This is a genomic window from Prevotella sp. P5-126 (assembly GCF_002251185.1).
In the GTDB taxonomy this organism is placed as follows: domain Bacteria; phylum Bacteroidota; class Bacteroidia; order Bacteroidales; family Bacteroidaceae; genus Prevotella.
Window position 1 is genome coordinate 1 of sequence record NZ_NPIZ01000031.1, and the last position, 57,671, is coordinate 57,671.

Here is a 57,671-nt window from a genome sequence, read left to right on the forward strand (position 1 = left end):
TACCTCTTCGACAGACCGATTCTACCTTTTTACAACAAAGGTACGAAACTGTCTTTAGCAATCATAGTTTTACCTTGATTATTTAACATTTATGCGACTGCGTCGCATTCTTCTGCAAACTTAGAGTGTGATCCGTGTGACATTAAAAATTTCTGTAGTTTCTATGTGATATAAAGAAAAAGGGAAGCGTCTTCACAGATTGCTTCCCCCGAGGAAAATGATAAATATAGATTAAAATTACTAGTTGCGTGGTACAAAGGTACAATTTAATTTCAGAATAGCAACACTCTGACAGCACCAAAATGCATTTTAAACACGTTTTTTAACCATTTATGCATATTATAAGTGTGCTATTAACATTTATTAAGCGCCTCATAGATGCGTTGCACCGGTAATCCCATCACATTGAAGTAACTGCCATGAAGGGAAGTCACGCCAATATATCCGATCCACTCTTGAATGCCATAGGCACCAGCCTTGTCGAAAGGACGATATGTGCGGATGTAATAATCAATCTCGTCGTCTGACAATGTCTTGAAAGTGACATCAGTAGTGACAGAAAACGATTCGCGATGATGACGGGTAACCAGACACACTCCGGTTGTCACCTGATGGGTTTTACCACTCAGCTTGTGCAACATGGTGCGGGCCTCTTCCTCATCGGCTGGTTTGCCGAGCACTTCCTGTCCTACAATAACCACGGTATCGGCTGTAATGACAAGTTCGTCATCATGCAGGGTCGGCAAATAGGCGTCTGCTTTCTTCTGCGAGATAAATCCTGCCACCTGATCTACGGGAAGCGATGGTGGATAACTCTCGTCGATGTCGGGTATTACCCTTACCTCAAAATCCACATCAATGCCTGCAAGTAATTCGCGACGACGCGGAGAATTGCTTGCAAGGATTATCTTGTATTTGCTGTTTAACATCATTTGTCGTGTCCCTTAACTTCTCTCTAACTTCCCTAACTTCCCTTAACTTCCCCACATGCGAAACTGAGGGAATTGATTGAAGTTAAAGAAGTTATCACTCCCTACGGTCGTTCGGGAAGTTAAGAGACAATAGCCTTTTGCCGTAAGACGTAGGACATTTGTCCCTCTAACTTCCCTCTAACTTCCCTAACTTCCCTTAACTTCCCCACATGCGAAAGTTCAGTAAAGGGAATTACCACCCGAAGGCTTTTTCATTCTTCAGCCATTTGCCTTGTGCTTTCAATACTTGCTCCAATACGTCGCGACCGCAGCCGTAGCCTCCATCGTAGTCGCTGACATAAAGACTGGCTGCCTTGACTTCGGGACAGGCGTCGTGCGGACATACAGGACAGCCTGCCAAGCGTAGCACTTCGAGATCGGGTATGTCATCGCCCATGAACATGACCTCTTCGTCGGTCAGTCCGTATTTCTCCTTGAACTGCTGATAGACCTTGATCTTAACGGATGCTCCAAGATGGATGTCTGTCATTCCCAGGCCTTCATAGCGTTTGCGTACTGACTCGATAAGACAACCTGAGATGATGGCCACACGGAGTCCCATCTTCACCGCCAGTTGAATGGCATAACCGTCTTTGATATTGACGGTACGCAAAGGGGTTCCGTCGGCACCAAGTGAGATGGTTTCGGCAGAGAGAACTCCGTCCAAATCGAAGATTACGGCTCGAATCTTTTGTAAATCGTAGTTTATCATTTTGTCAATGCTGTGCGTTGTATGTCTTTGGAAAACTCTTCATAGATAGTTGCCAACCAAGGTGTAGAGGACAACAGATCGAGATGGTGGGTGACCACATTCATGTCGTTGCGAACGGCAGGACCTGTCTGTGCTTCAACAGGAGTGAGCTGATGGACTTTTCGCGCTGTCTCGTCGATCAACGGCAACATGACACGGAAGTCTATGCCGTGACGTTGCAACACCTCTGCCGACAACGCATAACAATGGTTGGCGAAATTGCAGGCAAAGACGGCTGCAACATGCAGGTATTGGCGGTCGGCGCTGGACAACGGATAGACTTTTGCCTTGATGCTGTCTGCCAAGGCTAAAGCGGTCTGCAAGGTCTGATCGTCGCTTCCCTCTACAAACAAGGGAATGACTGAGAAATCGACCAACCGCTCCTTGGAAAACGACTGCATGGGATAGAACACTCCGTAATGGCGGGCATGTGCCAACACGTCAATAGACATGGATCCTGCGGTATGAAAGAAGATTTGTTCTTCCCTACCCTTCACCACTTGTCGGGCTATGTCTTCAAGGGCATTGTCGGAAACCGAAAGGATAAAGGCGTCTGCCCTAACAGGCAGTTTGTCTATCCTGTCGGTAGGACACGCACCAACACGCTGCGCCAGTTCCTGGGCAGACTGCATGGTACGACTATATACTGCCACGATGTCATGGCCCACTTGATGGAGGGCAACGGCAAGATTGGTGGCGAGGCGTCCTGCGCCAATCAATACGATCTGCATCAGAACTTGTTGAGGTGTACGTTCTCCCACTTCAGCCGGTCTTCATTCTGAGGCTTGCGTTCGTCTGCTTTATGACCGACTGCCAAGATGCAGAGGCAATGAAGGTTTTCGGGAATGTCGAGCACACCCTGGATAACCGTATCGGCACTTGTACCGTCGGAAAGTCCTCTGCCTCTCATCTGCACCCAGCATGAACCAAGTCCGAGGGCCTCTGCCTGATACTGCATGGAAATGGCAGCAATAGAACCGTCTTCCACCCAACAGTCGTTCTGCAGAGGATCACCCAGCACAACAATGGCTAATGCAGCACCCTTCAGAAACTGTCCGCCCAAATCTTTGGCGTCGGAAAGTTTTTCCAGGTCGGTCTTGTCGTCAACCACGACAAACTGCCAGGAGCGCTGCCCCTTGGAGGTGGGTGACATCAGTCCGGCACGCAATATTGTCTTTACATCGTCTCCGTCGATTTCCTGTTCGGTAAACTTACGGTGGGAACGACGCATCTGTACTAAATCCTTAAATTCCATATTCTGTGTTTATAACTTATTATGATGGGATTGTCAACAAGGTCCGTCCAGATCAGATGCTCAGTTCATCAAGCACCTTGATCAGTCCTTTGTTTAATGGTTTGTCGCTGCGGATGGCTTCGCTGAATGGCACAAAGACCACTTCGTTATTGCGCACGCCAATCATCACATTGCGCTGGCCCTGCATCAGTGCCTTGATGGCTCCTACGCCAGTACGGGAGGCCAGGATGCGGTCGTGGGCGGAGGGACTTCCACCTCGCTGCAAATGTCCCAGAATAGATACTCTCACGTCAAACTCAGGGAATTCCTTCTTCACACGGTCTGCATAGTAGAGCGCACCGCATTTCGGACTCTCGGAAACGATGACGATACATGATTTCTTAGACTTTCGGATGCCGCGCTCCATGAAACGTGCGAGCTGATCGACATCGGTAGATTCCTCAGGAATGATGGCTGCCTCTGCACCACAGGCAATGGCTGAGTTTTGAGCAAGGAAACCAGCGTCACGACCCATGACTTCGATGAAGAAGATGCGTTCGTGGGAGTTGGCAGTATCGCGAATGCGATCGACACACTCCATGATGGTATTCATCGTAGTATCGTAGCCGATGGTTGAGTCAGTACCGTAAAGGTCGTTGTCAATAGTGCCTGGAAGTCCCACTACGGGGAAGTCGTACTCCATAGCAAAATTGCGTGCACCGGTCAACGAACCATTACCGCCGATGACCACAAGGGCATCTATCTCTTCCTTGATACATGTTTCGTATGCCTTCTGCATGCCTTCAGGAGTCATAAACTCCTTGGAACGGGCAGTTTTCAGGATGGTACCGCCTCGCGTGATAATGCCACTCACATCCTCAGTCGTGAACGATTTCACTTCGTCTTTGATCAGTCCGTCGTAACCGCGGTAGATGCCTTTTACACTAAGTCCATTGCAGATACCCGAACGGGTGACGGCGCGAATGGCTGCATTCATACCGGGAGCATCTCCTCCCGATGTAAGTATTCCTATTGTTTTAATCTTAGACATAATAATATGGTATTAATGAGTTATCCTTCTTAATATTATAATAGGTGTAGTTCTGCCCACAAGACGGCAAGTCCCAACAACCATCCTACTGCAACTTTCGATGTGAGATGGCGCAGATACCATCCCAAACGAACATGTTCCATCTTCATGAGTGCCACACCGCTGACTGATCCTACACAAAGCAGGCATCCGCCTACAGCCGTTGAGAACACCATAATCATCCAATATGCTCCGTTTACCGCCATCTCCCCACTCTCTGCCAGAGGATAGAGCATGATATGGTTTAAGCCCACGGTAAAGGAGTCTGCCACGGCACTAAGCAGTCCTGCTCCAATGCCAAGCAACCAATTGCTATGGAATGTTTCTGCCAACCAAATGCCTATATCGCCAAGCACTCCCGTTTCAAGCATGACACCCATGCCCATCATGATTCCCATGACAAACAAGATTTGCTGGATGGTGCCATATTGTAAGGCACGGGGGATGCGACGCTGCGCCATCTGATCGGCATTCATCAATCGGCGGTTGAAAGCTTCGTTGACAAGCCAAAGCACGCTCAAGACGCACAAAGCGCCTAAGAAGGGGGAGAGTTTGGTGATATTGTGAAATGTTGGGATGAACCACAATCCGCCGATGCCCACAAAGAGCATGACCAATCGTTGCCAACGGTTCAGACGAGTATCGTCACCACGGTAAGGAGAGGCTATCCACTCGGTATCAAGGCGGTCGGGCAACTCACGATTGATGAGCATGGTAGGAACTATCCAGGCTATCAGGGCAGGCAACAGCATATAGGCTGAGAAATGGCTGGCGGTAACCACGCCATCGCCCCATAGGATAAGTCCGACGGGATCACCTATTACCGTAAAGCATCCGCCACAAGTTGCAGCAAGCACAATGGCAGAACCTACGAGCATCCGTTGGCGTCCGCTCTGCAAAACATTATTCATGATGACAAGCATCATCGTAGTGGTGGTGAGGTTATCAAGATTGGCAGAGATGATGAAAGTGGCCAGGGTAATGGTCCACAGTAATCGTTTGGAGTTGCGTGTCCGGATCCATTCGGAAATGAAATCGAAGCATCCGTTGTTGTTCAACAGTTCGATAATCGACATGGTGGCCAACAAGAACATAACGATTGCCGCAGCCTTGCCTACATACTTCAAGAAGACATTCTCGCAAATGAAATACTTGACTGTTTCACTATTTGGAGTGCGGCCTGAAAGGTATTCGAGGTAATCCGCAGGGTGTTGCTGCATGACAAAGTCTGTGCCATAACAAACATAGACCACCCATCCAGCCGTGCCAAGGAACATGGCAATTGCAGCTTTGTTGACACCGGTAAAATGACCAGTGGCAATCAGCAAATATGCCGCAACGAACATGAGTACGATAATCAGTGTCATAGGTTTACGCCTTTTATTTTGTTGCGACTACAAAGGTAGGCTATTTTCAGCAAATGCGCAACGTTTTTGGAGAATATTTCAATCACGGTCATCGAGCACAGGGAATTTTTCACGTCTTCTTAACAGTTCTGACTGGGAGAGTGCTACGCTGACTGCCTCTGCTGTATCGCCAAGAGAAACCATCGTGCGACCGATAGGATCAATGGCGCAACTCCCACCAATATAATGTGTGACTAAATCGTCACCGACCCTGTTGACTCCTATGAAATAGGATTGATTCTCTATAGCCCGGGCGGCTGTAAGTATCTGCCAAGCCGATTGGCGACCTTGGGGCCAATTAGCCACCAAGAGGATGACATCATACGCCCGATCGTCTGCATAACGTATCCAGCAGGGGAAGCGCAGGTCGTAACAGGTCAGCAGAAGGATTCTCATTCCTTCATACTCGACAATGGTGTGATGCTGTCCGGGAGTATAATGTAGGTTTTCGCCGCCATAAGAGAAAAGATGATGCTTGTCATAATACGCCACACGGTCATGGCGTCCGTCAACAAAATAAAGTCGGTTGCGATATGCCCCTTCATCATCTCGTACGGCAAGACTGCCACAGATGGCACAACGGCGCCGTGCCGCTTCTTCCTTCATCCACTGCAAAGCCACGCTATGCTTTTCATCTGGAACATTCTCCATGGTGTCTGTTACAAATCCGGTACTCCACATTTCCGGCAAGACATATAAATCGCTTCCTGGCTGGGAGTCCATAAGAGCTGTTGCACGCAAGATATTCCCGCGTTCATCCATCCATTTAGAGTCAATCTGTAACAGCGTGACTTTCATCTTTTTAACGCCTTATCAATAATTCATTTGTTTAATAGACATTTTGCCATTCAGCGATACAACGACTTCTGCCTGATAACAACTGGCATCATCTGGAATTCCTATGGTTGCCAAGAAACGGAATCCGTCGGCACCGACCTTATCATATTCCAAATTTCCCAATACCGACTGTTCCAAGACACCTTTGGGCACATATTTTTCAAACATCTGTTTGCGGAAATCCTGTGAATAAACGCGTACTGAACCCTGGAAGATACTCAGATGGATAATATTGTCGTAATAGACATTCTCCACTTGAAGTCCGTCGTCATTATAACTGTTTTTCGTCACCTTGTATTTGGACGGATTGACTGCCACATAACAATGATAGCGGTTTTTGTCGTACATCACCACGGTATCGGTCTTTGTGATCTGTCTGCTTGTAAGAACCTTGCCGTGGCGTTTTCGCTTAAAGACATTCGCGTCTTCCGGATCGGTACTCTTGACAAGTTTCACCACGTCACCTCCGGCATTCTTGAACCACAATACATGGGGCATTTGCTTGACGATAGGATATTTGATGTCGTTGTCGCCAATACACAAGGTGTCGTTGATCACACGGAAATAGGCAGGCACACTGGTAGAGTCAGAAAAATAGACGGTATCACCCTGCATCTTAAAGACCACCATCTCTGATTCCTGATCCATCCAAACGCCTTGCAACAACTGTTTGGCTTGCTTGCTTTCCGCACGCTCTTCTACTTGACCAGCCGATTGTTGTTTACAACCGACAGATAGAAAGACAGACACAACGAGACAAAGAATATATTTCAATTTACACATTCACTTACCAATACAATGATATTCAAATCCATTTTCTTCAAGTTCCTCGCTATCAAAAATATTACGACCGTCGATGACCAGCGGGCGTCGCATGGCCTTACGAATCACTCCCCAGGTGGGCAAGCGAAACTCTTTCCATTCGGTCAGCAACAGAAGTGCATCTGCTTCAAGTACAGCGTCATACATATCACGACAATAAGAAATACTATCGCCGATACGACGCTTACACTCTGCCATGGCCACAGGGTCGTAGGCACGAACCGTACATCCTGCCTCAAGCAGCAATCCGATCATGACGAGTGCTGTGGACTCACGCATATCGTCGGTTTCCGGCTTGAACGAAAGTCCCCAAAGGGCAATCGTCTTACCTTCAAGCGACTCTCCGTCGAAAGCACGTTTCAGTTTATCGAAGAGTATGCTCTTCTGACGCTCGTTGACGCGCTCCACCGCCTTGAGCACCTCCATGGAATAGCCGTTTTGATCGGCAGTTTTGATCAGCGCCTTCACATCTTTAGGAAAACAACTTCCACCATAGCCACAACCTGCATAGAGGAACTTGCGTCCAATGCGGGTATCTGCTCCTATTCCTGCACGTACCATATTGACATCCGCACCCACGCGTTCACAAAGGTTGGCAATATCGTTCATAAATGAAATACGCGTGGCAAGCATGGAATTGGCTGCGTATTTAGTCATTTCCGCAGACGGAATATCCATAAAGATGACACGGAAGTTATTGATAAGAAATGGCTTATAGAGTTTTGTAAGCACCTTCTTGGCCTGTTCACTCTCCACACCAACCACTACACGGTCGGGAGACATGAAATCCTTAATAGCATTTCCCTCTTTGAGGAACTCAGGATTAGACGCCACATCGAAAGGAACATCCACTCCACGCTTGGCAAGTTCTTCCTCTATAGCCTTGCGCACCTTACGGGCCGTACCAACAGGAACTGTCGATTTGGTAACCACAACCACATAATGATTCAGATTCTGACCGATGGTGCGTGCAACCTGCAATACATATTTAAGGTCTGCAGAACCATCCTCATCGGGAGGTGTTCCAACAGCCGAAAATACAATCTGCACATCATCAAGTACAGCAGTCAAATCGGTAGTGAACTTCAGACGACCGGCTGCCACATTCTTCTTAACAAGTTCGTCAAGTCCGGGCTCATAAATGGGAATCTCCCCATTCTTAAGTCGCTCGATTTTGCCGGCATCAACGTCCACACACGTCACATTAGCTCCCGTATCGGCAAAACAAGTACCCGATACAAGACCCACGTAACCAGTTCCAACAATTGCTATATTCATATTCCTTAATTATTATTATAAAGAGACTGACATAAGCCACCTATCTCTTTTTTTGTGGTTTTATGTTTGCAAAAGTAACAATTATTCTTTTAATACGGAAATTTTTTTTTGCTTTTATAGCGCTTTTATCTTTATTTTTATTTGTAATTCTCGTAAAAAATGAGTAATTTTGCACACGTGATTGAACTGAAGAGACATTTAGAGATATTGTTGCTTGACAACGATTGCGTCGTGGTCCCCGATTTCGGAGGCTTCGTAGCATATCATGTATCCGCACATTTTGACGAAACAGACAATACGTTTATTCCGCCAATGAGAACTCTTGGCTTCAATCCGCAACTCAAGATGAACGACTCGCTCTTGGCGCAGTCATACGTGGAAGCCTACGACATCAGCTATCCCGAAGCCATACAACGCATCGAGAATGAAGTGGCCGAGTTGCGCGAAACAATCGCTCAACAAGGATCATATATACTCGACGGAATAGGTACGCTGTCAGGCAACGATGAAGGCGGATACCTCTTCACACCCTGTGAAGCAGGAATTTTGACACCAGACCTTTACGGCTTAAACACCTTCAACCTTGCTCCAATAACAGAAAGCCTCTCTCTTGCCGACACAAACCAAAAGACAGAAGAAACTGCGAAAGCCGACGTTCCTGCTCCAAAGGTACAAGCGCCCGCAACTCAAACAAAGAGCGTTGCAATCCCCCAGCCCACCCTTACTGAGATCTTGGATGAAGACGAAGACGAAGAGCGGACCATCAGTATCAAACTCTCGTGGATTCGCAATACCGTTGCCGTGGCTGCATCTGTCATTCTCTTCCTCATGATGAGTACGCCCATAGCCAACAGCAACTATAGTTCGCAAGCCATCACAGGACTAAAGCAAGACATGGTCTATCAACTGGTCAATAAAGATGCGTCTGACAAGCCGGCTATTGCAAAGTCCGCAGTGGAAACGATTCAAGAACCAGTAGCTGACGCCACAAATACGCAAGAGCTCAATAGCGAGCCGGTACGTAAAATAGAAAAAGAGGTTATCAGCGAAAAAAGCGCAGAGAAACCGACTGTGACCCGTCCAAGCAATACCGCACGCCCCTACTGTTTGGTTCTGGCAAGTCGCGTGAAGAAGGCCAATGCCGAAGAATTTGTAAAGAAGCTCAAAGACCGTGGATTTAAAGACACGGAGATCTATATTCACAACAATGTGGTAAGAGTGACCTATGGACATTTTCGTACTGAAGACGAAGCCTATAGTGAACGCAACAACCTCCGCTTTGAAGATGATTTCACCGAAGCGTGGGTTTATAAAAAGACTAATGTATGAAGCGTATCCGTTGCCCAAAATGTGATGCGTATATCACGTTCGACGAAACAAAATACGAAGCAGGACAATCCCTGGTATTTCAATGTGCCGAATGCGGAAAGCAGTTTGGCATAAGAATCGGCGTTTCAAAACTCCGAGAAACTCAACGTAAGGAGAACGAAATTGCCAATGCACAATTCTCCAATCTGGAAACAGACTGCGGAAGTATTGTTGTGATCGAAAACGTATTCCACTACAAGCAAGAATTACCACTACGCATGGGTGATAATGTCATAGGACGCTATCAAAAAGGAAATCCTATCAACACAGCTTTCGAAACTGTTGACCCAAGCGTGGACCTCAATCATTGTACCATCACGGTAAGTCGCAACAAGCGTGGCGAACTGCAATATACACTCAGCGACAACAACAGCAATACTGGAACATTTGTTGACAATGTAGAGCTTTCGCCTCGTGAGCGCAGACGTATTGAAGACGGAACTCTCTTCACCCTTGGTGCAACAAGCATTATACTGCGCACCCCACAAAAGGAAGAAGAATAATCCCAGTCATATTTCCACCTCGCAGAACTTTACAAGCAAATAAGTATAACTTACTTATTGACAAAAACATAATACATATCAGGTAATACAACAGGGTTGCCTGATATGCATCTTCGTATTCAAAATTTACGTCAAAACATACTTACGATTTACCTTCCACATCCGAACGCCACATCCCGACCCCATCCCGACGGCTTCCCGAAGCCGAGAGCAGAGTCAAAAGTTCACTTTTGAGCTTTGCCGAGGCAAAGAAGACCAGGTCAAAGACCGCCAGCATTTACCCACATAAAGAATGCAAACAGCATTATTATGCAGAAGAAATTGCAGAATAGCCATTTTTCATTCATTACCTTTGGTAATGTAACAAAAAAACAGTATCTTTGCAAGGAATTAAATCAAAGATACAAACACCCTTAAAGAAAATGAAAAAACCAACAGCCATTCTGCTCCTACATTGCCCCGACCAACAGGGCATTATCTCTGAAGTGACCCGTTTTATCACAGACAACCAAGGCAACATCGTATACCTCGATCAGTATGTTGACAAACAAGACGGGATGTTCTTCATGCGAATTGAATGGGAATTAGAAGGCTTCACGATTCCACGCGAAAAAATTTTAGAGTATATCAACACACTCTACGCACAACGCTACCAGATGACCTGCAACCTATATTTTTCTGACAAACGCCCAAGAATGGCCATCTTCGTATCAAAAATGAGCCATTGCCTCTACGACCTGTTGGCACGTTGGAAAGCCGGAGAATGGGAGGTTGACATTCCATGCATCGTATCCAACCACGAAGACCTGCGCTATGTGGCAGAGCAATTCAATATTCCATATTATGTCTGGAGCATCAAGAAAGACCACTCCAACAAAGCCGAGGTAGAGGCTGCTGAAATGGAACTGCTCAAGAAAGAAAAAATCACTTTCATCGTTCTCGCACGATACATGCAGATCATCAGCGATGATATGATTAAGTCCTACCCCAACCATATCATCAACATCCACCACTCATTCCTCCCGGCTTTCGTAGGCGCAAAGCCCTACCACCAAGCATGGGAACGTGGTGTGAAGATCATCGGAGCCACCAGTCATTATGTAACAGCAGAACTCGACGCAGGCCCCATCATCGAACAGGACGTGACACGAATCTCCCACAAAGACACACCAGAAAGCCTCGTGCTGAAAGGTAAAGACTTGGAGAAAATCGTGCTCTCACATGCTGTGTCCAAACATATTCAGCGTAAAATTCTGACATTCAAAAACAAGACAATCATATTCTCATAATATGCAGGTAGCCATCGTAAAATACAATGCAGGCAACATCTTCTCGGTAGTCAACGCACTACGCAGACTGGATATAGAACCCCTGCTGACCGACTCTGCCGAAGCGCTGCAACAGGCAGACAGGGTGCTCTTCCCTGGACAAGGTGAAGCACGCGGTGCCATGGAATACCTCAAGGCTCGACGCCTCGACGAAGTAATCCGCTCGTTGCGCCAGCCCGTGCTCGGCATCTGCGTCGGCCAACAACTACTCTGCCGCCACTCAGAAGAAGGCAACGTCGATTGCATAGGAATCTTTGATGCAGAAGTGAAGCGATTCTGCCCACAGCATCACGAAGACAAAGTTCCCTGCATGGGATGGAACAAGATTATCAAGCCATCTGCCGACACGACCGGACACGATACGCCTTGCGCCCTCTTCAAAGGACTACCAACCTTCGGACCAAGCGAAGGAGAGGCTTACGCCTACTTCGTTCATAGCTACTATGTTCCCCTCTGTCAGCAAACGGCTGCCGTGGCAGACTATATCCTCCCCTACTCGGCAGCACTTCAAAAAGACAATTTCTATGCCTGCCAGTTCCACCCGGAAAAGAGTGGAAAGACAGGCGAAACAATCCTCAAAAACTTCTTGGCCCTATGATAGAACTCATCCCTGCCATTGACATCATCGACGGACAATGCGTCCGACTGACCAAAGGTGACTACAACCAGAAGACCGTCTATCACAACCGGCCTGCCGACGTTGCTGCCGAATTTGAAAAACTCGGTTTCAAGCGCCTCCATGTCGTTGATCTCGATGGGGCAAAATCCAAACATATCGTCAACAAGGAGGCACTACAGGATATCACAACAGAGACACAGCTCACCGTAGATTTTGGAGGAGGCATCAAAACCGACGACGATATCGAGAAAGCATTCCGTCATGGAGCAAGCATGGTTACCGTAGGATCCATTGCCGTGACAAATCCAGAACTCTTCATCTCATGGCTGGAGAAATACGGAGCTGAACGCATGATTCTCGGAGCGGATGTACGCAACGGAATGATTAGCATCAACGGATGGAAAGAGGACTCTGCAGAACCGCTGCTTCCCTTCCTCAAACGCTACATCGACGCAGGCGTCAAATACGTACTATGTACAGAGATCTCAAAAGACGGAACACTACAAGGGCCTGCCATTGACCTTTATCGTCAGATCATGGAGACTTACCCCCAACTGCATCTCATCGCAAGCGGAGGAGTATCCTCACTCGACGACATCAAAGCACTCGACGCTGCAGGAATCCCTGCCGTGGTCTTTGGAAAAGCCATCTACGAAGGACGTATCGACATGAAAGAACTCATGGCTTACCATAACGCCTCGGCACAATGACAACATAAGAACAACAAGAGAATATTCAATAATATGGGACTTGCCAAACGAATCATACCTTGCCTCGACGTAAAAGACGGACAAACCGTCAAAGGCACCAATTTCGTCAACCTCAGAGCTGCAGGAGATCCTGTGGAACTGGCTAAAGTATATAGCCAGCAAGGAGCCGACGAACTGGTTTTCCTCGACATTACCGCCTCCTACGAAGAGCGCAAGACCTTTATAGAAATGGTCACACGGGTGGCACAGGAAATCAATATCCCCTTCACCGTCGGCGGAGGCATCAACGAACTTGCCGATGTGGAGCGCCTGCTCTATGCCGGCGCAGACAAGGTGAGCGTCAATAGTGCGGCCTTGCGAAATCCGAAACTCATAGAAGATATTGCCAACCGATTCGGTTCTCAAGTCTGTGTATGCGCCATCGACGCTCGCAACGATGAGGACGGATGGCATTGCTACCTCAAAGGCGGAAGAGAACGCACCGAACACAACCTCTTTGAATGGGCACACGAAGCACAAGAGCGCGGAGCAGGAGAAATCCTGTTCACAAGTATGGACCACGACGGAGTAAAAACAGGATTTGCCAACGAAGCCCTGCGCCAACTCACAGACAACCTCTCCATACCCGTCATCGCAAGCGGAGGAGCTGGAGCGATGGAACACTTCCGCGACACTTTCATAGAAGGACATTCAGACGCAGCACTCGCAGCAAGCGTTTTCCACTTCGGCGAAATCGCCATACCGACACTCAAACAGTATTTACACCAACAAGGCATCAAAGTAAGATTATGAAAATAGATTTTGAAAAAATGGACGGCCTCGTGCCTGCCATCATCCAGGACGCAACAACAAAAAACGTGCTCATGCTCGGCTTCATGAATGAAGAGGCCTATAAGAAAACCATCGAAACAGGTCATGTCACATTCTGGAGCAGAAGCCGTCAGACCCTTTGGACAAAAGGTGAGACGTCTGGACATTTCCTCAATCTCGTCAGCATCAAAAACGATTGCGACAACGACACGCTCCTCGTCAGAGTCAATCCCGTTGGACCTACCTGCCACACAGGTACCGACACCTGCTGGGGAGAAGACAACGAAACAAGTCCCATACTTTTCCTCACTGAACTGCAGGATTTTATCGACAAGCGCAAAAAGGAAATGCCTGAGGGATCTTACACTACAAGCCTTTTCAACAAAGGCATCAACAAAATATCACAAAAAGTTGGAGAAGAAGCACTTGAAACAGTAATAGAAGCCACAAACGGTACTGACGAGCACCTGGTCTATGAGGCATCAGACCTGCTCTACCATCTCCTCGTCATGCTTACCGCCAAAGGACTCCGCATCGAGGATGTCGCAGCAGAACTGCAAAAACGCCATGACCCCAACTGGGACAAAAAACGCCGCCAAGAAAAGGCTAAAGGAACTATGAAATAAAACTTTTTAAAGCTTCCATATATGCTGATAGACTATAAAAACGCCACCATCCGCCAAGATGACGGGTCTCTCGTACTCGAACATGTGGATTTCCATGTCAACGAGGGCGAATTCATCTACATCATCGGTCGTGTAGGTTCAGGAAAGAGTACACTACTCAAAACACTCTACTTCGAACTCGACTTGGACGAGGCAGACAATGCCATGGTTTTCAACCACGATATCCGCAAATTGAAACGCAGATACGTACCTGCCTTGCGCCGACAGATGGGAATTATCTTCCAGGATTTCCAACTCCTGAGCGACAGAAACGTTCACGACAATCTGCAGTTTGTGCTCAAAGCTACAGGATGGAAAGATAAGGAAGAAATCGAACAGCGCATCAGCGAAGTCCTTGAAGACGTTGAAATGACAGAAAAAACAGAGCGAATGCCTCACGAACTCTCCGGCGGAGAACAGCAACGCATCGCTATTGCACGCGCCATTCTCAACAAACCTAAGGTTATCATAGCCGATGAACCAACAGGCAATCTTGACCCAGAAACAGCCAACAACATCATACAGCTGCTGAGAAATGTTACACAGACAGGAACGTCCGTGGTAATGACTACCCACAATATTCCTTTGCTGAAGGATTATCCTGGCATCGTCTATCGTTGCTGCGGAAAACATCTCGAACTGGTTACCGACGATTACAACAAGATCATGATGCTCTCCGACGATACTGACAGTTCGCAGGAAACATACAACAGCGGATATGAAGTGCGAGAAGACCTGTCTGTTTGAAGCAAAATACAAAGTAGAACAAAATTAAAATAAACATACACTATGAAAGTAATGAAATTTGGCGGTACTTCGGTAGGTTCACCAAGCCGCATGAAGGAAGTTGTCAACCTGGTTACGAAATCAGGCGAACCCGTTTTCATCGTTCTCTCTGCCATGTCAGGAACAACAAACTCTCTGATAGAAATCTCTGATTATCTCTACAAGAAGAATCCGGAGGGAGCGAACGAAGTTATCAATATGCTTGAAAAGAAATACATGAAGCATGTTGAAGAACTCTACACCACCGACGAGATGAAACAAAACACCCGTGAATTCATCGCATCGGAGATGAACTACCTGCGCTCCTTCACCAAAGAGCTCTTCACTTCGTTTGAAGAGAAAAGCATTGTGGCTCAAGGTGAAATGATGTCAACCAACATGGTGGTCAACTACATGAAAGAACAAGGTATCAAGGCTGTACTGCTCAACGCACTCGATTTCATGCGCACCGACAAAAACTCGGAGCCTGACCCCACCTACATCCGCGAGAAACTCTCTGCCATCATGGAGAAGAACCCTGACAATCAGGTATATATCACCCAAGGATTCATCTGCCGTAATGCCTATGGCGAGATAGACAACCTCCAACGTGGCGGTTCTGACTATACTGCATCGCTCATCGGAGCAGCTATCAACGCCGAGGAAATCCAGATCTGGACAGATATTGACGGTATGCACAACAACGACCCACGTGTCGTTGAAAAGACCGAACCCGTACACCACCTCCATTTCGAAGAGGCTGCTGAATTGGCATATTTCGGTGCTAAAATCCTGCACCCCACCTGCATCCAACCTGCAAAATATGCCGGAATCCCCGTACGTCTGCTCAACACGATGGATCCTGAGGCTGAAGGTACTACCATTTCCAACCAGACTGAATATGGCAAAATCAAGGCTGTTGCTGCAAAAGACAATATCATCGCCATCAAGATCAAGTCTAGCCGCATGCTCCTCGCAACAGGTTTCCTGCGCAAGGTATTCGAAATCTTTGAGAGCTACCAAACTCCTATCGACATGGTTTGTACGTCAGAAGTGGGAGTTTCCATGTCAATAGACAACTCCGCACACCTTGGAGAAATCGTTGACGAACTCAAGAAATACGGCACAGTAACCGTAGATACCGGCATGTGCATCATCTGTGTGGTAGGTGACCTCGACTGGTCGAACATCGGATTCGAAACCATGACGCTCGACGCCATGAAGAATATCCCTGTTCGCATGGTCAGCTATGGTGGTTCTAATTATAATATCTCATTCCTTATTCGCGAGGAAGATAAGAAACGTGCACTTCAAAGTTTAAGTGATACCTTATTCAATAAGTAAAACCAACGACAAAGGGAGGAGACCTCTCTACTAAGGCTCCTCCCGATTGCCTGAAATGCAAAATAGACAACACAATGACAAAAGGACAATTTCCCACCCATAAATTTCAACAACTCCGCACCCCTTTCTACTACTATGACACAGAACTGTTGCGCAAGACTCTTCAGACCATCTGTCAAGAGACTATGCGACATGAAGGTTTCTGCGTACACTATGCCGTAAAAGCTAATGCAAACCCATACCTGCTCCGCATCATCAGAGAGGCTGGACTGGGAGCCGACTGCGTGAGTGGCGGCGAAATAGAAGCAGCTCTCAAAGCAGGATTCCCTGCCTCTAAAATTGTCTATGCGGGCGTAGGAAAGAGCGACTGGGAGATCAACCTCGGACTCGACAAAGATATTTTCGCTTTCAACGTGGAGAGTATTGCCGAATTAGAGGTTATCAACGAACTGGCTGCCGCCAAGGGAAAGGTGGCTCGCATTGCCCTTCGCATCAATCCTAACGTAGGAGCACACACCCATGCCAATATCACCACCGGACTGGCTGAAAATAAATTCGGTATTGCCATGGACGACATGCTGGCAAGCATCGAAGAAGCAGCCAAACTCAACAACGTGAAATTTGTAGGCCTCCATTTCCACATCGGAAGCCAGATCCTCGACATGGGCGATTTTGAAGCGCTCTGCAACAGAATCAACGAACTGCAGGACCTACTGGAAAAACACCACATCCAGATAGAAAACGTCAACGTGGGCGGAGGTCTCGGCATCGACTACCAACACCCCAACCGAGTCCCCATTCCCAATTTCCAGGATTATTTCAACGTATATGCCAAAAAGTTGCGCTTGCGTCCAGGACAAACCCTACATTTTGAGTTAGGTCGTGCCGTAGTCGCACAATGTGGAACGCTCATCGCGCGTACCTTATATATAAAACAAGGCGCCGTCAAGCAGTTTGCCATCATCGACGCTGGAATGACAGACCTCATCCGCCCTGCCCTCTATCAAGCCTATCATAAGATAGAGAACATTTCGAGCGAAGAACCTGCCGACACCTACGATGTGGTAGGACCAATCTGTGAGTCAAGCGACGTATTTGCCAAACAGATAGACCTCAACAAATGCCATCGTGGTGACTTGATTGCCATCCGGTCTGCTGGAGCTTATGGAGAAATCATGGCTTCACAATACAATTGCCGCCAACTGCCGAAAAGCTACATGAGCGAAGATCTATAAATACCATAACACTCTCATCATCAAAGGACTATGACTATCACATTCGACTATTTCTCTATTGCAATATCTGTTTTCCTATTGCTGTTGGCCCTCATCTCTCCTTGGTTCAGTAGCATGGCAAGACGTCCCCGTATCAAAATGGCTGACGACATACAGAATGCCTCGGAGAACGATGTCGATGAAAGCACCTGCAATAGTGATTCTACAGAGACGACGGAGGTTCATACCCCAACAGGGGTAACCTCCGCACTACCGTTTGTTTCCATTGTCCTGGCCGTACACGACAATGCCTGTGAATTGGAAGAAAGACTGCCCCAACTCTTGGAACAACAGTACCGGGGAAAATGGGAGGTCATCATTGTCGATGAATCATCAACGGATGATACACAAGACGTGCTTACGCGTGCAAAAGCTAAATATCCACGGCTCTACACCACTTTCATTCCCGAATCAAGCCATTACATCAGCCGCAGGAAACTCTCGCTTACCATGGCCGTCAAGGCCTCAAAGGGCGATTGGATATTGATAACCGACATAGACTGCAAACCCACAGGCAACCGCTGGTTGGCAACCATGGCGGAACACGCAACCGACGACAAAGACCTGGTCATGGGCTACACCAGTTATGATGCCGACACTCCTGCCTATTGGCGCTATGACCGCCTCAACACGCTGTGTTACCAACTGCATCGCATCAAAAACGGAATTGCCTATCGTAACATCGGCTGTAATCTGATGTTCCGTAAATCAGACTTTATCCAACAAAAGGGATTTCTCCACAACCTGGTTCATCTTCGGGGAGAATACGACTTCATTGTCAACGAGATGGCAACACCAGACCGCACCGCTTTTGTCTATGACTTTCAAGCGCAGCTCTGTCAGCGTTGCCCTGCTGACAAGACGTGGCTTTACGACCATCTCTACTATTTAGAGAGTCGCACGCTGATGAAGCGCGGATTACGACATCGACTGCTCTGCAACACCGACCAATGGATGCTCCATCTGGGATGGCTGCTTCCCATGGCAGCGCTTGCCTATGCCATATCCGCATCAAACCTCGTCGTGACCGTTGCTGCCACCATAGCCCTTCTGCTGACATTGGTAACACGACTGACCATCTTCCTCAGCACCTGCAGACAGTTTGACGAACACATCTCCTGGTGGAAGGCACCATGGCTTGAAGTGCGAACCGTCTGGCAAAACGCATGGTTGATGTGGCGGCATCGGCGAGCCGACCGCTTTGATTTTATCCGAAAATAATTTCAGAGAAGCACACACAGCCTATTATCACAATTTTCAAACTTCAAATCAAGTTTACGTCTCATGAATATCCTACACTACTTCGACAAGACAGACAGCATGACCGCCCAATATATCGCCATGCTGTCAAGAGTGTCTTCACATGAGACTGCGATGTTCTTCGCCACAGACTGCCAGGAGGCGCTGAAAATACTCCAGATGGCAGACATCAACATCCTCCACATACACGGATGCTGGCGTACATCGACTGCCAGACTTTTTACCAAAGCTCGCACCAAGGCCATTCGCTTGGTCGTCTCTCCCCACGGACAGCTGGAACCTTGGTTTTTCAACCAGCGGTATTGGAAAGAGAAGCTCCCTAAAGCCTTACTGTTCCAACACCGCATCATCAGTCAGGCATATGCCATCGTTGTGGAGGGAGCCATGGAAGAAGAGTGTCTGCGCAAACTAAACTGGAACAAACGCATCATCATTGTGCGCAACCCCATTATCACCTGTTCCATCACAGCCGAAGAAACACTCCGACAACTGACACAGATCTACCGACGCATCATGGACAGCAATACCATTGAACTGATGCAACCGGAAACCTTGTCAACACTCCGACTGGCCATCAAGGCTGGAATCACCCAAGATATCCGCTGGCTTAATCTGCCGGCATCACACACGCCGCCACACCTTGACGAAGAAGGGTGGCGCCAGATCCGCTGTTATGCACAGCAGGAGCAAATTGAACAGCTGATAGACAGAGGACTTCGTATCCTGCAATGCGATTGCCCTCACTTCGACGAAATGAAGTCGCACCCCTTCTTTCCCGACCACTACCAACCGTCAAAGGGAATAGAAGAAACCATCGGAATGAGTTTCACCAGCGAAAACAAACGACTGATAGAAACCTTCCGACTGTTGCATCGTCTCATATCCCGTAACAAACTAACTGTCTGTCACCTATGCGAACTCGACAAAGAATTACGCGAACACGACTGCAACGAAGAGAAACTCACAGAGAGTTTAGAAGAACTCCGGCTGCTGAAAAGCGCCAGACGCCTGATGCAGGTCATGGTTGAGGAAACCGGCTTCGACGAAGGATTCATGCCATTCCCCCCACTCAACGACCGCATCACCCGAAACATAGAACGACAAATCAAAAACCATCTGAAGATATGACGAAAGAATCCGTTACCCTCCGTCGCGACATGCACTATTTGCAACTCCTGTCCAACAGTTTCCCTACTGTTGCGGCAGCATCGACGGAAATCATTAACCTTGAAGCAATACTCAATCTCCCCAAGGGCACAGAACACTTCCTTGCCGACTTACACGGTGAGAGCGAGGCTTTCCAGCATGTTTTGAAAAACGCATCTGGAAATATCAAGCGTAAGGTGGGCGAACTCTTTGCCGGCGACATCCGCGACAAAGAACAGCGAGAACTGTGCACGCTCATCTATTATCCCGAACAGAAAATCGAACTCATCAAAGCCGCTGAATCCGATCTGGAGGACTGGTACCATATCACCATCCATCGGTTGGTGGCCGTCTGCCGCGACGTCAGCAGCAAATACACACGTTCTAAGGTTAGAAAATCGCTGCCTCCCGATTTCTCTTACATCATCGAAGAACTGCTTCATGAGCGTACCGACGATACCGACAAGGCTGCCTACGTCACCGTGATTGTAGATACGATTATTTCTACAGGACGTGCCGACGACTTCATCATCGCCCTCTGCCACGTCATCCAGCGACTCGCCATCGACCAATTACACATCCTGGGCGACATCTTCGACCGAGGATCCGGTGCCCACATCATCCTCGACACCATGCGCCATTACCATTCCTGGGACATCCAGTGGGGCAACCACGATATTCTATGGATGGGCGCTGCTGCCGGCAACGATGCCTGTATCTGCAATGTGCTGCGCCTTTCGCTGCGCTACGCCAACTTAGCCACTCTCGAAGAGGGCTACGGCATCAACCTCGTACCATTGGCAACCTTTGCCATGGAGACCTACGGCGACGATCCCTGCAAAGAGTTCAAACCCAAACTTCTGAAAGGTTCCCACCTCGATGAAAAGACCATGCGCCTCACGGCATTGATGCACAAGGCCATCACCGTCATACAGTTCAAGACAGAAGCTACCATCTTCAAGCGCCGCACAGAATGGGCAATGCAGGACCGTTGTCTGCTCGAAGCGATTGACTATGCTCACGCCACCTGCACCATCGGCGACACCGCTTACCCCATGACTTCCTGCCTCTTCCCCACTATCGTATCAGGTCCCGACTGTCAACCGACATTCGAACTGACTCCCGAAGAGACACAGTTGATGGAGAAGCTCCACCACTCGTTTCAAGTCAGCGAGAAGCTCCACAAGCACGTCAAGATGCTCCTGTCACATGGTTGCATGTACAATATCAGCAACCACAACCTGCTGTTTCACGCCTCCTGTCCGCTCAATGCTGACGGTTCGCTGAAGAGCGTTGCACTCTATCATGGAGAGCTTTACAGCGGTATGGAACTGATGACACGCTTGGGCATGCTCATCCGTTCTGCATTCAATAGCGATACAGAGCCGGAACTTCGCCAGTACGCCATCGACTATTTCCTCTATCTTTGGTGTGGTAAAGACTCACCCTTGTTTGACAAATCAAAGATGGCTACGTTTGAGCGTTATTTCCTTACTGACTGCGAGACCTATAAAGAGGAGAAAGGCTACTATTTCCAGTTGCGCGACTCCGAAGAAGTATGCGACCGCATCCTTGATGCATTCGGTGTGGCAGGCCCCAACCGCCACATCATCAACGGCCACGTTCCCGTCCATGCCTCCAAAGGTGAGAACCCAATCAAAGCCAATGGCAAACTGATGGTCATCGATGGAGGATTCTCCGAGGCGTATCATAGCGAGACGGGTATTGCGGGCTACACCTTGGTCTATCACTCACGTGGATTCCAGTTGGTTCAACACGAACCCTTCACAAGTGCTTCCGATGCTATCAGAAAAGGTACCGACATCAAGTCAACAACCCAGTTGGTCGAACTCTCCACCCATCGCATGCATGTGGCAGATACCGACAAGGGTGACGAACTGCGTGCACAGATTGACGACCTCCGACAGCTGCTCTATGCCTACCGTCATGGTTTTGTGAAAGAAAAGAAATAGTGCCCTACCCTATGGCAACAGTAATCATCTCGCTCGGTTCCAACCATCGGCAGGCCGCCCACATCCAGTGGGCGTCACAATGGCTGCAGACTATGCTGACCGACACCACATGCAGTCGCCTCTTATGGACTGCCGACATCAAAGGCAGCGGCATCATGTATATGAACCGCTTGATCAAAGGCACGACCGACTTGTCTGCCGACTCCCTCAACGCGTTGCTTAAGGCTGCAGAACAGCGTTGCGGCCGACAGGGAAGTCGGGTGTCTGTCGATCTCGACCTCATGCAGTACGACCAACAGCGGCTGCACCTTCGCGACTGGCCTCGTCCTTATATCCAACAACTAATCAATGACATCTTATGAAACGTTACGTCTCATTCCTTGTCCTGCTCATGACCGCCATCAGTCTGCAGGCACAAGATTTCCAACAGTTCTTCAACGACAGCACCCTGCGCCTCGACTACATCTTTGCCGGTGACAAGAAGAGCCAGCATATCTACCTCGACCAACTCCACAAGAGTGCCGGATGGTACGGTCGGCGTCATCATCTCGACCAACTGCCTTTAGAAGGCAACGGCGACATCACCATGAAAGATGCAGCCACAGGAACCGTCATCTACCGCCACTCCTTCTCCACCCTCTTTCAGGAATGGCTCTCTACTGCCGAAGCACGGCAGACCAGTCGGTCATTTGAAAACGTATTCCTCGTTCCCTACCCCCGCCAAGCTGTAGAGATCACCGTCACCCTGCGCGACTATCATGCCCGCACCATGGCGTCGATGACCCATCGTGTCAATCCCACCGACATCCTCATCCGTCGCCAGCACCAACAGAGCCGTTACACCACGATTCATGCTGCTGCCGACACCGCCCGATGCATCCATGTGGCTTTTGTTGCCGAGGGCTACACCATCGGACAGATGGATCAGTATCTTGCCGACTGCCGTGCAGCCACCGAGGCGCTGTTTCGCCACGAACCATTCAAGCAACTGCAGGATCGTTTCAATATCATCGCCATCCAATCGCCTTCCCACGATACAGACGTCAGCCAACCCGGTAAGAACATCTGGCTCGACACCGCCCTGGGAAGCCATTTCGACACCTTCTATTCCACACGCTACCTGACCACCCTGCACCTCAAGCGCCTTCACGACCTGTTGGCAGGAACACCATACGAACATATCATTATCCTGGCGAATACAGCCCACTATGGCGGCGGAGGCATCTACAATTCCTACAACCTCTGTTACACGCGTGGCCAACAGTTCCTTCCTGTGGTGGTTCATGAATTCGGTCACTCCTTTGGCGGCCTTGGCGACGAATATCCCTACGGTGACGACGACCCCATGTATTTTGCCGATACCGAACCCTGGGAACCCAACCTCACCACCCACACCACGCATCCTGCCAAATGGCAGAAACTCATCGACGAAGGACGCGCCTCGCTGGTAGAGGGTGGCGGCTATCTCACCCATGGCGTATGGCGCGGACAGGAAGATTGTCGTATGCGCACCAACGAGCACCCCGACTTCTGTCCCGTCTGCCAAGAAGCCCTCACCCGCCTCATCAAGTTCTATACCGAAAAATAAACCGAAACTGGTTTCCGTCCGACAGCGATCCAACACCCATTGGGTCGCTGTCGATGTGAATAAATCTTAAATAACAGACCATCATCATCATTATCTGTAATTTTTCACTACCTTTGTATCATACTTACAAGAAGAAATAAGGGGTGCGTCACGATTGTGTTGCTGAGATTATACCCATAGAACCTGATGCAGGTAATGCTGCCGAAGGGATTGCTTCTTTTTTCTCGCCTTGATGGTTCAGGCAAAAATCCAGAAGCTGTTTCTATTCCGTATCGTCTTTGAAAGTACGTCAGCAGATGTACCTCAGAAAAATGAAAACAAAATGAGGTATATTAGCGTACTGACCATAGCAGGATCCGACAGTTGCGGTGGAGCCGGCATCCAGGCAGACCTCAAGACCATGTCGGCCTTGGGCATTTATGCCGCTACCGCCATCACATCCGTCACCGTTCAGAACACCACTGGCGTGCAGGCGGTACAAGCCATCCGTCCAGACATCGTAGCCGGACAGATCAAGGCGGTCATGGACGACATCGCCCCAAAGGTAATCAAGGTGGGAATGGTCAATAATGCAGAGATCATCCGTGCCATTGCCGACACCCTCTCCCCTTATCCCCATGCCACATTGGTGATCGACCCCGTTATGGTTTCTACGAGCGGGGCGCTACTCATGCAACCCCATGCGGTTGAGGCGTTCTGCCAACGCCTCCTCCCCCTATGCACCCTGCTGACTCCCAACATCCCCGAAGCCGAAGTCCTCTCCCACACCTCCATCCGCAGCATAGACGACACAGAACGTGCCGCCCGCCACATTCTGCAACTCGGTTGCAGGGCGGTACTCATCAAGGGCGGACATCTGGAAGGACAGGCCAAGACCGACGTACTCTACCAAGCCGACACCCCTCCGTTGTCATTCTCCCATCCCACCGTTACTACACGCAACACCCACGGCACGGGTTGCACCCTATCCTCCGCCATTGCCTCATTTATCGCCCGTGGCTCATCCCTTCCCGAGGCGATACAACAGGCCAAGTGCTACCTGTCCTCTGCCATAGAAGCCGGCAAGGATGTCAGCATAGGAAGGGGCAACGGCCCAGTAAACCATTTGTTTAACCCAGAAAAGCTAATCATACAATGATACAGTTTATTACACACACCAACGACCGTTACGACTACGTAGAAGGAGCACGCCTCGCCTTGGCAGGCGGATGTCGCTGGATCCAGCTCCGCATGAAAGACGCGCCGAAAGATACGTTCATGGCGGCAGCCACAGCCATCGGCCAACTCTGTAAGACATGTCATGCCACATTCATCCTCGACGACCATGCAGAATGGGTACAGGAGGCAGGTGCCGACGGCGTACATCTCGGCAAGAACGATATGCCCGTGAGTGAGGCACGCAAACTCCTGGGCAGCCGATATGTCATCGGCGGCACCGCCAACACCTTCGACGATGTCGAACGACTCTACCGCGATGGAGCCGACTACATCGGCTGCGGTCCGTTCCGCTTCACCACCACCAAACAAAAACTGTCCCCCATCCTCGGTGCAGACGGTTACCGCCGTATTGTCAGTCAGATGAAGCTCCACCACATCACCATCCCTATCGTAGCCATTGGCGGCATCTTGTCCTCCGACATCCCTGACGTCATGGCAACTGGAGTCAGCGGTATTGCCGTAAGCGGCGCCATCCTCAATGCCGACAGTCCTGTGGAAGAGATGCAACGTTTCATCCGTCTTACAGAGAAAGAAATAGCCAAATAACTCAATATAAAAGAAATGGAAACAAAAATCAAGATCAATTATCCATCTTCCGAGAAAGTCTATCTGCAAGGAAAACGCTATCCGGAACTGCGCGTGGGTATGAGAAAGGTAAACCTCACCCCCACCGTCACTTTCAAGGGCGATGTGCGCCATGAAGAAGCCAATGCCCCCGTCTATGTCTATGACACCAGCGGACCGTACAGCGACCCCGATATGGCTATCGACCTGAAACAGGGACTCCCTAAATTGCGTCAACCGTGGATTGACGGTCGCAAGGCGGGAGAGACACAGATGTACTTCGCCAAACAGGGCATCATCACGCAAGAGATGGAGTATGTGGCAATACGCGAGAACATGAACTGCGAGGAATTGGGCATTACCACCCACATCACCCCGGAATTTGTCTGCAAGGAGATTGCTGAGGGACGTGCCGTAATCCCAGCCAACCGCAAGCATCCCGAAAGCGAGCCGATGATTATCGGTACAAATTTCCTGGTGAAGATCAATACCAATATCGGTAATTCCGCCACCACATCGGGCATCGAGGAAGAGGTGGAAAAGGCCGTATGGAGTTGCAAATGGGGCGGCGACACGCTGATGGACCTTTCCACGGGAAAAGACATCCACGAAACGCGCGAATGGATTCTGCGCAACTGCCCTGTTCCCGTAGGTACCGTACCGATGTATCAGGCTTTTGAGAAGGTCAACGGCAAGGCAGAAGACCTGACGTGGGAGATTTTCCGCGATACGCTCATCGAGCAGTGCGAACAGGGTGTGGACTATTTCACCATCCATTGCGGCATCCGTCTGAAGAACATCCATCTTGCCGACACCCGTCTGACGGGTATTGTCAGTCGCGGAGGCAGTATCATCTCCAAATGGTGTAAGGTACACCAGAAAGAGAGTTTCCTCTACGAGCACTTCGATGACATCTGCGACATCTGTGCCCAGTACGATGTAGCCATCTCCCTTGGTGACGGCCTCCGTCCCGGTTCTACCTACGATGCCAACGACGCGGCGCAGTTTGCCGAACTCGACACCATGGGTGAACTCGTAGAGCGTGCTTGGGCCAAACACGTACAGGCATTCATCGAAGGTCCCGGTCATGTTCCCATGCATAAGATCAAGGAGAATATGGAGCGCCAAATCGAGAAATGCCACGGAGCACCCTTCTACACCCTCGGTCCGCTCGTCACCGATATTGCCCCCGCCTACGACCACATCACCTCTGCCATCGGCGCCTCGATGATCGGATGGTACGGCACCGCCATGCTCTGCTACGTCACCCCTAAGGAGCACCTTGCCCTCCCCGACAAAGACGATGTGCGCACTGGTGTTGTAACCTATAAGATTGCCGCCCATGCTGCCGACCTTGCCAAGGGTCATCCCGGTGCCACCGTCCGCGACAATGCGCTGAGCAAGGCACGCTACGACTTCCGTTGGAAAGACCAGTTCAACCTCTCGTTAGATCCCGAACGCGCCCTGGAATACTACAAGGCAAGCAATTCCGTCGATGCCAACTACTGCACCATGTGTGGCCCTAATTTCTGCGCAGCACGCATCAGCCATTCCCTAAAGAGCTGCGAAGAAGAAAAGTAACAAATCTATAACCCAATAAACAACAACAAACAATGATTGAAACACAAGTATCAAAAGGTATCATCAGTACCTATTTCGACAAACTCCAACGTAATCTGAATCTCGACGTAGCCATTGTGGGCGGAGGCCCCTCAGGCATCGTCGCCGCCTATTACCTCGCCAAGGCAGGTCTCCGTGTAGCCCAGTTCGACCGCAAGTTGTCTCCTGGTGGCGGCATGTGGGGAGGCGCAATGATGTTCAACCAGATTGTCATTCAGGAAGAAGCCATGCACATCGTCAAGGACTTCGACATCAACTATCAGGCCTTTGAAGACGGACTCTACACCATCGACTCCGTAGAGAGCACATCTGCCCTGCTCTACCACGCCGTTCATGCCGGTGCCACCATCTTCAACTGCTATTCGGTAGAAGACGTCATCTTCAAAAACAATGTTGTCAGTGGTGTTGTGGTCAACTGGACTCCAGTACTCCGTGAAGGCCTCCATGTTGACCCGCTCAATATCATGGCGAAATGCGTTATCGACGGCACAGGTCACGACAGCGAGATGTGTAAGGTCGTTGCCCGCAAAAACGGCATCAGCCTCGACACAGCCACCGGCGGTGTTATCGGCGAGCGTTCCCTCGACGTAATAGAAGGCGAGCGCATGGTCGTAGAAGGCACCCGTGAGATCTACCCCGGCCTCTACGTCTGCGGCATGGCATCGTCTGCAGTGGCAGGCACTCCTCGCATGGGGCCCATTTTCGGTGGCATGCTGATGTCAGGAAAGCGCGTTGCCGACCAGATCATCGAGAAACTCAAGAAATAACCATCCATCTTCATCCTGCAACCTATGAAATGGATTGTCATCACCTCTCCCGACTTTCTGCCGGGAGAGGTTTCTACCATCGACACCCTCTTCCGCAGCGGTATCGACCTGCTCCATGTGCGCAAGCCCACCGCCTCGGCAGACGCCGTCAGACAGTTTCTTGCCACCGTTCCTACTCAGTGGCTTGGTCGCATCGTGCTCCACGACCATTTCCACCTTGTCGAAGAGTTTCCCCTCCACGGCATTCACCTCAACCGTCGCAATCCCCAGCCCCCCGCCGCCTTCCACGGCAGCCTTTCCGCTTCGTGCCACAGTCTTGCAGAGGTAGCAGAGCGCAAGACCCAGTGCGACTACGTATTTCTCAGTCCCATCTTCAACAGCATTTCCAAGACCGGTTACCACGCCGCATTCCAGGAGTCCGTCCTGCGGCAAGCCGCCCATTCTGGCATCATCGACCAGCAGGTAGTAGCCTTAGGTGGAGTCACCGCCCGCCATCTCCCATACCTCAAGTCCCACCATTTCGGTGGTGCCGCATTCTTAGGCGACATCTGGCAGCGCACCACTCTCCCCTCCTTCACCGCCTATCTGCAACAGATCTCGCAAGAGATCTAATGTCTCACAGATTTTCATGTTGGTACTTCCGAGGTTTTTGTTAAGAAAAAAATCCGTAATCCGTGTGAGATATTAAAAATCCGTGTAACACATTACTTTCGTATGAACTTGAGTTTCTGTGGGTTGATAGTCAGAATAGCAACGGCAACGAGAATCAGCATCCCACCGACAACACCAATAAATCCCAAGGGCTCACCCAGTATCACAACACCAACCACCATGGCAGTCAGCGGTTCAAAAGCACCAAGAATAGCCACGATCGTACTGTCGATGAGTTTCAGCGAAACAGTCACGCAGATATTACTTATTGCCGTAGGAATCAAACCTAAGAGCGCCAGGTCAAGCCAGCAACTGCTGTCAGGAACTTCTTCCACCCCACCGTTGGTCATCAGACTATAGGCAATCAGTAGCCACATACCCGTGAAAAACACATAAAAGGTGAGTTTTAGACTCGCGATGTGCTTCACTTTCAATCGAGGCACAAGGATGAGATAGATACCATACGCCAGTCCAGACGCCAATCCCAATAGGAGACCAATCATCGAGAAGGTGCCATCTCCAGAAAACACACCAGTCATCATCATCACACCCAGAGAGGCTAACAAAATACTAGAGGTGAGTTTGATGGAGAACTTATCACCGAGAAATGCCAGTCCGATGAGTGCACACCAGATGGGGTCGGTATAAACCAAAGCCGTTGCAATACCCGACGACAGATACTTGTAACATTCAAGTGTTGCGAGGGCTGTGGTAATATAGAAGATGGCAAGCAACACGATACGCAGCAGTTCTGACAGACTCACACGCATATTCGTCTTACGCAACAGGAGAATGGCAAGCATGGCTGCCGAACCAAACAGAAAACGATATACCAGGATGCTAACATTATCCATTCCTGCAGCAATAACAGGAATTGAAAACAAAGGTATCATTCCAAACGATACACCAGAAATGATACCATTAACCACACCGCGTAACTGACTATTCATATGCTTTGTACAAAAGAGCTGCAAAAGTACATGATTTTTTTGTGAAACACAAAACATTCTGCATCAAATTTCCATTAAACCTTCATGACTGATTCAGGCCATACCCTAACCATTGTAAAATACATCAAAAAGTAATAGGCAGAAGGCTTGGCTGTCTAAGAAAAAAATAGTATTTTTGCAGCCCGTGATTGACGGTCAACCAAACGATAAAAGAAAAATGGCAAGCAAAACAAAAAAAGATTCTCGCGAACGCCGAATCTATCAAGTAACCCTCATGGGCAGCGTGGTCAATATGGTATTGCTATTGGCAAAATTTGCAGCAGGCATTTTCTGCCATTCCGCAGCCATGATAGCCGATGCCGTACACTCGCTAAGCGATTTCCTTACCGATATCGTAGTGATAGTCATGGTCAGGCTAAGTAGCAAACCTGCCGACAAAGACCACGACTATGGACATGGAAAGTACGAAACCATTGCCTCGTCGATAGTAGGAATGGCGTTGATGCTTGTAGCCATCATGCTGGCATGGAACGGCATCATGAAGATCATTGACGCCATCCACGGCAAACAGTTAGAAGTCCCAGGAGTGTTAGCATTCTTTGCTGCCATCGTCAGTATTGTTGCCAAAGAAATCGTATTCCGCCTGACGCGCCAAACTGCACGTGCTGTCAAGTCACAAGCCCTTGAAGCCAATGCCTGGCACCATCGTAGCGATGCCCTTTCGTCAATCGGCACAGCCATAGGTATTGGAGGAGCCATCATGCTTGGTCAGCAATGGGCAGTCCTCGACCCCATTGCCGCTGTTGTAGTGAGCTTCATGATCTTCTATGCCGCCTTTCGCATTTTGCGTCAGGCATCAGGAGAACTCTTAGAAGAAAGTCTTCCTGAATCCGTAGAACAAAAGATTTGCGACATCGTCTATCGTGATCCGTTGGCAAGCGACATCCACCAACTCTACACGCGTCGTATAGGCAATAATATCGCCATCGAAATGCATCTTCGTTTACCAAGCGACCTCAAGCTCTCCGATGCCCATCAGCATGCCTCCTCCATCGAACGGGCCATCCGAGCTGAGTTTGGTGCCGACACCCACATTATGCTGCATATTGAACCAACAAAAGATTAGTTCTGATCTATGATCTATAATTTATGATTTTCGTTAAAGATTTTTTTTAGATTTTCGTTAAGATTTCGAGCCTGTAAGGCGATCCATAATAAAACGCTCCTATAGAGCAACGTACTGTTGCGCATTATTAGTTGAGATTTTTGTTAAAGATTTTGTTTGCTGCCTCCCTGAATTACAGATTATTTCTTGCGAAGCAACATCTTAAAAAAGATTTCCTCCAAAGATTTCTTGCCGTAGGCAACTAAAAAATCCGTCTAAATTCTGATGATTGATTTCTGGCCACAGGCCATATTTTTATTAAAGATTTCCTCCAGGATTTAAATTCTCCTTCCATTAAAACATGTTATGCAGAGCGAAATTACAGCCAAGACGACTCCAACCGCACACACACCCATCCATCCCTCACGCATCCAAGCCAATCCGGCACAATAGGTGCCAAGAGAACCACCGATAAAATAGGTAGTCATGAAGATGGTATTGGCCCTGTTTGAAGCATGAGGCACCTCCTGAATGCAACCAATTTGATTGCTTAGCTGCAGACATTGCAAACCAATATCCACCAAGATGATAGCCACCACAAGTCCCATAAAAGTATCACCAAACAGATAGGCCGTAGCCCACGCCACCAGTTGCAGGCAAGCCCCATAAACACTCATCTTTCTTATGCCCCATTGGTTCACGAGCTTGCCCACACCGCTTGCCGCTATGGCACCAGCGATACCACACAATCCCAATGTTCCAACCATCTCGCTACCAGAGAAGAACGGCGCTTCAGCCAACCGGAAGGCAAGACACGACCAAATAGCCATCATACTGCCGAAACTGAAAGCGGCACGTATGGCATAAAGCCGTATGCGCCCGTTGCTCTTAACCATATCAAACACGCTAACCATCAATCCCCTGTATGAGCCCACATAGTTGCTTTTTATCTGCGGCATAATCTTGAGCGTAAGCACCATACACAGCACCATCACCAGAGCTGCGATGACAAACATCTCGCGCCAGCCAAGCCATTCACCGACGTAACCGCTAACCACCCTCGAAGCGAGAATACCCGTCAGCAGTCCCGACAGAACGACCCCCATATTCCTACTTTTGTTCTCCTTCTTAGAATATTGTCCTGCTATAGGTATGAAAAACTGCGGAATGACAGAGCAGGCGCCCAATAGCAGAGACGCCCCCCATATCATCCATACCCGATGGGCAACAGCAATGACGACCGCCATCACGGCAGCCACCGTCATATTCACAACAATGATGCGTCGGCGCGAGTAGAGGTCGCCCATAGGAATCAGGAAACACAAGCCAAGCGCATAGCCTATCTGCGTGACAACGGTTATGAGGTTTGCCTCATGTTGGCTCACCCCAATATCGTGACGTATCATCTCCAGCAGAGGCTGGTTGTAGTAGCAATTAGCCACAGTCAGTCCCGCAATAACAGCCATTGTGATCAACAGGCTGCGCGCTATCCCTTCATTCTCTTTCAGTTGCTTCATTTCTATTCTTATGCCAATTATCTTATTAATTTATCCATGTGGATTGTACGTGATTGCAAAATTACGAAATAAAAACATATAATCAAAAAAACTATCGTTCTTCAGAAAGACAATTCAACCACAGTATTTGTTCTCTTTCTTATAGCCTAAATATCACTTATGGGAGCAATTATATGTCACCTATTAGAGGGCAACAATATGTCACTTATGGGGGTACGTTTATATGTCACTCATGGGGTACATTCACATGTCACTTATTGGGGTACGCTTATATGTCACTCTTTGAAAGGCAATGGGTTAGGCTACCTATTTTATTAGAAATATCCTAAAAATTTTGGTGCATTCTTAACAAATAACTACTTTTGCAAAAAACATTAAGAATATGGCAAATTTCAAACTTTTCGATCCTATGACAATGGACAGCAATACGCTTCCAAATGTAGCAGGTAATTACGTTTTCCTTTTACGCAAAGGAAGTCAATTACCTAAAGTAGACATTGAGCCAAAAATACCCGAAGTCACTTTAGATGGTAATACTTATCAAGCAATCTATACCGGTATTGCAAGTGAGAATCTCAGACAGAGGGTCTACCGCACTCACTTTGTAGGCAATAACGCAAGTCGTTCAACCCTAAGAAAATCGATAGGTAGCCTTATCGGATATGATTTAATACCACGAAAAGAGGGTGATTTTAAACATAAAAAATTCAAACCGGCTGACGAAGAAAAGTTGACTGAATGGATGATGAGCAACCTGTTACTTGCCTTTGTTGAAAATGCTGACCCGGAACCGTTGGAAGAAAAACTTATCGCAGAGCTAAATCCACCTCTAAACCTTGACAAAAACACCAACATGGTGAATAAAGAGTTCAGAGCTTTGTTAAGTAAGTTGAGATGCAGACCTGTTATTGGATCTGCAGAACACTTCACTTCTTCTATGAAAACAACAATAAAAAAAACAATACCTACACAATCTTGTTATCCTATAAATGGAGGAAAAATGGTAAAAATTATCCGTAGAAACGTCAACTTTAACAGAGAAACCAACAATTTCAGATGTAAGTTTAACAATAGTTCAACCTTTGATATTTTAAGAGTAGAATGCTCTTATAATGGAGAAACAAAAGTGTATGAGATAGAGTCAAAAAACCTGACAGGTAGAGAGTCTATCACATTCTATGCCTATCAGAACAGTGAATCATTCACTATTGCATGGCAAAAAGCTGTTGCAGATTATATAAAGGAGATAAAGTTATGAACCTCTACCAAGCAGAAATAACAACAGACGCAGACTTCGTTACCATAACTGTGAATGCAGATGATGAAAACGAAGCTATTTCAATCGGAGTCGGTATGTTTGATGCTGGCAATTAGATACAGCAGGCTCTTCTATTGTAAATATCGCAGCATTTCCAGCTTGCATGTAAAAGGAAATAAATCTGAGTTTATTAGAATATTATAAAGAAAATGGGGTGACTTGGAATCATCCCATTTTCTATGAACTTGTTCTTATGACTTATGTCGCTTTTCAATATTTCGATTGTGCTTAATTTTTTGATTGTTCTTTATTTTCCAGTTCTGCCTTTTCTTTATTCATTATATCAAGCCATTTGTCAAAGCCGAGTCTTTTCCATTAAGCCCAATGCACCTTCTGCTTGATTTACTTTTCTAAACTTCTTTCCTCGATGCACAGAAATGTATATATTAGAAACAAGCTTGCGTTCGCGCGCACTAAACCTATCATTTTCTATTGCCCATCGATAGACATCAAACCATAAATGCGCTTCTATTTTATTAGCACGATTGATAATCTCCTGTTCTTCATCATCACAAGGCTCCACAATATTTCCTTCCGACGCAAGAAGGTTGCCACCAATTTTTATGGCATCCTCTAAGCTATCCTTCATATCGTTCCAACAAGCCACACTACGTGCCCATGATCTTTTCTGATTTTGCATCAAGTGTTTCTTTGCTCTACCTACAGCTCGTTGTATGTGAGCTTCCAACTCTGGTTGCAATATCTGAGCATTCCATAATCACACGGTCTTTAGGATATTCTTCCTCAAATATCTTCTTGTCATAACCAGTCAACAAGTTGCGCTCATTACCATATTGACCTCTCATGCGTTCAAAAATACCACTTCTTTCCTGTTTTTGGTACAATCTCTGTTCTACTGATTTTTGAAAATCGAGCAGAAAGTAGTTGGATTTTGATTGTAGAGCCTTGAATTGGTGCTATTTTGTTTAAAAATAGATGTAAAACGCAATAACATGGATAATTATTTCCGTAATCTTTCTTGATTATCCAAGATTACTTTTACCTTTGTAGACCAAGAAACACATGAAAGGATATGGCACGAAAGAAAACGGAATCGGCAAACAGTATTTGCTCATAGAGTACAATCCTGATGAACCTGCAGAATTAGGAGAGTGTGATATACTGAAAGCACAGAGGAAAGGCAGTGACAGGTACATTCCTTTTGTGTGTAAGATTGGAAACATAAAGGTTGGCAATAATGACTGATAAAAACAAACAACTATACCTTGATTTCGAAGCCTACGAGCGTGTGGCAGAGCCACATAAGCGCGAAAGGGCTTCGGCATGGCGCACGGCTATAGGTCTGCAAGATGTTGATGGTCTGAAGGTGTCTGACTATCTGAAAGAGACGGCTGTTAGGCATATTGAGGGCGATATTACTATCGACGATGTTCGTGAACAGTTGAAGTCGTATTATGTCAACAAAACTACGCATGATGAGGACGATGCCGAAAAGGAAGAGGCCGACCGTGTGGCTGCCAATATAGCCAAGTTACTGAGTGAGCAGTCTTTTTCGTTCACAGCATTAGAGTTTTTGAATATCCATAGGCACTTGTTTGAGGGTGTATTCAAACATGCAGGTGAGGTGCGGCCTTATGACATCAGCAAAAAGGAATGGATATTGCAGGGCGATAGCGTTGTGTATGGCCGTGCTGCCGACATTATGATGGCGTTGCGATATGATATTCAGCAAGAAAAGGACTTTAGTTATAAAGGACTGTCAACGGATGAAATTATCAGTCACATTGTAGATTTCGTCACCTTGCTATGGCAGAACCATCCGTTTCGTGAGGGCAACACACGAACAACGGCTGTGTTTGTCATCAAATATCTGCGCTCTATCGGTTTCAAGGTGGACAACGATTTGTTTGCCGACAACTCTTGGTATTTCCGCAATGCCCTTGTTCGTGCGAACTATCGCAATCCGTCAAAGGGTATAGAGCCCAACAAGTCATTCCTCATCAGGTTCTTCCGTAATTTGATGTTGGGCGAACATCATGAACTGAAGAACCGTTATATGCTGATTGGATATGCAGATGTTGGCGACACCCATACAAGTACCCGTACAAGCACCCATACAAGTTTTGACGAAACGGCATCTACGTTATCTGAAAATATAAAACGGTTAGTTGTTGCGATTGGCACATATGAAAAGAGCGTAAAGGAAATGATGGAGGCGGTCGATTTGAAGAATCGTCCCAATTTCCTTGAATATTCTCTTACACCAGCCATTACTGAAGGCTTGGTAAAAATGAAATTTCCGAACTCGCCCCGTCATCCTCGCCAGAAATATCTTCTGACCGTGAAAGGGCTAGCGGTGTATGATGAGTGTGTCAAATCAATGTAAAAAATCTGCCAGAGCTTGCTCCCCGAAGACGATCAGCCGAGGAACTCCGAGGATGCTGGGCTTGTCCAAGAACTCCTTTTGGAGTGACAGCCTGATGCGGTTTAGGAAACTGTTATATTGTAACGCTTGAAATGGATATCATTGACCTGTTTCCATGACATTCTAACCCCCGCCATTGCTTGATAGGTTACTAACGCCCCGAATGGGGCAAAATTTTCATAGCATAGAGTAATACCCTGGGGGTGCGGATTATTTAGCCTAAGTCCTGTAAGTACAAAAGTAATTCAGTTCTGCTCATTTGGCTTAACGTTAGAAGCCAGAAAGCTGCCATTCCCATCAAGTCGGGCTGTTTCTCGTCGTATTTTCGATAGTTTCTCGCTATTTTCTCGACCGACATTCGTTGCTCTTTCGTTCGTTTTTCGCCTGTTCCTCGTTCGGTCCTCGTTCGGTCTTCGATAGACTAACGAATAAGCAACGAGAGACGAACGAGAGACGAACGAGGACCTAACGAGAAGTGATCGAGAACCGAACGAGAAGCTATCGAGAACTGGTCGGGTGTTAACCGAAGAACCATGGTCCTTCTGTTGTAACCAGTTTGAGGTGTTTCGAATTGCATTTGTAAACATAATTGAGAATTTTTAATTGATAAGACTTGTGGTTTATTGCAAAGGCCTCATCCTTGTTTTGGAAATCAACCTTGGGTTCGCGTGCAAAGATACAATATCACACCCCCCGTTGTCAACCCTTTAGCCTGGATTTTAATTTTATTTAACTAATAATTTAGATTTTTTTAATGTTATAGAGACAAAATCCCATCAAAAACCACACCATTTAGATGAGAAACAATAGTTTATCAAGGTGCCGTGTATTCCGTGGATCATAGAAAATCCGAGTAACTGCTCAGAACACGACATGACATGAGATGTGAAATTGGTACTAAATGCTGTGTTTTAGCGCATGGCGTTCTCACGACTGGCGATTGGCGTTATCGTGACAGGCGATTGGCGTTATCGTGACAGGCGATTGGCGTTCTCTCCAACAGAGAGCGACATTACCATTAATTTCCACAAGACTATAATTTAGTATTTCCCACAAATACCTGGCAACAAAAAGGAGGGTGCATCATAATGGGCAATGCACCCTCCTTGTCATCTGCTGGAAGGTATCATTTGAACTTCCATTCGTCGAATGTGATATTGTTTCCTTTTAGGACAAAACAGAGGTCCATTGTGCCTGTCATATTCTTTTGAAGTTGGGATTCTATGAGTTTCATTTGCGGGGTACCGACTTTGATTGAAGCTATGACTTCTCCGTCCGGCCTATCCCGGCGGACTTCTATGATTCCGTTTCCGGATGCCTTAATTTCCAGACTGGAAGGTACTTTGTTGAATGCCACACCTCTGACAGCAATGATGCCAGTCTTGTTGGGAACGGTAACGGCATACATGTCCCCGATGCTTTTTCCATTTGTGAACTTGACACCTTGTGTGGCTGCTGTGGTTTCAGCCTGCTGGGTGATGAACGGATTCATAGGCTGTATCTGTTTTGCGCCTTTCAGAGTCTGATTACCCATGTGGATATTCACAGTATTCTCGTCAACTTGTATTTCATCGACACAAACATTACGATAACCAGCTGTTGTATTGAAACTATGTTGCAAACTCATTGTATGATAGAATACATACCATTTCCCGCGGAATTTGTTTAGATGTGTATGATTGTTGCTGTAGTCATATCCATAATCTCCAGGGTTTTTCATATAGTTGTGCTGGTATTTCCAACTTTTGGTTACCAGCGGAGTTTTGCTAGTCATGTAACTCATGCAACAGGTGGTTGGTTTCTCTGTCTGGAGAGGCCAGTCGCTAAAATCTTGCCAATCTATGTTATAAGTATAAACGTATGTGCCGTTGATGTAGTTTAATTCGTTAGCTTCGAAATGATGGGGAGCCCTGATGGGCTTTATCGGGCCATCCACACTAATCATGTCTTTTCCCAAACGCATAATGCGAGCACATCCTCCGCCTACTGTCAGCCAACCTCTTCCTTTGTCATCGATGACTACACCCGGATCGAAAGCGGCTTTGCATTCTCCTGCTATGCCGGGAGTGTTTGTATCTACCAAACTATGATTCAGCGGGCTTGACCATGGTCCTATGGGGGATGTGGATGTCAGCACTGCGGTTCCATCACCGCTATTGGAGAAATAGAGGTAGAAGTGAGTCTTGCCGTCCGCTTCCTCACGTTTTGCGATCGACGGTGCCCATGATGTTTTTATCCATGGGGCGATGCTGTCTGTTTTAATAATTCCATGATAGGTCCAGTTTGTCATGTCATCGGAAGACATCATCACCAGAGATTTGATGTATTCGTAGGAGTTTTTTCCGTAACCGCCTATTGAATCATATTGTTGCTGATCGTTTGTTGCGTACACATAAATTCTGCCATTATATTCTACTGCAGTTGGATCCGCTGTAAACATAAAATCCAGCAAGGGATTTCCATCTCCTGTGGTGAGTTTAGGGGAAACGTCCGGCATGGTTACATAAGGCACGGAATCATTTTGCAAGGACGGATTTTCTCCGGCCTGCGCATTTTGCTGGTGAGATATCAAACATGCAGCAATGACCATTGATAAAACGGAGGTCTGGATGTTTTTCTTTTTCATTGTATAATTGGTTTAAAATAGTAATATGTTCGTTTACTGGCGTGTCATCGTTTTGGGCGGATGATGACCCTTCTGTAACTCGTCAGTGCAGGAGTTCCATTGTCTGTCACTTCACAGATTATATGCAGTTCTTTTCCTGCCGCATCTTGGGGGATACGTAGAAAGGCTTTAGCTTTGTCTGCCTCTCTGATACTTACCGTTGAGGTGTAAGTACCCGCTTCCGGCATTATCCACCAATGAAAAGTCAGTTTATCTTTATCCGGGTCCGCAGATTCTGAAGCGTTTAATTGGAGTTCCTCTTCTGTTTTTGGTTCAATTATAATCGGACTCAATCCCTTTTTACCGTTTACGATGACTATCGGGTTACGGTTTCCTTTGCCGTATGCAGCCCAATCCATACGTGCTACGAAGTTGGCGAATATTGCGGGATAGAAGTATTTTTCATATTTCTCCGATATGCATTTGACTGCCGGATCTGCATTTGTGTAGCATGTTGTCAGACTGTCTGGTGACAGTCCCCATCGGAAATAGCCACCCCAACCTGCCTGGCTACATACGGTCGGATCGTTTAATCCATTTGGGGTTACATGTAGGAAAGAAGGAGTGTCGCCTTCCACTCCGTATTTGTTTTTCGGATATATTTTCCCTAGATTCCCGTGATTTTGTATATGAGTTGCGTATTCGTTCCAATTCTGGCTTCCTATGGCGTTCTGCACAATCCAGGCGCTGTCGTCCCAGAAAAAGCGGATATCCTTGCCACAAGTCTTGCGGATCCATTGATGAGAACTGAAGGCATAATCCACAGGGGGGCCTCCGCATACATCTTGGTCTGTAATTGTATAAACACACAACTTATTCACAAACTTTCTAACTTCCGTTTCGCTTCGTTCCTGCTTGACAGTCCATATCGCTTGAGCCAGTGTATTTGCACCGCCCCAAACCAAGACCCATAAGGGACGGTCGTCCTTTTCGTCAACTAAGTCGATAATCATTTTGCTGCCTTGTGAGCGATTCTTCTCTCCAAGTTTGGCTACGCCTAAATCTCTGCTGCCAAATGCAGTCCTGCTACGCAAATAGGCAACACTTGGCCAATAGCCCAACGTTTGTTTGCCAGCTTCCTTTTCTACTGGCAGAAAACCCTTTTGTCCGGATCGTTTCATTAGATTCGGTAGATCCTTCTCGTAGGCATTAATTACTTTCTGCATGTTTTCCATCCATTCGTCCGGATAACTTCTCCCGCAGTTGTTCCATCCTCCTGTCGCAATCAGTCCCTCTATTTCATAAAGGTCAGCATGGACCAGCAGGCGGACCATTGATTCCATGTCATCGGGTTCAATGTCTGTCGGTGCAATATCCGTCAGAACGACAATCCGTGGTTTCAGGGAGGAATCCGCAATTGTTTTCGCTGCAGTTTGCATTGAGCCTAGAAGCAAGGTGCCCAGCACTCCAGCGATTCCCCATTGTAGTTTAGTAGCATGTCCCATTGTCCATAATTTCGCAACACTATTATTAATTAAACTTTTTAAGCTCCTGGGCAACCAAAAATTCTTGAACAAGTCAAACGGCAGAGCCGAGCGGCCCAGAATTTTGCCATGTCGAAGAATTCACTTATTTTAGTGTTGCAAAAATAAACAAGAGAATCCGACGATAGACTTAGCAAAGTTACAAATTAAATTTGGAAACTCACTCCTTTTGGAGGATAATTTTCGGGTCATGGAGCAATTTGACTCCACATTGTCTTCTTTAATCGACTCAACCCTCGGTTTTAGGTATAGATCGTTCCGTTTCACGGCACCTTTTCTCGCCATGGCAGAGTTTAAGTGAACTGAACTCTGCTCATCTGGCTTAACGAAAACGTTCCGTTTCACGGCACTTTTTCTCGCCATGGCAGAATTAAAGCGAGCTTTATTCTGCTCATCTGGCTTAACGAAAACGTTCCATTTCATGGCACCTTTTCTCGCCATGGCAGAGTTTAAGTGAACTGAACTCTGCTCATCTGGCTTAATGAATAGTCTATAATTTACTTGCCAGCCAATAACCTACGATGACCGCTATAAGTCCACAGAAAAGACTTAATACCATATAAAGTAGCGTTAAGGATTGTTGGCCATCTCGTGCTAAAAGCAAGTTTTCGTTCATAAAGGTACTGAATGTGGTAAAACCGCCACAAAAGCCAGTAACCAACAATAGCTTAGCATTTGGCGAGAGATGTCCCCCTATTGCACATCCTGAAAGAATGCCGATAAGGAAACATCCCAATACATTGACGATGAAAGTTCCCATTGGGAAAGTGAAGGCAAGCCATTGGCTTGTGAACTTCGATACAAGATATCGAAGTCCACCGCCCAAAAAGCTTCCTACACATACCAATAATAATTGTTTCATAGCAAAATCTATCAAAGTCCTCTTGCCTTCAGCAAGCCAGAAGCATCTGGCTGTTGCATACCGGTAAAGTCTGTAAACATCAACATCTGGTCTTTGGTATTGCCTCTGCTGAGAATCTTGTCACGGAAAGCCTGACCTACGGCAGGATTCAAAGCACCATGCTTGGCAAAATAGTCAGCTACATTTACTGCCAGCACCTCTGTCCACAGATAACTGTAATAACCTGCTGCATATCCTCCACCCCATACGTGGTTGAAATACGAGGTGATGTAACGAGGCGGTATTTGGTTGTTGAGCAATCCCACTTGCTGCAACGCCTGTCTTTCAAACTCCTGGGCTTTATCGGCAGTAGGAATCTCTTGCTGGCCGATGTGGTGCCAAGCCATATCAAGACAAGTGGCAGCGAGATTCTCTCCCAAGGCATAGGTTGCATGGAAACTGATGGATTTCAACATACGCTCTTTAAGTGCCTCTGGCATGGGTTCTCCTGTCTGTGTATGGCGCGCGAAATGGTCGAACACTTCGGGTACTGTGGCAAATGACTCATTAAACTGTGAAGGCATTTCTACAAAATCGCGAGGTACGGCAGTTCCGGATAATGTGTTGTATTTGCAATCAGAGAGTATGCCATGGAGAGCATGTCCAAACTCATGGAAGAGTGTGCAGACCTCATCCCAAGTGATGAGGGTAGGCTGACCGTCCGGTGCTTTGGCAAAGTTGCACACATTATAAATGACAGGCAATTGATGACGCAGTCCGCATTGTTTGGCAAAGGCACTCATCCACGCACCGCCACGCTTTGTGGGGCGACGGAAATAGTCGCTATAGAAGAGTGCAATGGGTTTTCCATCTTTGTCGATTACCTCAAAGACCTTCATGTCGGGATGGTAGGTCGGAATATCTTTGCGCTGCTTGAAAGTCAATCCATAGGCACGATGGGCTGCATAGAAAATGCCATTGACCTGTACGCTGTCGATATTAAAATAAGGCTTGATCTCATCATCGGAAATGTTGAGTTGTTCTTTTTTCATTTTCGATGAAAAATAGAACCTGTCATAGGGTTGCAACTTAAAGTCGCTGCCCATAGTCTTTTTAGCATAGTCTTCTATCGCCTTCGTTTCCTGGTCTGCCTTTGGTGAATAATCAGCAATCAGCTGATGGAGGAAATTATATACATTGCCCGAATTTTTTGCCATGGCTTTTTCCAGAGAATAGTCAGCATAATTGTCGTAGCCCATCAACTTCGCCTTTTCAGCACGTAGTTTTGCGGTTTCAACAACAATAGAGAAAGTATTGAACTGAGGATTAGTACCATCTGCCCGGTGTATAGAAGCCTCATATACCCGACGTCGCACATCGCGATTGGCGAGGTTTGCCAAGATGGGCTGCTGTGTGGTATTGATGATCACAATACAATAAGGAGCCTTGCCTCCCCTACTCTGGGCATCTTTCTCACACTGTGCAATATCAGCCTCTGAGAGTCCAGCCAATTCGTCTTTGGTATTGATCCATACGACAGCATGATTGGTAGCATCAGACAAGAGTTTTCCCCATTGCTGACTGAGTTTTGAGAGTCGCATATTGATTTGCTTCATCCGCTCCATGTCGCTGGCAGAGAGCAGTGCGCCAGCCCTGACGAAGCCTTTATAAATGACTTCCAACAGTCTTGCATCTTCGCCCTTGAGCTGATTTTTCTCATGCTCATAGACATATTTTATGCGTTTGAAGAGTTCTGGATTGAATGTAATCTCATTTTCCAAATCAGCAAGAATCGGCGTCACCTTCTCTTCTGTATTGGCAATAACCTTTGTTTTGTGTGCGCTGGTCAGTCCGAAGAATACATTACTGATACGGTCAAGCAACACCCCACTCTCTTCATAGGGCAGGATTGTGTTTGCAAAGGTCGGTGTTTCCTTACTATTGACAATCTTCTTGATATTGTCGCGTTGAATTTTCACAGCTGCTTCAATAGCAGGCAAATAGTCTGCCTCGTTGATCACATTGAAATCGGGAGCGCCAAAAGGCAGTTTGCTTTCAATGAGCAAGGGGTTGACTCTTTCCGCTCCTGACATGGTGGTCATTGCAGAAGCTTCTGACATCAGTATGATGCCCGAAGCCAGTCCAATTGTCATAAATGTTTTGTTTAGTTTCATCATTGCCGATATATAAGAAGTTTATTTGAGTTCCTTATCGAAGAATTTCACACACTGGCGGAAGAGATGATTGCGTGTGTTTCCTCCTGCGATACTATGGTTGCGATTGGTATAAACCAATTGACTGAAATCTTTATCAGCCTGCACCAGAGCTTCTGTGTATTCTGCTGTATTTCTGAAGTGGACATTGTCGTCAGCCATTCCATGGCAGAGCAACAGACTGCCTTGCAACTGCGCAGCACGCTTGATGGGGTTGATATCGTAACCATTGGGATTCTCTTTCGGTGTACGCATGAATCGTTCGGTATAAATGGTGTCGTAATACTTCCAAGATGTTGGCGGGGCAATAGCAATACCTGCACGGAACACGCCACGTCCTTCAGACATAGACATCAACGTGTTGAAGCCTCCAAAGCTCCATCCCCAAATGGCCATTCGCTGCCCATCAACGTATTCCTGTTTTGCCAGCCACAAAGCCGCTTCCACCTGGTCATGTGATTCGAGTTCACCCATCTGCAGATATGTACACTTTTCAAATTCTGCACCTCTTGCACCTGTTCCACGTCCATCAACACAGACACACAGATAGCCACGTTGCGCCAGATATTGTTCAAGCATGGCACCTTGACCTGCCATTCCCACTCCCCATGCATTCTTGACACTCTGACTACCGGGACCGCTATATTGGAACATGATGACCGGATATTTCTTCGACGGATTGAAATCTGCAGGTTTTACCATCCATCCATTGAGGTTGACTCCATCTGCTGTGGTCAGCGTGAAGAGTTCGCGTTTACCCAAATTCATGCTCTTCAACCAACCGTTGAGTTCTCGGTTATCTACAAGTGTCGAGAGAGTTTTCCCCCGTTGGTCGCAAAGTGAGAATACGGCAGGTGTATTGATATCGCTCCACTGGTTGATGAAGTACTTGAAGCCCTTGGCAAAGATGGCGCTGTTCCATCCTTTTTTGGGTGTCAGGCAATTGCGCTTTCCATTCGAGTGAGCCACATAGACCTGTTGTTCTACGGCACCCTGTTCGTGACTTGCGTAATAGACATCTCCTGTTGCATCATCCACGCCATACACATCTGCCACGTCATAATTTCCTGTTTCTACCTGACGTAGCAATTGTCCGTTGGTATTATAGAGATACAAATGCAACCATCCGTCACGCTGACTGGGCAGAAGGATGTAACGGTTTGTCACAACGAGACTTGAAACACACTCTTCCTTGACATATTTAGCGTCACGCTCTTCTATGAGCAGTTGGCAAAGGGTTGACAAGGGGTTGACCGCATAGATGCGCAGACAATCCTGATGGCGGTTGAGTGTTGTCACCATCACCTTGGAGGCATCCCCCATCTGCTTGATGCGAGGCACATAGCCATCAGCATCAATGGGTACTTGCAACTGGCGTGTCTGACGACTTGCAATATCAAAGCTCCACACCGAGGTTGTGGCATTGTCGGCACCAGCCACAGGATACTTGTAAGTATAAGCGCCAGGATACTCATCATACTGCTTGTATTCGGGATTCAGCCCTTTGAAGAGCGGCATGCTGTACTGTTTTACCTTACTCTCATCATATTTCACCCAGACCAGCACACGGCTGTCGGCTGTAAATATCATAGAGCGGTCGTTGGCAAACTCCTCCTCATTGACCCAGTCAGGGATTCCGTTGATGATGGCATTGCGCTTTCCGTCCTTCGTCACTTGCACCTCAGCATTATCATAGAGCAATTTGACCAGAAATATGTTGCCGTCACGCACAAAAGCCACCAATGATCCATCAGGTGAGAAAAGCGGCGTCTGCTGAGGTCCGTTTTTCGACAGGGGAACCATTCTGTTGCTTCCCATATTATACAAATAGTACTCTGCTTTGAACGAGTGGCGATAAATACTTTCCGTATGCGTCTGTATCAGCATCTGCCGACCGTTGGGGCTGACCATATAACCATCGATATAATCGACGCCGGCGGTTTTCACCACATCAAGGTCGAAAAGCACCGAAACGGTCTTTCCTGTTTTAAAGGAATGACTCTCTACCTTACGTCCGTCTGACGACAGTTGCGTATAAGTCTCACCATCTTGGGCAGTTTTCACCGCTCTGATGCCATCGCCGCGGTATTGCCATTTACTGATTTCCGCAAGATTCAGATTACCTGCAAACATAGCGCTGACTAATGGAAATAATAGCACTGCAGTCCAAAAAAATCTCTTCATATCTTTTCATTGTTTTATGTTATGTATCTTTCTTGTTTTGATGTTGCGAAATTACAAAAATTCATTGTCATCACCAAATATCTTCATGTATTTTGTGGAAATGAATAGAAGATAAGGGCAACAAGTACAATTCAACAGACAAAAAGATGGTTTTTATCGTGAGATTTCATCCAACTTACTTCTTATGCTGTCAGGAAGTCTCTCCTATGAGTGTCCCAATACCCAATAAGTTTTTGGGACTTACTGAGGACTCACTACGTAGGAAGAAGGATGATAACATCCCGAACTCATCCCGACGGCATCCCGAAGCCGAGCGCTAAGACTCTCGTCAAAAGTTGCGCCCGTCAGTCAAATATAAAAAGCAGAAAGTCTGCACAAAAAAAAAGAGCCTTTCGTTTGGCAATAAGAATTATAACCTGTAAATTTGCACCTAAGAAACCCAAATACCAAAGCAACAATGACTAATAACCAAGACGCCAAAGTACCCTCATGGGAAGAACTCGTCAACTCTATCTCAACAGGAAGTTCACATCCCGAAGCAACTTGTTGGGAAATATACAGATACCTGCGCCAAAACTACAAAACCATTGGCTCAGAAACTTCACGCACTTTATTATTTGCTTACATCAAACTGCGCACCGACAAACCGTCACTCATCAATTCCTGTATGATGGATATGGCGGTTAAGATTAGCACAACCTATACAGACTTTCAACTGCCTCGCTTTCTCGACATGTGTAACCACACTTCCTGTCTGAGAGATGAGGACCGCCAAAAACAAAAAGGCAAAGACGGAAAACTGTACCTATCCCTACAAGAACGAATAGATCGGGCCTTGCAATCCTACAGACTGCATCATCCTGAGGCACGCAATGAAAACTCCAACGATATTATAAGCATGTACGCAGTATCGTTGTTTGAGAAAATCAAAGCAGGACGCACCTGCCGGTTTGTCAAAATGGTTGCAGCAAATGGTATGTCGCTGATTGCAGACAGCCACCAATTCCCTTGCCGGCCTTACGAAATCATCGGAAAGGTTTACGATGTTTCCGTCGCGTCCAGCAAAGAAGGCAACAAAAGGATTGTCGAGATTGCAGCCTCAACAAAAGCGCCAAGCCACGTCTTTCCTATAAGAACCGGATATATCGACGGAATTGACGAGACATACGGACACATCCACATCTTTGACAATATGTCACACCATTACGTTGCCGACAGAAAAACAATTACCGCAACACTACCTGCACGAACAACCGTTCAAAAAGGAATGTTCATCCAATTCTGTCCTATTATCAGCAACGGAGACCCATTCAAGTCGGCAGCAATCGTCAATATTTTAGACCGCTACAAAGGACACGAATCCTTTGGATCCTATTCTGCAAAGATCACATACGCAAATCCCGCACAACATTACATCAGATACGCCATCCTGTCAGACATTCCAACCACTCCCGAAGGCACCATCTCCAAAGAAGGCTTCGCCAGTACATCAACAATGAAACCGGATATGGAAAAAGAAATGACCGTAGGGAAAGACATCCAACTGATTCTATTCCTCAAGCGCGGAATAAACGGTCAGAAAAGCAACCACGTGGCTGAGATTTATTAGTCAATATTCCTTTTTACGCCCATTTTCATGCTTTAAAACCGTTTTCTGCAAGTACTATACACCTTTTATATAAAGAAAACAACGTTTTTCTTTTGATATTCCGTAGGATTGCAGTACCTTTGCAAGCTAAAAGCACTATTTTAAACAGAGAATGAGTAAATACCAAAATAAAACATTCCCTCTAATTGCTGATATAGAGGGAGATTACAAAGATTTAACAAGCATCGAAGTACCGGAAGTCTTGCCAGTATTGACAGTACGCAACGTTGTAATGTTTCCGGGAGTTGTCAACCCCATCCTCGTGGGACGGGACCAGAGTCTTAAACTACTCAAGAAAGCAGAGAAAGAAGACTCACTCTTTGCCGTATGCTGCCAGTATTCAGCCAATACGGAATTTCCATCCCACAACGACATCTACAAGATTGGAGTAATGGCCAAACTCGTAAGGATTATCAGTTTGCCTAACAACAAGGTCACCGCCATCGTGCAGGGACTACGACGCATCGTATTGGGTGATGAAATACCCAACGACAACTTCATGCTTTCACACGTACTCCCATACGATGAGAAAATCCCAGAACAGGACGATACTGAGTTCAACACAGCCATAGGCACCCTGCGCGACGTTACAACAGAGTTTATCGACATGAACGATGAAATGCCCGATGAAGCATCATTCTCCGTGAGAAACATCGGCAACAACCTCATCGCGCTCAACTACATCTGTAGCAACTTTGTGGAAAACGTAAGCGAACGCATAGACCTTCTGAACACCTCAAACCTCAAGGATCGCCTCTTCATGATGATCAAACACATGAACAAGCAGCAAGAATTGCAGACCTTGAAACTTGAAATTCGCAAGAAGACCCACGAAGACCTCGACGAGCAACAGCGCAACTACTTCCTCCAGCAACAGATCAAGAACATTCAGGCTGAAATGGGCAATGAGGCTTCGCCTGAAAAGAAAGACCTGCTGGAAAAAGCTGCCAAAAAGAAATGGAGCAACGAAACCGCCAAAGTATTCAAGCGCGAGATGGAGAAACTCGATCAGCTCAACCCACAAAGTCCGGACTACAACATCCAACTAACGTACCTCCAGACTCTTGTTTCGCTGCCATGGAACGAATACACCAAGGATGACCTCAATCTGAAGCGTGCACAACGAATCCTTGACCGCGACCACTACGGCATGGAGAAAGTCAAGGAGAGAATACTCGAATACATCGCTGTGCTCTCGCTCAGAGGCAATCTCAAGTCGCCTATCCTTTGCCTCTACGGCCCTCCAGGAGTCGGAAAAACCAGTCTGGGCAAATCCATCGCCGACGCACTAAACAGAAAATACGTGCGCGTCTCACTTGGAGGACTACACGACGAAGCTGAAATACGCGGACACCGTAGAACCTACATTGGAGCCATGCCCGGACGCATCATCAAAAACATGCAGAAGGCAGGGACTGGTAATCCCGTATTCATACTCGACGAAATAGACAAGGTGACGCAGAATACCCATAACGGCGATCCTGCCTCAGCACTTCTCGAAGTACTCGATCCTGAGCAAAACAATGCCTTCCACGACAACTATCTCGATCTGGACTACGACCTGTCGAAAGTCATGTTTATTGCAACGGCCAACAATCTCGGCACCATTCCCAAACCCCTACTCGACCGCATGGAAATCATCGAAGTAAGTGGCTATATTACCGAAGAGAAACAAGAGATTGCTAAGCGACACCTCATTCCACGCGAAAAAGAGAATACGGGACTGGCAGACAGCCGACTCACCTTCACCAAGGCTGCCACAGAGAAAATCATCGAGCAATATACGCGGGAAAGTGGTGTGCGCCAACTGGAGAAACAAATCAACAAGGCCTTGCGCAAAATAGCCTTTAAAGTGGCGGAAAGCGGAACCCTGCCTTTCTCTAAAATCACTCCCGTTGAACTCGAAGGACTGTTGGGCAAACCACCTTACTATCGCGACATCTATCAAGGCAACAGCTATGCAGGAGTGGTCACAGGACTCGCATGGACAAGCGTTGGCGGCGAAATCCTCTTCATCGAAACCTCACTCTCGAAAGGAAAGGGTGCAAAACTCACGCTGACAGGAAACCTCGGTGACGTCATGAAAGAAAGTGCCATTCTCGCTCTTGAATATGTAAAAGCACACGCAGATACACTTCATATCGATTATCGCATTTTCGACAACTGGAACATACACATCCACGTTCCAGAAGGTGCGACGCCCAAGGACGGACCATCAGCAGGAATCACCATTGCAACCAGCATCGCCTCTGCCCTGACCCAACGTAAAGTGCGTCGCAACACAGCCATGACCGGTGAAATAACGCTTCGAGGAAAAGTTCTTCCCGTTGGCGGCATCAAGGAGAAGATCCTCGCTGCCAAACGTGCCGGAATCACAGACATTCTGATGTGTCAGGAAAACCGCAAGGACATTGAAGAGATTCCTGAAGTTTATCTCAAAGGCGTAGAATTCCATTATGTCGAAAACGTACAAGACGTATGGAACTTCGCATTAACAGACGAGATAGTAGATAACCCATTGGACTTCACCATCCAAGACGACAACAAAGACAGCAAATGACATTTGAACTGCAACATACAGATTCTGCCAGCGACGCACGAGCAGGCCTTATCACCACAGACCACGGACAGATCAAGACGCCAATCTTCATGCCCGTAGGAACCGTTGGAAGCGTCAAAGGCGTACATTTCTCAGAACTCCGCGAACAAGTCAAGGCACAGATTATACTTGGAAACACTTATCATCTCTACCTTCGACCAGGACTGGAAGTGCTCCGTCAGGCAGGCGGACTCCATCAATTCAACACATGGGACCGCCCTATCCTAACCGACTCCGGCGGTTTCCAGGTATTCTCACTGACTGGCATACGAAAACTCCGCGAGGAAGGCTGCGAATTCCGTTCACACATCGACGGTTCCAAACACTTCTTTACTCCTGAAAATGTGATGGATACCGAACGCGTGATAGGAGCAGACATCATGATGGCCTTCGACGAATGTCCACCAGGACAAAGCGACTATAACTATGCCAAGAAATCGCTCATGATGACCCAACGCTGGCTCGACCGATGCATCAAGCGACTCGACGAAACCGAACCACTTTACGGCTATCGTCAAAGTCTCTTCCCTATCGTACAAGGCTGCACCTATAAAGACCTCCGCCGAGAGGCTGCCAAATTTGTGGCAGACAAGGGTGCCGACGGAAATGCTATCGGAGGATTAGCTGTCGGCGAACCCACAGAAGTGATGTACGAGATGATTGAAGTGGTCAATGAGATACTGCCTAAAGACAAGCCTCGCTACCTGATGGGTGTAGGAACGCCACAGAACATTCTCGAAGCCATCGAACGTGGTGTTGACATGTTTGACTGCGTCATGCCCACTCGCAACGGCCGTAATGCCATGCTGTTCACCTATGAGGGCACAATGAACATGCGCAACAAGAAATGGGAGGCAGACTTCTCGCCCATTGATCCCGACGGCTGCGACATCGACCGCATACACACCAAAGCATACCTCCACCACCTGTTCAAGGCTCAAGAGTTACTTGCCATGCAGATTGCCAGCATACACAATCTGGCATTCTACCTGCGCCTTGTGACCGACGCACGCCAACACATCGAACAGGGTGACTTCGTGCAATGGAAACGCTCGGTGATTGACAACCTTGGTCGTCGAAGATAAGAACCCTACAGACACACTTACCGATGAAGAGAAAACTCAAAGAAATAGCTGCACGTATCAGACGCATCTGGTTGCGCCTGCTCATCCTGCTTCATCCCATCATCAAATGGCTCAGGAAACTCCCCTGGCACAAATTGCGATGGATGAAGAAATGCAATCCGCTGCATTACATCAAGCGCATCGACTGGTACATCATCAAGAAGTTCATTGGCACATACATCTACTCCATTGCACTCATCATCTCGATATCTATCGTGTTTGACGTCAATGACAACCTCACCAAGTTCACCAACTATCACGCACCATTGCGTGCTATTGTGTTCGACTACTATGCCAACTTCATCCCCTATTTTGCCAATCTTTTCTCGCCACTATTCGTTTTCATAGCGGTCATCTTCTTCACCTCTAAACTGGCAGGCAACTCAGAGATTATTGCCATGTTGGCGTGCGGAATGAGTTTCAAGCGCTTGCTCCGCCCCTATATTATCTCTGCAGCACTCATCGCCTTGCTCAACTTCTATCTTGGCGCTTACGTCATCCCTAAAGGAACGGTAGTCCGCCATGACTTTGAATCTCTCTATAAGAATAATAAGAAGAATACATCGGCAAGCAATATTCAGTTGATGGTGGATAAAGGTGTCGTCGCTTATATTTCACAATACGATGATGTCCACAAGACCGGATTCGGCTTTTCACTCTACAAATTTGAAAACAAGAAGATGGTAAGCCACATGACTGCCAGCGTTATTCAATACGACACGATTTCTGATTCACGCTACCATTGGAAAGCTCGCAGTTACAAGATTCGTAAACTGAAAGGTTTGAGAGAGGAAATTCAAAGTGGCATGGAACTCGACACCCTGATCCAAATGGAACCGATGGACCTCATCTTCTCCAAAGGTCAGCAGGAAACGTTCACCTCTCCTGAACTCAGGCAATACATCTCGAAACAACAGTCTCGCGGTTCAAGCAATGTTGTACAATATGAGGTAGAATACCACAAGCGTATCGCCTCATCATTCGCCTCCTTTATCCTTACCATTATAGGTGTTTCACTATCTTCAAGAAAACGAAAAGGCGGCATGGGACTATACTTAGGCATTGGCCTCGCATTATCATTCGCCTATATTCTTCTACAAACGGTATGTGCCACCTTCGCTATCAATGCTGACACACCACCGGCATTAGCCGCATGGATTCCAAACATTCTCTATGTGTTTATAGCATACTATTGCTACCGACACGCCCCTAACTAATACATTATTAATTTAAAATAGGAAAAGTGACATTCGAAGAAACATACCTCAACGATAATATCCTCGACGCGCTCTATGACATGCGCTTCGAGGAAATGACTCCCATCCAGGAACAATGCATTCCGCAAATTCTCGACGGGCGCGACCTTATTGGTGTCGCCCAGACAGGAACAGGAAAGACGGCAGCCTATCTCCTGCCTGTACTCAGCATGCTTGACGATGGTGGTTTCCCACACGATGCTGTCAATTGCATCGTCATGTCTCCGACTCGCGAACTTGCCCAACAGATAGACCAAGCCATGCAAGGCTTCGGCTATTATCTCAACGATGTGTCGAGTGTTGCCATCTATGGCGGAAACGATGGTTCTCGCTTTGACCAAGAGACCAAGGGACTTAAAATGGGCGCCGATGTGATTATTGCCACTCCAGGACGTCTCCTGTCCCATATTCGCATGGGACATGTAGATCTCTCCCGTCTTTCATTCTTCATCCTCGACGAAGCCGACCGCATGTTGGACATGGGATTCTCTGACGATATCCTGCAGATTGCCAAACTGCTGCCCGACAATCACCAGACCATCATGTTCTCTGCCACCATGCCCGACAAAATTCAGCAATTGGCACGTACACTTTTGACCAACCCTGTCGAGGTGAAGATTGCCGTATCAAAACCGGCAGAAAAGATTCAGCAGTCAGCATACGTATGCTACGAACCGCAGAAGATCAACATCATCCGCCATCTCTTCAAGGCAGGAGAACTTCAACGAGTCATCATCTTCTCCGGCAAGAAAGACAAGGTAAAGGACATTACTCGCGAACTCAAACGCATGAACATCAACTGCGCACCCATGCACAGCGACCTCAGCCAGCAGGAGCGCGACGATGTCATGTATCGGTTCAAGACGGGTCAGGTAGATGTGCTCGTTGCAACAGACATTGTGTCGCGAGGCATTGATATTGACGACATCTTGATGGTCATCAACTACGATGTACCTCATGATGCAGAAGACTACGTCCATCGCATCGGACGCACAGCACGTGCGCAACGCGATGGTGTTGCCATCACTTTTGTCTCTGAATTGGACATGCGTGCCTTTGCCGACATAGAGCGTTTCCTTGAAAAGGAAATTGTCAAGATTCCTATCCCTGAAGGATTGGGCGAAGGTCCTAAATACGAGCCCAATGCACCACGTAAGAACACGCGCGGTCGTGGTGGTCGCAGCAACAACCGTAAGCCTAACGGCAACAAAACTCGCAACAAGCGACGCAGCACCAAGCCATCGTCAGGTGAGCAACCTTCCGTAAAATCTTCCCAAGACTCTGTGACAAGCACACAGTCGAAAGACGGACAACAGAAGCGCAAACGTAGGAGGTCCAATGGCAATCACCACAAGAAATCCAATACGCCTCAAAGCAAGACCACTCCTGCCACACCAAAGTCTGAAGCTTGATTGCCTCTTTACGGTAAAAAATTGCTTTGCAGCAAACAATAAGAACTTACGATAAACTATAAAAATCATCCCGTTGGACTTGTCCTCTCCAGACACTCCAACGGGATGATTGTCTTCATGTGGTTTCCACAACCTCTATGCGTTTCGCTCAACCATTTTACTTATAACATTCTCTTATGCGCTGAGCCAAAACGCGTTATGACAGTCGGGAATCATATCAATCCATAGCTGTTACTTCACCGTCGCAACAGAGAAATAGTGTTCTCGTAAAGGTTTGGTTATTTTCTTACCTTTAAGAACTATAGTTTGCTTCAGTCTGATGTCCTGTGAAGAAGAAGCCACCTTAACTTCATATTTACCAGGATCAACATTCCATTGACGCTTTCCATTGTTCGAATAATAGCCAAACTGCTCGGTATAAAGTTTAATCCCAACAGTTTTTGTTTCTCCAGGTTCAAGCGTCACACGTGCAAATCCTTGCAATTGTATCGGTCGGATTTGTTGCTTTTTGTCTGTTGGAGAGAGATAAATCTGCGCCACCTCATCGGCTCTCATCTTTCCTACATTAGTCAAGGAAAATGTCAATTCCACCGCATCGTTATCAGTAGGACACTCCTTTACCATGTTCAGATTTCCATACGAGAACTGCGTATAAGACAGTCCGTATCCAAACGGCCATTCTATGCGTTCATCCAGTTCGATTTTCTCATTATAACAGATTGGTTCATCTATTTCCGTGTTGGGATAGCTCACCGACAATTTTGCAGACGGCGAAATTCTACCATAAAGGATGTCTGCTACCGCATGACCACCCTCTTCACCAGGGTACCATGCTTGTATGACAGCAGCGCATCTCTTAGAGATTTTCGAGATAATCTGTGCACGTCCTCCAAAGACAACGAGCACAACAGGTTTTCCTGTTGCCAGCAGTTTTTCCACAAATTCCTCCTGCTTTCCAGGTAAGCGTAAACTTTGTCTGTCTCTGTTTTCTCCGCAAAGCATTACATTTTCACCCACCGCAGCGATAATCACATCACTTTCGCGAGCCATGTCCAACGCCACTTTTTGATCAGCTTTCTCCCCAGAATCCACCTTACGGTGCAACAACTGGTATTCCCATGCACGCTTGTCACCTGTCTCTGCATATTTCGTCTCTATCTCTTCCGTCCAGTCGCATCCCCGAGCATAAGCCACGTCAACCCCTTCTGGTTTACGAGTTTCCATAGCCTCCTTCAGTTTCACGATCTTCGGCAGATTCTTGTCGCTCCACTGTTTCTGCCATCCTTTCCAGAAGTAGAACATGCTTGGGAAAGAATAGTCTCCACACATCGCCCACATAGAATTGGCATTAGGCCCTGTCAGCAGAACCCTTTTGACATTTTTCAAAGGCAACACCCCATTGTTTTCAAGCAACACAACAGACTGTGTGGCAATATCGTATGCCGTTTTTCTTTCTTCCTCCGAATCAAGCACCACTTCATCATCGCTATAGAGATAACGATTCTCGTCCATCATTCCTGCCTGTATTTTGAAACGTATGACATTCTTGACAGCCCGTTCCACGACTTCTGGTTTCACCAGTTTTTTCTCAATTGCCTCTTGCAAATATTTATAGTTGTCGCCTTTTGGAAAATCAACATCGTTTCCCCCATTAATCGCAGCAACCGCTTTTTCCAGTGGAGTGTCAAGGTTGGGAATCTGGTCAATGGCGGTATAGTCGCTCACCACCATCCCTTTGAATCCAAGGTATCCTCTTAGAATATCATTCAAGATTTCGCTGTTAGCCACACATTTTGTACCGTGTACTGCATGATATCCAGGCATGATGACTTGACTTCCCGCCAGTCGGATCATCGTCTCGTGAGGCAATAGAATTTCTTCCATCATCACCTTTTCGTCAGCATCTCCTCCGCCACCATATCCAAGATAATGCTTCGAGCACACTCCCACTCCTTTCTTCAGGTCACCCATCTGCAACCCTTTAGCAAATGCCGTACCCATCATGGCCGAGAGATACGCATCTTCACCATAGGATTCTTCAAGCCGGTTGAAAGACGGTATTCTACACACATCCACCATAGGCGACAGTGACAGAATGCCTCCCATCCTTCGCAAGTCGTTTGCAGTCTGTTTGGTTTTCAGTTCAGCCAATTCAGTATTAAAGGAACAAGCCTGTCCGATTTGCTGCGGATAGATTGTTGCATCTTGCGTATTAACTCCCGATAGCACTTCTTCATGAAACAAAGCAGGAATGCCGTTCGGTGTGTTCTTTATAATCCATTGCTGCAAGGCAACAACTTTTTTTCTGATGTTATCAGCAGATTCAAGATTCTGACTTGCATATTGTGAGAAGTGTCCGATACCGTTAGGAATGATTTTCCGGCATTGTGCCGTATCCAGCTGACCATTCTGATCAAACAAGTCATCCATATAGATACTTCTCAACTGTGCGAGGCGTTCCTCTTGCGACATTCGTCCGTAGAGTTCATCAACCTGTTGTTCTATTCCCTTCTGCTGGTTGCAAGCCACCAACATCGTAGTGCACGCCATAGTGGCCATAATTTTCATTTTACCCATACCACATAATCGCTTTTACGTTCAACCTGTGGTTTCAAAGCATCAGGCGCAGCATATCCCACAATACAATTTCCAATACCCTCATATTCATCCTTTATTCCGAGTTCCTGAAGGATTTGTTTTCCCTCTTCCGTCTCGAAGGTCTCCTTAGCCCGATGAATCCAGCAGGAGCCCAATCCCAGACTTTGTGCTGCAATCATCATATTTTCCATGACGAGAGTACCGTCATATACTCGTGTTGCCACATCCTTTTTAGCAAGCACCACCAGAACGACAGGAGCTCCATAGAACGGGTCAGCATGTCCGCTGGTTGTATTCATGTTTCTTGCCATGACGATATCGAGGTTTATCCTGCTCAACCTATCTCTCATTTCTTTGTTAGTCACAGCCAGTATGATAGCCGCTTGTTTGTTCATTCCCGAAGGAGCATAGGTTCCAGCTTTGACAATTTGTTCTATGAGTTCATCAGGAACACTTTTAGCCATATACTTCTTTACGCTTCTCCTTTCGATGATGTCTTGAATAGTTTTGTTCATAATCGGTAGTTTATTGTTAGATGGTTTGTTTCTTATCTTGCAAAATTACAAAAAAAGCAAGAGAATCAAGATAGAATGGTATAAAAGATAAAAAAAGACTGATATCTTTATGATACCAGTCTTCTTTCAATATGTATTTCTTATCTATTAGTTCTTGAAGAAATCTTTTACTTCCTCGTTGGGAACCATCTGCTCATCGAAGATGTAAGCACCAGTCTTAGGGCTCTTCACCATCTTGATAACCTTTGAATAAGCGCGACCATCCTTTGAACCTTCATGGAGGGTAGCGACGGTTTTCTTTGCCATAGTCTAATTGCTTAATTATTTAATCTCCTTATGAACGGTCATACGTTTCAGGATGGGGTTATACTTCTTGAGTTCCATTCTCTCGGGAGTGTTCTTACGGTTCTTGGTCGTTACGTAACGGCTTGTTCCGGGCAGTCCACTCTCTTTCATTTCTGTGCACTCCAGAATTACCTGTACACGATCGCCTTTTTTCTTGCTTGCCATAGTTTAGTCTCCTATCACTTTAATATCCTTCCAGTCCACGAAACCTTTGGCAACAGCTTGCTTCAAGGCAGCATCCAGACCTACTTTATTAATCATACGCAGACCAGCAGCACTGATCTTCAACTGAATCCAGCAAGCCTCCTCTACATAGTAGAATTTCTTGCTGAACAGGTTAACGTCAAAGCTACGCTTTGTGCGGTGCTTTGAGTGAGACACATTATTACCAATCTGTGCCTTCTTTCCTGTAATCTGACAAATCTTCGACATTTCTATCTACTTTTAACTTGTTCCTAAATTGTAACTTACTCCAAACAGGTTGCAAAATTACAAAATTTTCTAAACAACAAAGAACCCTACTTTATATTTCGGTGTAATATTAACGTTTTTTAACGCTACTATACCCTTGTCTGTTCATCTTTCAGAAAATCGAGAAACATTTGCATGGCTTTGTTGGTTGCAATGGCCAGATTGATATCTCTTCCGTGGTCTTCCTGCACCATGAAAGTCACCTGTCTGTCGATATCTCCACAAGCGAGCCAGATCGTGCCGACGGGAATCTCTTTAGTTCCTCCGGTAGGTCCAGCGAATCCTGTTGCAGCAATGGCATAATTGGTATTGAGTGTCTGACATGCTCCCTTTACCATTTGTTTGGCAACTTCTTCACAGACAGCAGTTTGTTCTTCGAGCACTTGTGCGTCAACATGCAGCAGTCTTTCTTTGATTTCATCGACATACGACACCACTCCACCTTTGAAGTATTTCGATGCTCCCGGTGTAGCGATCA

Annotated in this window: 52 protein-coding genes, 1 pseudogene and 1 riboswitch (1 of these 54 running past the window's edge); of the genes and pseudogenes, 30 read left to right on the forward strand and 23 right to left on the reverse strand. The window is 47.0% G+C overall.

The genetic code is table 11. The features are described from left to right. Positions 1 to 353: 353 nt before the first annotated feature. From CIK90_RS02560 to CIK90_RS02600, 9 genes are all read right to left on the reverse strand, one after another. Positions 354 to 929 (reverse strand): Maf-like protein, encoded by a 576-nt coding sequence (locus CIK90_RS02560; RefSeq protein ID WP_094439047.1) that lies wholly within the window; start codon positions 927 to 929, stop codon positions 354 to 356. 235 nt (positions 930 to 1,164) lie between these two features. Beyond that, positions 1,165 to 1,683, reverse strand: coding sequence for an HAD family hydrolase (locus CIK90_RS02565; protein WP_094438921.1), 519 nt, complete (start codon positions 1,681 to 1,683; stop codon positions 1,165 to 1,167). Continuing rightward, complete coding sequence (locus tag CIK90_RS02570) at positions 1,680 to 2,483, reverse strand: Rossmann-like and DUF2520 domain-containing protein (RefSeq protein ID WP_371595899.1); 804 nt, start codon at positions 2,481 to 2,483, stop codon at positions 1,680 to 1,682. The genes CIK90_RS02565 and CIK90_RS02570 overlap by 4 nt, the downstream gene beginning before the upstream one ends. Continuing rightward, positions 2,453 to 2,977 carry a nitroreductase family protein gene (locus tag CIK90_RS02575; protein ID WP_094391048.1) on the reverse strand — a complete coding sequence of 175 codons (525 nt, stop codon included), beginning with the start codon at positions 2,975 to 2,977 and terminating at the stop codon, positions 2,453 to 2,455. Before CIK90_RS02575 ends, CIK90_RS02570 begins: the two co-directional genes overlap by 31 nt. A gap of 52 nt (positions 2,978 to 3,029) precedes the next feature. Further along, a complete protein-coding gene (pfkA, locus tag CIK90_RS02580; protein ID WP_094391049.1) occupies positions 3,030 to 4,007 on the reverse strand; it encodes a 6-phosphofructokinase in 978 nt (325 codons plus the stop codon). A 35-nt stretch (positions 4,008 to 4,042) separates the two neighbouring features. Beyond that, positions 4,043 to 5,413 (reverse strand): SLC13 family permease, encoded by a 1,371-nt coding sequence (locus CIK90_RS02585; protein ID WP_094464281.1) that lies wholly within the window; start codon positions 5,411 to 5,413, stop codon positions 4,043 to 4,045. Positions 5,414 to 5,491: 78 nt separating this feature from the next. Beyond that, complete coding sequence (locus CIK90_RS02590; RefSeq protein WP_094464282.1) at positions 5,492 to 6,250, reverse strand: nitrilase-related carbon-nitrogen hydrolase; 759 nt, start codon at positions 6,248 to 6,250, stop codon at positions 5,492 to 5,494. A 15-nt stretch (positions 6,251 to 6,265) separates the two neighbouring features. Then, positions 6,266 to 7,072, reverse strand: a complete 807-nt coding sequence (locus CIK90_RS02595) for a DUF4738 domain-containing protein (RefSeq protein WP_094464283.1) — start codon at positions 7,070 to 7,072, stop codon at positions 6,266 to 6,268. Beyond that, positions 7,073 to 8,389 (reverse strand): UDP-glucose/GDP-mannose dehydrogenase family protein, encoded by a 1,317-nt coding sequence (locus CIK90_RS02600; protein ID WP_094391053.1) that lies wholly within the window; start codon positions 8,387 to 8,389, stop codon positions 7,073 to 7,075. It abuts the gene before it with no gap. A 159-nt stretch (positions 8,390 to 8,548) separates the two neighbouring features. Between CIK90_RS02600 and CIK90_RS02605 the strand changes: the two genes are divergently transcribed. From CIK90_RS02605 to CIK90_RS02700, 20 genes are all read left to right on the forward strand, one after another. Next, positions 8,549 to 9,718 carry an SPOR domain-containing protein gene (locus CIK90_RS02605; RefSeq protein WP_094464284.1) on the forward strand — a complete coding sequence of 390 codons (1,170 nt, stop codon included), beginning with the start codon at positions 8,549 to 8,551 and terminating at the stop codon, positions 9,716 to 9,718. Next, positions 9,715 to 10,260 (forward strand): FHA domain-containing protein, encoded by a 546-nt coding sequence (locus tag CIK90_RS02610; RefSeq protein ID WP_094464285.1) that lies wholly within the window; start codon positions 9,715 to 9,717, stop codon positions 10,258 to 10,260. Before CIK90_RS02605 ends, CIK90_RS02610 begins: the two co-directional genes overlap by 4 nt. Before the next feature lie 422 nt (positions 10,261 to 10,682). Further along, the gene (gene purU, locus CIK90_RS02615) at positions 10,683 to 11,549 is read left to right on the forward strand and encodes a formyltetrahydrofolate deformylase (protein WP_094391056.1); all 867 of its coding nucleotides are present in this window, start codon (positions 10,683 to 10,685) and stop codon (positions 11,547 to 11,549) included. 1 nt (position 11,550) lies between these two features. Next, the gene (hisH, locus tag CIK90_RS02620; RefSeq protein ID WP_094433975.1) at positions 11,551 to 12,186 is read left to right on the forward strand and encodes an imidazole glycerol phosphate synthase subunit HisH; all 636 of its coding nucleotides are present in this window, start codon (positions 11,551 to 11,553) and stop codon (positions 12,184 to 12,186) included. Further along, on the forward strand, positions 12,183 to 12,917 hold the full coding sequence (gene hisA, locus CIK90_RS02625; protein ID WP_094391058.1) for a 1-(5-phosphoribosyl)-5-[(5-phosphoribosylamino)methylideneamino]imidazole-4-carboxamide isomerase: 735 nt from the start codon (positions 12,183 to 12,185) through the stop codon (positions 12,915 to 12,917). The genes hisH and hisA overlap by 4 nt, the downstream gene beginning before the upstream one ends. Positions 12,918 to 12,950: 33 nt before the next feature. Beyond that, positions 12,951 to 13,709 carry an imidazole glycerol phosphate synthase subunit HisF gene (gene hisF, locus CIK90_RS02630; protein WP_094433974.1) on the forward strand — a complete coding sequence of 253 codons (759 nt, stop codon included), beginning with the start codon at positions 12,951 to 12,953 and terminating at the stop codon, positions 13,707 to 13,709. Then, a complete protein-coding gene (gene hisIE / locus CIK90_RS02635) occupies positions 13,706 to 14,353 on the forward strand; it encodes a bifunctional phosphoribosyl-AMP cyclohydrolase/phosphoribosyl-ATP diphosphatase HisIE (RefSeq protein WP_094391060.1) in 648 nt (215 codons plus the stop codon). The genes hisF and hisIE overlap by 4 nt, the downstream gene beginning before the upstream one ends. A 21-nt stretch (positions 14,354 to 14,374) precedes the next feature. Further along, positions 14,375 to 15,139 (forward strand): cell division ATP-binding protein FtsE, encoded by a 765-nt coding sequence (locus CIK90_RS02640; RefSeq protein WP_094391061.1) that lies wholly within the window; start codon positions 14,375 to 14,377, stop codon positions 15,137 to 15,139. Positions 15,140 to 15,181: 42 nt separating this feature from the next. Then, a complete protein-coding gene (locus tag CIK90_RS02645; RefSeq protein ID WP_094433973.1) occupies positions 15,182 to 16,501 on the forward strand; it encodes an aspartate kinase in 1,320 nt (439 codons plus the stop codon). Between the two features lie 74 nt (positions 16,502 to 16,575). Next, positions 16,576 to 17,736, forward strand: a complete 1,161-nt coding sequence (gene lysA / locus CIK90_RS02650; RefSeq protein ID WP_094464286.1) for a diaminopimelate decarboxylase — start codon at positions 16,576 to 16,578, stop codon at positions 17,734 to 17,736. 30 nt (positions 17,737 to 17,766) lie between these two features. After that, positions 17,767 to 18,996, forward strand: a complete 1,230-nt coding sequence (locus CIK90_RS02655) for a glycosyltransferase (protein WP_094464287.1) — start codon at positions 17,767 to 17,769, stop codon at positions 18,994 to 18,996. A 63-nt stretch (positions 18,997 to 19,059) separates the two neighbouring features. Further along, a complete protein-coding gene (locus CIK90_RS02660) occupies positions 19,060 to 20,163 on the forward strand; it encodes a hypothetical protein (protein WP_094464288.1) in 1,104 nt (367 codons plus the stop codon). Next, positions 20,160 to 22,154, forward strand: a complete 1,995-nt coding sequence (locus tag CIK90_RS02665) for a fructose-1,6-bisphosphatase (protein WP_094464289.1) — start codon at positions 20,160 to 20,162, stop codon at positions 22,152 to 22,154. The genes CIK90_RS02660 and CIK90_RS02665 overlap by 4 nt, the downstream gene beginning before the upstream one ends. A gap of 11 nt (positions 22,155 to 22,165) precedes the next feature. Beyond that, positions 22,166 to 22,516, forward strand: a complete 351-nt coding sequence (locus CIK90_RS02670; protein ID WP_094433969.1) for a 2-amino-4-hydroxy-6-hydroxymethyldihydropteridine diphosphokinase — start codon at positions 22,166 to 22,168, stop codon at positions 22,514 to 22,516. Then, positions 22,513 to 23,742, forward strand: a complete 1,230-nt coding sequence (locus CIK90_RS02675; RefSeq protein WP_094464290.1) for a M64 family metallopeptidase — start codon at positions 22,513 to 22,515, stop codon at positions 23,740 to 23,742. Before CIK90_RS02670 ends, CIK90_RS02675 begins: the two co-directional genes overlap by 4 nt. Before the next feature lie 129 nt (positions 23,743 to 23,871). After that, a riboswitch (TPP riboswitch) is annotated at positions 23,872 to 23,970 on the forward strand. 94 nt (positions 23,971 to 24,064) lie between these two features. Beyond that, positions 24,065 to 24,880, forward strand: a complete 816-nt coding sequence (gene thiD, locus CIK90_RS02680) for a bifunctional hydroxymethylpyrimidine kinase/phosphomethylpyrimidine kinase (protein WP_094434013.1) — start codon at positions 24,065 to 24,067, stop codon at positions 24,878 to 24,880. Beyond that, entirely contained in the window at positions 24,877 to 25,506 is a 630-nt protein-coding gene (locus CIK90_RS02685) for a thiamine phosphate synthase (RefSeq protein WP_094433967.1), read from the forward strand. Before thiD ends, CIK90_RS02685 begins: the two co-directional genes overlap by 4 nt. 15 nt (positions 25,507 to 25,521) lie before the next feature. Further along, positions 25,522 to 27,105: a phosphomethylpyrimidine synthase ThiC gene (gene thiC, locus CIK90_RS02690; RefSeq protein WP_094391070.1), complete on the forward strand. Its 1,584-nt coding sequence runs from the start codon at positions 25,522 to 25,524 to the stop codon at positions 27,103 to 27,105. A 32-nt stretch (positions 27,106 to 27,137) separates the two neighbouring features. After that, a complete protein-coding gene (locus CIK90_RS02695) occupies positions 27,138 to 27,911 on the forward strand; it encodes a sulfide-dependent adenosine diphosphate thiazole synthase (RefSeq protein ID WP_094391071.1) in 774 nt (257 codons plus the stop codon). A gap of 24 nt (positions 27,912 to 27,935) precedes the next feature. Then, positions 27,936 to 28,523 (forward strand): thiamine phosphate synthase, encoded by a 588-nt coding sequence (locus tag CIK90_RS02700; protein WP_094464291.1) that lies wholly within the window; start codon positions 27,936 to 27,938, stop codon positions 28,521 to 28,523. Between the two features lie 92 nt (positions 28,524 to 28,615). Here the strand turns inward: CIK90_RS02700 and CIK90_RS02705 are convergent, their stop codons facing one another. Then, positions 28,616 to 29,512, reverse strand: a complete 897-nt coding sequence (locus CIK90_RS02705; protein WP_158216018.1) for a DMT family transporter — start codon at positions 29,510 to 29,512, stop codon at positions 28,616 to 28,618. Positions 29,513 to 29,729: 217 nt separating this feature from the next. On the opposite strand from CIK90_RS02705, the gene CIK90_RS02710 reads away from it, so the two are divergent. Continuing rightward, the gene (locus CIK90_RS02710; protein ID WP_094464311.1) at positions 29,730 to 30,638 is read left to right on the forward strand and encodes a cation diffusion facilitator family transporter; all 909 of its coding nucleotides are present in this window, start codon (positions 29,730 to 29,732) and stop codon (positions 30,636 to 30,638) included. Between the two features lie 317 nt (positions 30,639 to 30,955). Here the strand turns inward: CIK90_RS02710 and CIK90_RS02715 are convergent, their stop codons facing one another. Beyond that, complete coding sequence (locus CIK90_RS02715) at positions 30,956 to 32,134, reverse strand: MFS transporter (RefSeq protein WP_094464293.1); 1,179 nt, start codon at positions 32,132 to 32,134, stop codon at positions 30,956 to 30,958. Positions 32,135 to 32,516: 382 nt separating this feature from the next. Between CIK90_RS02715 and CIK90_RS02720 the strand changes: the two genes are divergently transcribed. Next, positions 32,517 to 33,392: a GIY-YIG nuclease family protein gene (locus tag CIK90_RS02720; RefSeq protein ID WP_094464294.1), complete on the forward strand. Its 876-nt coding sequence runs from the start codon at positions 32,517 to 32,519 to the stop codon at positions 33,390 to 33,392. A 355-nt stretch (positions 33,393 to 33,747) separates the two neighbouring features. Here CIK90_RS02720 and CIK90_RS02725 read toward each other — a convergent pair whose 3' ends face one another. Beyond that, positions 33,748 to 34,092, reverse strand: a complete 345-nt coding sequence (locus CIK90_RS02725; RefSeq protein ID WP_144007205.1) for a hypothetical protein — start codon at positions 34,090 to 34,092, stop codon at positions 33,748 to 33,750. Between the two features lie 383 nt (positions 34,093 to 34,475). Here CIK90_RS02725 and CIK90_RS02730 point away from each other — a divergent pair, with 383 nt between their 5' ends. Together CIK90_RS02730 and CIK90_RS02735 are read left to right on the forward strand one after the other, a co-directional pair. Next, entirely contained in the window at positions 34,476 to 34,658 is a 183-nt protein-coding gene (locus CIK90_RS02730; protein WP_094391077.1) for a hypothetical protein, read from the forward strand. After that, positions 34,651 to 35,799 carry a Fic family protein gene (locus CIK90_RS02735; protein ID WP_094464296.1) on the forward strand — a complete coding sequence of 383 codons (1,149 nt, stop codon included), beginning with the start codon at positions 34,651 to 34,653 and terminating at the stop codon, positions 35,797 to 35,799. Before CIK90_RS02730 ends, CIK90_RS02735 begins: the two co-directional genes overlap by 8 nt. 1,165 nt (positions 35,800 to 36,964) lie before the next feature. On the opposite strand, the gene CIK90_RS02740 is transcribed toward CIK90_RS02735, so the two are convergent. Both CIK90_RS02740 and CIK90_RS02745 read right to left on the reverse strand, forming a co-directional pair. Continuing rightward, entirely contained in the window at positions 36,965 to 38,464 is a 1,500-nt protein-coding gene (locus CIK90_RS02740) for a glycoside hydrolase family 43 protein (protein ID WP_254046257.1), read from the reverse strand. A 44-nt stretch (positions 38,465 to 38,508) separates the two neighbouring features. Next, a complete protein-coding gene (locus CIK90_RS02745) occupies positions 38,509 to 39,948 on the reverse strand; it encodes a DUF1593 domain-containing protein (RefSeq protein ID WP_094464297.1) in 1,440 nt (479 codons plus the stop codon). 163 nt (positions 39,949 to 40,111) lie between these two features. On the opposite strand from CIK90_RS02745, the pseudogene CIK90_RS14615 reads away from it, so the two are divergent. Continuing rightward, positions 40,112 to 40,252 (forward strand): annotated as a pseudogene (locus CIK90_RS14615) (IS1380 family transposase); the annotation flags it as partial. Positions 40,253 to 40,477: 225 nt separating this feature from the next. Here the strand turns inward: CIK90_RS14615 and crcB are convergent. Genes crcB through CIK90_RS02765 form a run of 3 tightly spaced genes read right to left on the reverse strand, consistent with a single transcriptional unit; the run spans position 40,478 to position 45,225 of the window. Continuing rightward, on the reverse strand, positions 40,478 to 40,849 hold the full coding sequence (crcB, locus tag CIK90_RS02755) for a fluoride efflux transporter CrcB (RefSeq protein WP_094433963.1): 372 nt from the start codon (positions 40,847 to 40,849) through the stop codon (positions 40,478 to 40,480). An 11-nt stretch (positions 40,850 to 40,860) separates the two neighbouring features. Then, the gene (locus tag CIK90_RS02760) at positions 40,861 to 43,002 is read right to left on the reverse strand and encodes a M3 family metallopeptidase (RefSeq protein ID WP_371595901.1); all 2,142 of its coding nucleotides are present in this window, start codon (positions 43,000 to 43,002) and stop codon (positions 40,861 to 40,863) included. 21 nt (positions 43,003 to 43,023) lie between these two features. Further along, a complete protein-coding gene (locus CIK90_RS02765; protein WP_094464300.1) occupies positions 43,024 to 45,225 on the reverse strand; it encodes a S9 family peptidase in 2,202 nt (733 codons plus the stop codon). A gap of 457 nt (positions 45,226 to 45,682) precedes the next feature. Here CIK90_RS02765 and CIK90_RS02770 point away from each other — a divergent pair, with 457 nt between their 5' ends. From CIK90_RS02770 to CIK90_RS02790, 5 genes are all read left to right on the forward strand, one after another. Beyond that, entirely contained in the window at positions 45,683 to 46,834 is a 1,152-nt protein-coding gene (locus tag CIK90_RS02770) for a hypothetical protein (protein WP_094464301.1), read from the forward strand. Positions 46,835 to 46,985: 151 nt separating this feature from the next. Continuing rightward, complete coding sequence (gene lon / locus CIK90_RS02775; protein ID WP_094464302.1) at positions 46,986 to 49,433, forward strand: endopeptidase La; 2,448 nt, start codon at positions 46,986 to 46,988, stop codon at positions 49,431 to 49,433. Next, entirely contained in the window at positions 49,430 to 50,557 is a 1,128-nt protein-coding gene (gene tgt / locus CIK90_RS02780; RefSeq protein ID WP_094464303.1) for a tRNA guanosine(34) transglycosylase Tgt, read from the forward strand. The genes lon and tgt overlap by 4 nt, the downstream gene beginning before the upstream one ends. 23 nt (positions 50,558 to 50,580) lie before the next feature. Beyond that, complete coding sequence (locus CIK90_RS02785) at positions 50,581 to 51,813, forward strand: LptF/LptG family permease (RefSeq protein WP_094391799.1); 1,233 nt, start codon at positions 50,581 to 50,583, stop codon at positions 51,811 to 51,813. A gap of 80 nt (positions 51,814 to 51,893) precedes the next feature. Further along, entirely contained in the window at positions 51,894 to 53,264 is a 1,371-nt protein-coding gene (locus CIK90_RS02790; protein WP_371595902.1) for a DEAD/DEAH box helicase, read from the forward strand. Positions 53,265 to 53,495: 231 nt separating this feature from the next. On the opposite strand, the gene CIK90_RS02795 is transcribed toward CIK90_RS02790, so the two are convergent. From CIK90_RS02795 to CIK90_RS02820, 6 genes are all read right to left on the reverse strand, one after another. Continuing rightward, on the reverse strand, positions 53,496 to 55,841 hold the full coding sequence (locus tag CIK90_RS02795; protein WP_094464305.1) for a glycoside hydrolase family 3 C-terminal domain-containing protein: 2,346 nt from the start codon (positions 55,839 to 55,841) through the stop codon (positions 53,496 to 53,498). Further along, entirely contained in the window at positions 55,829 to 56,377 is a 549-nt protein-coding gene (locus tag CIK90_RS02800; RefSeq protein ID WP_094391802.1) for a nitroreductase, read from the reverse strand. The genes CIK90_RS02795 and CIK90_RS02800 overlap by 13 nt, the downstream gene beginning before the upstream one ends. Before the next feature lie 147 nt (positions 56,378 to 56,524). After that, complete coding sequence (locus CIK90_RS02805; protein ID WP_094391803.1) at positions 56,525 to 56,683, reverse strand: DUF4295 domain-containing protein; 159 nt, start codon at positions 56,681 to 56,683, stop codon at positions 56,525 to 56,527. A gap of 15 nt (positions 56,684 to 56,698) precedes the next feature. Continuing rightward, entirely contained in the window at positions 56,699 to 56,887 is a 189-nt protein-coding gene (rpmG, locus tag CIK90_RS02810) for a 50S ribosomal protein L33 (protein WP_094391804.1), read from the reverse strand. 3 nt (positions 56,888 to 56,890) lie between these two features. After that, positions 56,891 to 57,154 carry a 50S ribosomal protein L28 gene (gene rpmB / locus CIK90_RS02815; RefSeq protein ID WP_072289873.1) on the reverse strand — a complete coding sequence of 88 codons (264 nt, stop codon included), beginning with the start codon at positions 57,152 to 57,154 and terminating at the stop codon, positions 56,891 to 56,893. A 128-nt stretch (positions 57,155 to 57,282) separates the two neighbouring features. Next, positions 57,283 to 57,671: the 3' portion of a CinA family protein gene (locus CIK90_RS02820; RefSeq protein ID WP_094391805.1), read on the reverse strand. It continues 112 nt past the right edge of the window; the window shows 389 of its 501 coding nt (coding positions 113-501); its start codon lies beyond the right edge, outside the window — the gene reads right to left on this strand; the stop codon is at positions 57,283 to 57,285.

What these genes read in the sequence shown, in the direction of transcription:
- CIK90_RS02560 (WP_094439047.1), bottom strand. Translation starts at nt 929, where the DNA reads ATGTTAAACAGCAAATACAAGATAATCCTTGCAAGCAATTCTCCGCGT.
- CIK90_RS02565 (WP_094438921.1), bottom strand. Translation starts at nt 1,683, where the DNA reads ATGATAAACTACGATTTACAAAAGATTCGAGCCGTAATCTTCGATTTG.
- CIK90_RS02575 (WP_094391048.1), bottom strand. Translation starts at nt 2,977, where the DNA reads ATGGAATTTAAGGATTTAGTACAGATGCGTCGTTCCCACCGTAAGTTT.
- pfkA (WP_094391049.1), bottom strand. Translation starts at nt 4,007, where the DNA reads ATGTCTAAGATTAAAACAATAGGAATACTTACATCGGGAGGAGATGCT.
- CIK90_RS02585 (WP_094464281.1), bottom strand. Translation starts at nt 5,413, where the DNA reads ATGACACTGATTATCGTACTCATGTTCGTTGCGGCATATTTGCTGATT.
- CIK90_RS02590 (WP_094464282.1), bottom strand. Translation starts at nt 6,250, where the DNA reads ATGAAAGTCACGCTGTTACAGATTGACTCTAAATGGATGGATGAACGC.
- CIK90_RS02595 (WP_094464283.1), bottom strand. Translation starts at nt 7,072, where the DNA reads ATGTGTAAATTGAAATATATTCTTTGTCTCGTTGTGTCTGTCTTTCTA.
- CIK90_RS02600 (WP_094391053.1), bottom strand. Translation starts at nt 8,389, where the DNA reads ATGAATATAGCAATTGTTGGAACTGGTTACGTGGGTCTTGTATCGGGT.
- CIK90_RS02605 (WP_094464284.1), top strand. Translation starts at nt 8,549, where the DNA reads ATGAGTAATTTTGCACACGTGATTGAACTGAAGAGACATTTAGAGATA.
- CIK90_RS02610 (WP_094464285.1), top strand. Translation starts at nt 9,715, where the DNA reads ATGAAGCGTATCCGTTGCCCAAAATGTGATGCGTATATCACGTTCGAC.
- purU (WP_094391056.1), top strand. Translation starts at nt 10,683, where the DNA reads ATGAAAAAACCAACAGCCATTCTGCTCCTACATTGCCCCGACCAACAG.
- hisH (WP_094433975.1), top strand. Translation starts at nt 11,551, where the DNA reads ATGCAGGTAGCCATCGTAAAATACAATGCAGGCAACATCTTCTCGGTA.
- hisA (WP_094391058.1), top strand. Translation starts at nt 12,183, where the DNA reads ATGATAGAACTCATCCCTGCCATTGACATCATCGACGGACAATGCGTC.
- hisF (WP_094433974.1), top strand. Translation starts at nt 12,951, where the DNA reads ATGGGACTTGCCAAACGAATCATACCTTGCCTCGACGTAAAAGACGGA.
- hisIE (WP_094391060.1), top strand. Translation starts at nt 13,706, where the DNA reads ATGAAAATAGATTTTGAAAAAATGGACGGCCTCGTGCCTGCCATCATC.
- CIK90_RS02640 (WP_094391061.1), top strand. Translation starts at nt 14,375, where the DNA reads ATGCTGATAGACTATAAAAACGCCACCATCCGCCAAGATGACGGGTCT.
- CIK90_RS02645 (WP_094433973.1), top strand. Translation starts at nt 15,182, where the DNA reads ATGAAAGTAATGAAATTTGGCGGTACTTCGGTAGGTTCACCAAGCCGC.
- lysA (WP_094464286.1), top strand. Translation starts at nt 16,576, where the DNA reads ATGACAAAAGGACAATTTCCCACCCATAAATTTCAACAACTCCGCACC.
- CIK90_RS02655 (WP_094464287.1), top strand. Translation starts at nt 17,767, where the DNA reads ATGACTATCACATTCGACTATTTCTCTATTGCAATATCTGTTTTCCTA.
- CIK90_RS02660 (WP_094464288.1), top strand. Translation starts at nt 19,060, where the DNA reads ATGAATATCCTACACTACTTCGACAAGACAGACAGCATGACCGCCCAA.
- CIK90_RS02665 (WP_094464289.1), top strand. Translation starts at nt 20,160, where the DNA reads ATGACGAAAGAATCCGTTACCCTCCGTCGCGACATGCACTATTTGCAA.
- CIK90_RS02670 (WP_094433969.1), top strand. Translation starts at nt 22,166, where the DNA reads ATGGCAACAGTAATCATCTCGCTCGGTTCCAACCATCGGCAGGCCGCC.
- CIK90_RS02675 (WP_094464290.1), top strand. Translation starts at nt 22,513, where the DNA reads ATGAAACGTTACGTCTCATTCCTTGTCCTGCTCATGACCGCCATCAGT.
- thiD (WP_094434013.1), top strand. Translation starts at nt 24,065, where the DNA reads ATGAGGTATATTAGCGTACTGACCATAGCAGGATCCGACAGTTGCGGT.
- CIK90_RS02685 (WP_094433967.1), top strand. Translation starts at nt 24,877, where the DNA reads ATGATACAGTTTATTACACACACCAACGACCGTTACGACTACGTAGAA.
- thiC (WP_094391070.1), top strand. Translation starts at nt 25,522, where the DNA reads ATGGAAACAAAAATCAAGATCAATTATCCATCTTCCGAGAAAGTCTAT.
- CIK90_RS02695 (WP_094391071.1), top strand. Translation starts at nt 27,138, where the DNA reads ATGATTGAAACACAAGTATCAAAAGGTATCATCAGTACCTATTTCGAC.
- CIK90_RS02700 (WP_094464291.1), top strand. Translation starts at nt 27,936, where the DNA reads ATGAAATGGATTGTCATCACCTCTCCCGACTTTCTGCCGGGAGAGGTT.
- CIK90_RS02705 (WP_158216018.1), bottom strand. Translation starts at nt 29,512, where the DNA reads ATGAATAGTCAGTTACGCGGTGTGGTTAATGGTATCATTTCTGGTGTA.
- CIK90_RS02710 (WP_094464311.1), top strand. Translation starts at nt 29,730, where the DNA reads ATGGCAAGCAAAACAAAAAAAGATTCTCGCGAACGCCGAATCTATCAA.
- CIK90_RS02715 (WP_094464293.1), bottom strand. Translation starts at nt 32,134, where the DNA reads ATGAAGCAACTGAAAGAGAATGAAGGGATAGCGCGCAGCCTGTTGATC.
- CIK90_RS02720 (WP_094464294.1), top strand. Translation starts at nt 32,517, where the DNA reads ATGGCAAATTTCAAACTTTTCGATCCTATGACAATGGACAGCAATACG.
- CIK90_RS02725 (WP_144007205.1), bottom strand. Translation starts at nt 34,092, where the DNA reads ATGCAAAATCAGAAAAGATCATGGGCACGTAGTGTGGCTTGTTGGAAC.
- CIK90_RS02730 (WP_094391077.1), top strand. Translation starts at nt 34,476, where the DNA reads ATGAAAGGATATGGCACGAAAGAAAACGGAATCGGCAAACAGTATTTG.
- CIK90_RS02735 (WP_094464296.1), top strand. Translation starts at nt 34,651, where the DNA reads ATGACTGATAAAAACAAACAACTATACCTTGATTTCGAAGCCTACGAG.
- CIK90_RS02740 (WP_254046257.1), bottom strand. Translation starts at nt 38,464, where the DNA reads ATGAAAAAGAAAAACATCCAGACCTCCGTTTTATCAATGGTCATTGCT.
- CIK90_RS02745 (WP_094464297.1), bottom strand. Translation starts at nt 39,948, where the DNA reads ATGGGACATGCTACTAAACTACAATGGGGAATCGCTGGAGTGCTGGGC.
- crcB (WP_094433963.1), bottom strand. Translation starts at nt 40,849, where the DNA reads ATGAAACAATTATTATTGGTATGTGTAGGAAGCTTTTTGGGCGGTGGA.
- CIK90_RS02760 (WP_371595901.1), bottom strand. Translation starts at nt 43,002, where the DNA reads ATGAAACTAAACAAAACATTTATGACAATTGGACTGGCTTCGGGCATC.
- CIK90_RS02765 (WP_094464300.1), bottom strand. Translation starts at nt 45,225, where the DNA reads ATGAAGAGATTTTTTTGGACTGCAGTGCTATTATTTCCATTAGTCAGC.
- CIK90_RS02770 (WP_094464301.1), top strand. Translation starts at nt 45,683, where the DNA reads ATGACTAATAACCAAGACGCCAAAGTACCCTCATGGGAAGAACTCGTC.
- lon (WP_094464302.1), top strand. Translation starts at nt 46,986, where the DNA reads ATGAGTAAATACCAAAATAAAACATTCCCTCTAATTGCTGATATAGAG.
- tgt (WP_094464303.1), top strand. Translation starts at nt 49,430, where the DNA reads ATGACATTTGAACTGCAACATACAGATTCTGCCAGCGACGCACGAGCA.
- CIK90_RS02785 (WP_094391799.1), top strand. Translation starts at nt 50,581, where the DNA reads ATGAAGAGAAAACTCAAAGAAATAGCTGCACGTATCAGACGCATCTGG.
- CIK90_RS02790 (WP_371595902.1), top strand. Translation starts at nt 51,894, where the DNA reads ATGCGCTTCGAGGAAATGACTCCCATCCAGGAACAATGCATTCCGCAA.
- CIK90_RS02795 (WP_094464305.1), bottom strand. Translation starts at nt 55,841, where the DNA reads ATGGGTAAAATGAAAATTATGGCCACTATGGCGTGCACTACGATGTTG.
- CIK90_RS02800 (WP_094391802.1), bottom strand. Translation starts at nt 56,377, where the DNA reads ATGAACAAAACTATTCAAGACATCATCGAAAGGAGAAGCGTAAAGAAG.
- CIK90_RS02805 (WP_094391803.1), bottom strand. Translation starts at nt 56,683, where the DNA reads ATGGCAAAGAAAACCGTCGCTACCCTCCATGAAGGTTCAAAGGATGGT.
- rpmG (WP_094391804.1), bottom strand. Translation starts at nt 56,887, where the DNA reads ATGGCAAGCAAGAAAAAAGGCGATCGTGTACAGGTAATTCTGGAGTGC.
- rpmB (WP_072289873.1), bottom strand. Translation starts at nt 57,154, where the DNA reads ATGTCGAAGATTTGTCAGATTACAGGAAAGAAGGCACAGATTGGTAAT.